Annotated in this window: 36 protein-coding genes and 1 pseudogene (1 of these 37 running past the window's edge); 11 read left to right on the top strand and 26 right to left on the bottom strand. The window is 52.4% G+C overall.

Annotated elements, in window-relative coordinates:
* Positions 1 to 16: 16 nt before the first annotated feature.
* A protein-coding gene (locus tag OGY37_RS07835) for an IS3 family transposase (protein ID WP_103848104.1) occupies positions 17 to 1,128 on the bottom strand; the annotation gives its coding sequence in 2 pieces (ribosomal slippage) (positions 17 to 867 and positions 867 to 1,128; 1,113 coding nt in all).
* A gap of 221 nt (positions 1,129 to 1,349) precedes the next feature.
* Here OGY37_RS07835 and OGY37_RS07830 point away from each other — a divergent pair.
* Positions 1,350 to 1,967: a glutathione S-transferase family protein gene (locus OGY37_RS07830; RefSeq protein WP_198579199.1), complete on the top strand. Its 618-nt coding sequence runs from the start codon at positions 1,350 to 1,352 to the stop codon at positions 1,965 to 1,967.
* A 69-nt stretch (positions 1,968 to 2,036) separates the two neighbouring features.
* On the opposite strand, the gene OGY37_RS07825 is transcribed toward OGY37_RS07830, so the two are convergent.
* Both OGY37_RS07825 and OGY37_RS07820 read right to left on the bottom strand, forming a co-directional pair.
* On the bottom strand, positions 2,037 to 3,347 hold the full coding sequence (locus OGY37_RS07825; RefSeq protein WP_286620511.1) for an MFS transporter: 1,311 nt from the start codon (positions 3,345 to 3,347) through the stop codon (positions 2,037 to 2,039).
* Positions 3,348 to 3,421: 74 nt separating this feature from the next.
* The gene (locus tag OGY37_RS07820) at positions 3,422 to 4,618 is read right to left on the bottom strand and encodes an L-talarate/galactarate dehydratase (protein ID WP_032943493.1); all 1,197 of its coding nucleotides are present in this window, start codon (positions 4,616 to 4,618) and stop codon (positions 3,422 to 3,424) included.
* Between the two features lie 319 nt (positions 4,619 to 4,937).
* Here OGY37_RS07820 and OGY37_RS07815 point away from each other — a divergent pair, with 319 nt between their 5' ends.
* Both OGY37_RS07815 and pptA read left to right on the top strand, forming a co-directional pair.
* Positions 4,938 to 5,942, top strand: coding sequence for a LacI family DNA-binding transcriptional regulator (locus OGY37_RS07815; protein WP_164562774.1), 1,005 nt, complete (start codon positions 4,938 to 4,940; stop codon positions 5,940 to 5,942).
* A gap of 34 nt (positions 5,943 to 5,976) precedes the next feature.
* Positions 5,977 to 6,204 carry a tautomerase PptA gene (gene pptA / locus OGY37_RS07810; protein ID WP_286547389.1) on the top strand — a complete coding sequence of 76 codons (228 nt, stop codon included), beginning with the start codon at positions 5,977 to 5,979 and terminating at the stop codon, positions 6,202 to 6,204.
* Positions 6,205 to 6,241: 37 nt separating this feature from the next.
* On the opposite strand, the gene OGY37_RS07805 is transcribed toward pptA, so the two are convergent.
* Both OGY37_RS07805 and OGY37_RS07800 read right to left on the bottom strand, forming a co-directional pair.
* Positions 6,242 to 8,218, bottom strand: a complete 1,977-nt coding sequence (locus tag OGY37_RS07805) for an alkyl/aryl-sulfatase (RefSeq protein WP_128316904.1) — start codon at positions 8,216 to 8,218, stop codon at positions 6,242 to 6,244.
* A 213-nt stretch (positions 8,219 to 8,431) separates the two neighbouring features.
* The gene (locus tag OGY37_RS07800; protein ID WP_286620509.1) at positions 8,432 to 9,004 is read right to left on the bottom strand and encodes a flavin reductase family protein; all 573 of its coding nucleotides are present in this window, start codon (positions 9,002 to 9,004) and stop codon (positions 8,432 to 8,434) included.
* A gap of 157 nt (positions 9,005 to 9,161) precedes the next feature.
* Here OGY37_RS07800 and nhoA point away from each other — a divergent pair, with 157 nt between their 5' ends.
* Complete coding sequence (nhoA, locus tag OGY37_RS07795; protein WP_286620507.1) at positions 9,162 to 10,007, top strand: N-hydroxyarylamine O-acetyltransferase; 846 nt, start codon at positions 9,162 to 9,164, stop codon at positions 10,005 to 10,007.
* Positions 10,008 to 10,065: 58 nt separating this feature from the next.
* Here the strand turns inward: nhoA and OGY37_RS07790 are convergent, their stop codons facing one another.
* From OGY37_RS07790 to OGY37_RS07760, 7 genes are all read right to left on the bottom strand, one after another.
* Positions 10,066 to 10,959, bottom strand: coding sequence for a PhzF family isomerase (locus tag OGY37_RS07790; protein ID WP_286620505.1), 894 nt, complete (start codon positions 10,957 to 10,959; stop codon positions 10,066 to 10,068).
* Between the two features lie 99 nt (positions 10,960 to 11,058).
* Positions 11,059 to 11,739, bottom strand: coding sequence for a respiratory nitrate reductase subunit gamma (gene narI / locus OGY37_RS07785; protein WP_003833047.1), 681 nt, complete (start codon positions 11,737 to 11,739; stop codon positions 11,059 to 11,061).
* On the bottom strand, positions 11,736 to 12,431 hold the full coding sequence (gene narW, locus OGY37_RS07780) for a nitrate reductase molybdenum cofactor assembly chaperone (protein WP_003833045.1): 696 nt from the start codon (positions 12,429 to 12,431) through the stop codon (positions 11,736 to 11,738). Before narW ends, narI begins: the two co-directional genes overlap by 4 nt.
* On the bottom strand, positions 12,431 to 13,975 hold the full coding sequence (gene narH / locus OGY37_RS07775) for a nitrate reductase subunit beta (RefSeq protein ID WP_003833042.1): 1,545 nt from the start codon (positions 13,973 to 13,975) through the stop codon (positions 12,431 to 12,433). The genes narW and narH overlap by 1 nt, the downstream gene beginning before the upstream one ends.
* On the bottom strand, positions 13,972 to 17,712 hold the full coding sequence (locus OGY37_RS07770) for a nitrate reductase subunit alpha (RefSeq protein ID WP_286620503.1): 3,741 nt from the start codon (positions 17,710 to 17,712) through the stop codon (positions 13,972 to 13,974). Before OGY37_RS07770 ends, narH begins: the two co-directional genes overlap by 4 nt.
* A gap of 96 nt (positions 17,713 to 17,808) precedes the next feature.
* Entirely contained in the window at positions 17,809 to 19,194 is a 1,386-nt protein-coding gene (locus OGY37_RS07765) for a NarK family nitrate/nitrite MFS transporter (RefSeq protein ID WP_148361966.1), read from the bottom strand.
* Between the two features lie 212 nt (positions 19,195 to 19,406).
* Positions 19,407 to 19,985, bottom strand: coding sequence for a TetR family transcriptional regulator (locus OGY37_RS07760; protein WP_003833036.1), 579 nt, complete (start codon positions 19,983 to 19,985; stop codon positions 19,407 to 19,409).
* Between the two features lie 117 nt (positions 19,986 to 20,102).
* Between OGY37_RS07760 and OGY37_RS07755 the strand changes: the two genes are divergently transcribed.
* Complete coding sequence (locus OGY37_RS07755) at positions 20,103 to 21,587, top strand: MFS transporter (protein WP_003833034.1); 1,485 nt, start codon at positions 20,103 to 20,105, stop codon at positions 21,585 to 21,587.
* Between the two features lie 3 nt (positions 21,588 to 21,590).
* Here OGY37_RS07755 and OGY37_RS07750 read toward each other — a convergent pair whose 3' ends face one another.
* The 3 genes from OGY37_RS07750 to yddG all read right to left on the bottom strand — a co-directional run bounded on the left by OGY37_RS07750 (position 21,591) and on the right by yddG (position 24,544).
* Positions 21,591 to 22,031: a GFA family protein gene (locus tag OGY37_RS07750; RefSeq protein WP_003833032.1), complete on the bottom strand. Its 441-nt coding sequence runs from the start codon at positions 22,029 to 22,031 to the stop codon at positions 21,591 to 21,593.
* Between the two features lie 83 nt (positions 22,032 to 22,114).
* Complete coding sequence (gene ompD, locus OGY37_RS07745; RefSeq protein ID WP_149335318.1) at positions 22,115 to 23,203, bottom strand: porin OmpD; 1,089 nt, start codon at positions 23,201 to 23,203, stop codon at positions 22,115 to 22,117.
* A 459-nt stretch (positions 23,204 to 23,662) separates the two neighbouring features.
* The gene (gene yddG / locus OGY37_RS07740) at positions 23,663 to 24,544 is read right to left on the bottom strand and encodes an aromatic amino acid efflux DMT transporter YddG (RefSeq protein WP_063941986.1); all 882 of its coding nucleotides are present in this window, start codon (positions 24,542 to 24,544) and stop codon (positions 23,663 to 23,665) included.
* A 288-nt stretch (positions 24,545 to 24,832) separates the two neighbouring features.
* On the opposite strand from yddG, the gene fdnG reads away from it, so the two are divergent.
* The 4 genes and pseudogenes from fdnG to OGY37_RS07720 all read left to right on the top strand — a co-directional run.
* Positions 24,833 to 27,880, top strand: coding sequence for a formate dehydrogenase-N subunit alpha (fdnG, locus tag OGY37_RS07735; protein WP_193134012.1), 3,048 nt, complete (start codon positions 24,833 to 24,835; stop codon positions 27,878 to 27,880).
* Positions 27,881 to 27,893: 13 nt separating this feature from the next.
* Complete coding sequence (gene fdnH / locus OGY37_RS07730) at positions 27,894 to 28,778, top strand: formate dehydrogenase N subunit beta (RefSeq protein WP_003833024.1); 885 nt, start codon at positions 27,894 to 27,896, stop codon at positions 28,776 to 28,778.
* Positions 28,771 to 29,427: a formate dehydrogenase-N subunit gamma gene (gene fdnI, locus OGY37_RS07725; protein ID WP_003020054.1), complete on the top strand. Its 657-nt coding sequence runs from the start codon at positions 28,771 to 28,773 to the stop codon at positions 29,425 to 29,427. The genes fdnH and fdnI overlap by 8 nt, the downstream gene beginning before the upstream one ends.
* A gap of 129 nt (positions 29,428 to 29,556) precedes the next feature.
* Positions 29,557 to 30,157 (top strand): annotated as a pseudogene (locus tag OGY37_RS07720) (inorganic diphosphatase); the annotation flags it as partial.
* A gap of 41 nt (positions 30,158 to 30,198) precedes the next feature.
* Here OGY37_RS07720 and OGY37_RS07715 read toward each other — a convergent pair.
* The 5 genes from OGY37_RS07715 to sra all read right to left on the bottom strand — a co-directional run bounded on the left by OGY37_RS07715 (position 30,199) and on the right by sra (position 35,024).
* A complete protein-coding gene (locus OGY37_RS07715) occupies positions 30,199 to 30,483 on the bottom strand; it encodes a HigA family addiction module antitoxin (RefSeq protein ID WP_003833018.1) in 285 nt (94 codons plus the stop codon).
* Positions 30,483 to 30,761 carry a type II toxin-antitoxin system RelE/ParE family toxin gene (locus OGY37_RS07710; protein WP_003833016.1) on the bottom strand — a complete coding sequence of 93 codons (279 nt, stop codon included), beginning with the start codon at positions 30,759 to 30,761 and terminating at the stop codon, positions 30,483 to 30,485. Before OGY37_RS07710 ends, OGY37_RS07715 begins: the two co-directional genes overlap by 1 nt.
* Before the next feature lie 220 nt (positions 30,762 to 30,981).
* Complete coding sequence (locus tag OGY37_RS07705; RefSeq protein ID WP_286620499.1) at positions 30,982 to 32,697, bottom strand: ABC-F family ATP-binding cassette domain-containing protein; 1,716 nt, start codon at positions 32,695 to 32,697, stop codon at positions 30,982 to 30,984.
* Between the two features lie 309 nt (positions 32,698 to 33,006).
* On the bottom strand, positions 33,007 to 34,704 hold the full coding sequence (maeA, locus tag OGY37_RS07700) for a malate dehydrogenase (RefSeq protein ID WP_003833011.1): 1,698 nt from the start codon (positions 34,702 to 34,704) through the stop codon (positions 33,007 to 33,009).
* A 179-nt stretch (positions 34,705 to 34,883) separates the two neighbouring features.
* The gene (gene sra, locus OGY37_RS07695) at positions 34,884 to 35,024 is read right to left on the bottom strand and encodes a stationary-phase-induced ribosome-associated protein (RefSeq protein WP_003833009.1); all 141 of its coding nucleotides are present in this window, start codon (positions 35,022 to 35,024) and stop codon (positions 34,884 to 34,886) included.
* Between the two features lie 227 nt (positions 35,025 to 35,251).
* Here sra and osmC point away from each other — a divergent pair, with 227 nt between their 5' ends.
* Positions 35,252 to 35,683: a peroxiredoxin OsmC gene (gene osmC, locus OGY37_RS07690; protein WP_149384250.1), complete on the top strand. Its 432-nt coding sequence runs from the start codon at positions 35,252 to 35,254 to the stop codon at positions 35,681 to 35,683.
* A gap of 84 nt (positions 35,684 to 35,767) precedes the next feature.
* On the opposite strand, the gene OGY37_RS07685 is transcribed toward osmC, so the two are convergent.
* From OGY37_RS07685 to OGY37_RS07660, 6 genes are read right to left on the bottom strand one after another with little or no spacing between them, the layout of a single operon-like run.
* Positions 35,768 to 36,538, bottom strand: coding sequence for a 3-hydroxybutyrate dehydrogenase (locus OGY37_RS07685; protein ID WP_286620497.1), 771 nt, complete (start codon positions 36,536 to 36,538; stop codon positions 35,768 to 35,770).
* Between the two features lie 11 nt (positions 36,539 to 36,549).
* Positions 36,550 to 37,944 carry a GntP family permease gene (locus OGY37_RS07680; RefSeq protein ID WP_196776256.1) on the bottom strand — a complete coding sequence of 465 codons (1,395 nt, stop codon included), beginning with the start codon at positions 37,942 to 37,944 and terminating at the stop codon, positions 36,550 to 36,552.
* A 37-nt stretch (positions 37,945 to 37,981) separates the two neighbouring features.
* Positions 37,982 to 38,905 carry a 3-hydroxyacyl-CoA dehydrogenase family protein gene (locus OGY37_RS07675; protein WP_286620495.1) on the bottom strand — a complete coding sequence of 308 codons (924 nt, stop codon included), beginning with the start codon at positions 38,903 to 38,905 and terminating at the stop codon, positions 37,982 to 37,984.
* Positions 38,895 to 40,100 (bottom strand): acetyl-CoA C-acetyltransferase, encoded by a 1,206-nt coding sequence (locus tag OGY37_RS07670; RefSeq protein WP_149280948.1) that lies wholly within the window; start codon positions 40,098 to 40,100, stop codon positions 38,895 to 38,897. Before OGY37_RS07670 ends, OGY37_RS07675 begins: the two co-directional genes overlap by 11 nt.
* Before the next feature lie 10 nt (positions 40,101 to 40,110).
* Complete coding sequence (locus OGY37_RS07665) at positions 40,111 to 40,767, bottom strand: CoA transferase subunit B (RefSeq protein WP_193134010.1); 657 nt, start codon at positions 40,765 to 40,767, stop codon at positions 40,111 to 40,113.
* A 2-nt stretch (positions 40,768 to 40,769) separates the two neighbouring features.
* Positions 40,770 to 41,477 (bottom strand): CoA transferase subunit A, encoded by a 708-nt coding sequence (locus OGY37_RS07660; RefSeq protein ID WP_003020020.1) that lies wholly within the window; start codon positions 41,475 to 41,477, stop codon positions 40,770 to 40,772.
* Between the two features lie 142 nt (positions 41,478 to 41,619).
* On the opposite strand from OGY37_RS07660, the gene OGY37_RS07655 reads away from it, so the two are divergent.
* Positions 41,620 to 42,061: the beginning of a LysR family transcriptional regulator gene (locus OGY37_RS07655; RefSeq protein ID WP_286620492.1), read on the top strand. Its footprint extends 449 nt past the window's final position; the window shows 442 of its 891 coding nt (coding positions 1-442); its start codon is at positions 41,620 to 41,622; its stop codon lies beyond the right edge, outside the window.

Below are 42,061 nucleotides of genomic sequence, written 5' to 3'. Positions count from 1 at the left end.
TGTAAATAGACCCGTTTTAGTTCCAGGCATTTTTTGAGATCCCGGCCAAATGATTGTGTTGCCGATATTCCTCCGGCGTCATATTGTTCAGTGATTCATGCGGGCGTTCACAGTTATATTCTGACACCCATCTTTCCGTGATTTCCCGCACTTCATTCAGCGTTCTGAACAGATAAAAATCGAGTATTTCTGTACGGTATGTTCGGTTAAAGCGCTCAATAAAAGCGTTCTGCGTCGGCTTACCCGGCTGAATAAATTCCAGTTTTACTGCATGTTGCTCTGCCCATTCAGCCAGTGCAAGTGAGATAAATTCCGGACCATTATCCATGCGTAGCATGACCGGATAGCCGCGATTTGCCGCGATCCTGTCGAGTACACGGACCACGCGCAAAGCTGGCAGATTCAGATCGATTTCAATCGACAATGCCTCACGGTTAAAGTCATCAACGACATTGAACGTGCGAAAACGACGGCCACAGACCAGAGCATCATGCATAAAATCGACAGACCAGCTCTGGTTCAGCGCTTCCGGTGTGGCCAGTGGCGAGGGATTACGCACCGGCAACCGTTGTTTGCCTTTACGGCGAAAATTCAGCTTCAGCAGACAATAAATACGATGGATCCTTTTGTGATTCCACGGGTATCCCTGCCGCCGCAGAACCTGGAAAAGTTTTGGAAAACCGTACCGTGGGTATCGCTCTGCCACTGCCTGTAACGCGACAATAACGGGTTCGTCACGCGTGGTATCCGGACGGTAATGGTAAACCGTTCTGCTCAGGTTCAGACTCCGGCAGGCCTGACGGATACTGAGTCCAAATGTCGTTATCAGATGAGTGACCAGCTCACGCTTAAAGGCTGGTTTTAAAGCTTTTTTTCGATAACGTCTTTCAGCGCCCGGTTCTCAAGGCTCAGGTCGGCAAACATCTGTTTGAGACGTCGATTCTCGTCCTCAAGATCCTTGATCTTTTTAATATCAGAAGCCTCCATGCCGCCGTATCTGGACTTCCAGTTGTAGTAGGTGGCTTCAGAGATACCGGCCTCCCGGCAGACATCTTTAACGGTTCGTCCGGCTTCAACCGATTTAATTACAGCAATGATCTGATGCTCAGTAAAACGGGCTTTACGCATAGCGATCTCCTTTGTTGGCAGAGTGATTATGCCGGAGGGTCTCTAAATGTGAATGGCACGATTATGCGGGATACTTACAAGGATACAAAGCGATCTAAATTTTCTTTGATACAAATAAAAAAAGGCCGGAATAGTCCGCCCCCTATTTCTGAAAAGTTAGTCCAGAATTGATCACCTCCCCACATGCTCTACACTTAGGGTTTTAACTTTGGGATTGCAGCATGATTAAGGTCTATGGGGTACCGGGCTGGGGATCGGCCATCAGTGAAGTGATGCTCACACTGGCGGATATCCCTTACAGCTTTATTGATGTGGACGGTTTTGACAGCGATGGTCCTTCGCGGGAGTTGCTTAAAACAATGAATCCACTATGCCAGGTGCCTACGCTGGTACTGGAAAATGGCAGCGTGTTGACGGAAACGGCAGCGATCGCGCTGATGATCCTCGATCGTCGCCCTGAACTTTCGCCACCCGTTGGGCACCCTGAGCGCCAGCAGTTTCAGCGTCTGCTGATATGGTTGGTCGCAAATGTCTATCCCACGTTTACCTATGCCGATTATCCTGATCGATGGGTACCGGACGCCCCGGCTCAGTTGAAAAAGAACTGTATCGAGTACCGTAAATCCCTCTATATGTGGCTGAACAACCAGCTAAGCGCCGAGCCGTACGCATTTGGGGATCAGCTAACACTGCTGGACATTTACATTGCCGTTATGCGCACCTGGGGACCAGGGCATGAGTGGTTTCAGGACAACACGCCGAATATTAGCGCCATCGCCGATGCGGTTTGTCAGCATCCGAGACTGCGTACTGTACTGAAAAGCAATAAGATTATTTGAATAAAAAAACGCTGTTCCGCAGGAGTGCAAATCCCGGAACAGCGGGCGAACTATCGCCATAAGTTTAAATTACGCGACAGAAGGGGTCAGCGTAATACGATCCAATGGACCCACGATAAACAGATAAGAAATCAGGCCAATCAGCCCCATCGAACCGACGTACAGAATGGCGTAATCAAAAGACTGGGTATTCGCCAGAATGACGCCAATTACCAGTGGCGTGATGATACTGGCCATATTGCCGCACATATTGAATACGCCGCCTGCAATACCGAGCACTTCTTTTGGCGAGGTATCGCTAAGTACGCACCATCCCAGATTGCCAAAGCCTTTGGCGAAAAACGCCAGACTCATCGCCGCGATCACCACAAATTCTGACGAAGTGTAGTTGGCGATAACGATGACGCAGGAAAGTAACATCCCGCAGATAACCGGCAGCTTACGGGCAATCGTCAGGCTGTAGCCGCGTTTTAAAAGCCAGTCGGAGAAAACGCCGCCTAATAATCCACCGATAAAACCGGCAATGGCAGGAATACTGGCGACAAACCCCACTTTGAGGATCGACATGCCTTTCGCCTGATACAGATAAGTCGGGAACCAGGTCAGGAAGAACCAGGTAATGGATGTCACGCAGAACTGTCCGATATATACGCCAATCATCATGCGGTTGACGCAGACGCTTTTAATTTGCGCAAAGGTAATCTTCTGTGGTTCTTTTTTATTACCCAGCGACGGTTCACCACCGCCTTCCCGGATATAGTCAATTTCCTGCTGGTTCACCTTTGGATGATGCATGGGATCTCTGACTTTGACCAACCAGAAGATGCCAAGAAGAACGCCTATTGCCCCAATGTAATAAAACACAAAGTGCCAACTGAGATTATGCAAAATAATCGTCATTAACGGCGTAATAATCCCTAACGAGATATATTGCGCGGCCTGATAGACTGAGGTAACAAAGCCCCGTTCGTTATTAGGAAACCACTGCACGCTTAATCGGCTATTGGCCGGAAAGGCCGGAGCTTCAATCGCACCCATCAGTAATCGTAAGATAATCAATACGACAAGCGGGCTGGCGTACAGATAAATGGTGCCCTGAAGCATAGTCACCAGCGACCAGCCAATCAGTGCGCAGCCGTATACCAGACGCGAGCCATAGCGATCCAGCAGCCAGCCGCCGGGTAGTTGCATAATGACATAAGAAATACCGAAGGCAGAAAAGGCCAGCCCCATAGCTTCAGGATCAAAACCTAATTCTTTGCTCATAATCGGCGCCACGACGGATAACGTCGCGCGATCGGCATAATTAAATACGGTCGCAAGAAACAGAAATATCAGAATGCCGTAACGCACTTTTGTGCGCTTTATTATTGTGTTCATCACCCACTCCTTTCATAAGGTTGAGAGCGTTTTTGTAGGGGAGGAGGGCGGGTATTGCTTACCCGCCAAATACATTAAGGTCGTTTGCCAAACTCGCAGGTTAATTGCGTCCAGCGGCGCGCCTGCTCGCTGATGCTGAAGCCCAGACCGTGACGATCGGAAACCCACATCCGGCCATCACGCAGCTCAAGTTGTTCATTAAATAACGGGTTCAGCCATTCGAAATGCTCCAGCCATGGTTCGAGTGGATAAGCGGCGGACAGATGCAGGTGAACTTCCATAGCGAAGTGCGGAGCCAGTTTGCGACCATGTTTAGCCGCCAGGTCCATAATTTTCAGGAACGGTGAAATCCCTCCCACACGCGGTGCATCGGGCTGCACAAAATCGCTGGCATTGCCGAGGATCAGCTGTTCATGTTCGCGGAAGCTGGTCAGCATTTCACCGGTGGCAATCGGGGTATCAAGCGCGGCGGCCAGTTGGGCGTGGCCTTCAACATCGTAGGCGTCCAGCGGCTCTTCAATCCAGATTAGATTGAACTGCTCCATTTTGCGTCCCATACGGATGGCGGTTTCCCGATCCCACTGCTGATTGGCATCGACCATTAGCGGGAAGTCATCCCCCAGCGCTTCACGAACCGCGGTCAAGCGGCGAATATCCTCAGCGCAGTTTGGCTGACCAACCTTGAGTTTGATACCACCAATGCCATTTTCACGGGAAATAACCACGTTTTTTAGCACCTGATCCAGCGGCGTATGCAGGAATCCCCCGGAGGTGTTGTAGCACTGCACAGAGTCCCGATGCGCGCCAAGCAGTTTTGCCAGCGGCAATCCTGCACGCTTGGCTTTCATATCCCATAATGCGATATCAATAGGGGAGATGGCTTGTACCGCCATGCCGCTGCGCCCCACGGAAGCGCCAGCCCAGAGCAACTTGGTGTAGATCTTGTCAATATCGTTTGGATCTTCGCCTAACAGGTTATCGGCAATTTCTTTGGCATGCGCATAGATCCCCTGGCCGCCAGCCCGCTTGGAGTAACTAAATCCCACACCTTCAAACCCGTCGCGGCTGCGGATCTCGGCAATGATTATGGCGACTTCGGTTAGCGGTTTCTGGCGACCGGTGAGCACTTTGGCATCGCTCACGGGTGTTGCCAGCGGAAGGAAAGCCAGAGACAGTTTTACCCATTCAATACGGTCACCGGTTTCTGCTGCGGTTTTGGCGTTGGCCGATTTGGCATAGGTCACGGCATCGGAATTGGCACTTAAAGACATATTGTTCTCTCCTGGTGATAACAAATGATTGCGCTATCATTTTTAATGTTAGCGCAATCACTGTGCCAGCGAATTGACTGCGATTTGAACAATTGCTCACAAATACAGAGAGAAAAGGGTGGTAAATTATAAACGACGTCACATTCCAGTACTTTATGGAGAAATGCACAAACTGTTGTGATTGCGCTATCATTTTAATTAACGATAATTAACTAAGCTGCTGTTTTCTCAGCGTTATCGCCGAGAGTCGCTGGCAATAGCCCAAATCATGATGAATAATGCCAGCATAAATCAGCGATTTTTGACAAGGGCATCGACAGTGAAAAATCCCAAACCTCCGCGCGCCCCCACGCTGGAAGATGTTGCCCGTACCGCGGGATTGTCACCCATGACGGTGAGCAGGGCGTTGAATACCCCGCAGATGGTGCGCCCGAAAACGGTTGAAAAAGTGATGCAGGCGGTGCGCGCCACCGGCTATATTCCCAACGCACTGGCTGGGGGACTGGCGTCACGTCGCAGCAAGCTTATCGCCGTGGTTATTCCGCAAATTAACAACAATATGTTTGTCGATACCATCCAGTCATTAAGTGATGAACTGGCAGAACGCGGATACCACATTTTACTCTGCGTGTCGGGTTATACGCCGCAAACAGAGGCGGAGCTGGTGGCGACGCTGCTTTCTCGTCGCCCGGATGGCGTAGTACTTACCGGTATTCATCATACCGCCGAGCTGAAAAAGGTGATTCTTAATGCGGCCATCCCGGTCGTGGAAATCTGGGATTTAACCCCAACACCCATCGATATGCTGGTCGGCTTTTCGCATGAAAAGGTCGGGCAGGCGGTGGCAGACTATCTGTTGGAAAAAGGTTATCGACGTCCGGGGTTGTTATGGACAGCCGATCGTCGGGCAGGCCAGCGTAAACAAGGACTGTGCGATGCGTTGAGTCGTCATGGTATTGCGGCTGACGCACAGGTGGATGTCCCGCTTCCGGCCTCTCTGGCATTGGGACGCGCAGGATTGACGCAGCTATTGGCGGATCGCGAGTTTGATGTCATTGTCTGTAGCTCAGATACGTTAGCTCAGGGGGCGATCATGGAAGCCGAGAGCCGCGGTATACGCGTGCCGCAAGAGTTAGCGGTAATCGGTTTTGGCGATCTGGATTTTGCTGCCAGCAACCGGCCCGCCATCACCACCGTCAGCGTCGACAGACGGGCCATCGGGCAACGTGCTGCCTCACTGCTTGCCGATCGTATCGAACAAATTCCGCGTGAAGACGATATTATTGATGTCGGTTTTCATCTGGTAGAACGAGAGTCCGCATAAGTTACCTGCAACCCAAAACAATAAGGAATCTGCTATGCCGCACGTTGATATTAAATGTTTTCCTCGCTCTCTTACCGACGAACAAAAAACCGCCCTGGCGGCGGATATTTCCGAGGTTATTATTCGCCATTTGCAAAGCAAAGACAGTTCAGTCAGCGTGGCGCTCAATGAAGTTGAGCCAGAGGCGTGGCAGGGCGTGTGGGATGCGGAAATTGCGCCGCAGATGGCAAGGTTGATTAAAAAACCTGGCTACAGCATGTAAGAAAAAACGGGCGGATTTCCGCCCGTTTTCGTTGTGCTTATGGTGTAACGATGTTGAACCAGAATTCGAATTTATCCATATAGCCGAGCATGGCATCAAGCTTGGCGCCGTCACCGGTAATCTTCACATCACCACTGTCTTGTGCCTGTTTCAGCGTCACTTCTTTGAGGATGATTTTGTTCAGCGTATCGCGATTAAGCGTGACAGTGGCGTCGGCATCTTTCGCTTCGGCATTGGCGGTATGGTTCAGGACGCCATTCTCCAGTTCAAGCTTATATTTACCGCCATCACTGCCAAGATCGATGTTAAATACAGACTTCGCATCACCTGCTTTTTGTCCGTTAATATGCACCGCCAGATAATCGAAGAACATTTCCGGCGTCATAGCACGAACGGTATCCGGGCTGGCGGTATTCGGGGTTGGGCCTTTGACTACGCCGTTTCGCAGCTCTTGCGCCCCGGTCAGATAGAAGTTACGCCACGGGCCGGATTCAGCCTGATAACCCAGTTGCTCCAGCGCATCCGCTTCCAGATTACGCGCGGCCTGGTTATTTGGATCGGCAAATACCACTTTGCTCACCACCTGAGCCACCCAGCGATAGTTACCCTGGTCATAGTCGGTTTTGGCTTTCTGCAAAATGGCGTCAGCGCCGCCCATGTAGTCGACAAATTTCTTCGCAGACTCTTCCGGCGGCAGCTCATCCAGCGTTGCCGGGTTGCCGTCAAACCAGCCGAGGTAGAGCACATAGGTCGCTTTTACGTCATGGCTCACGGAACCATAGTAACCGCGGTTAGCCCAGGTATGGGCCAGTGAGTCCGGCAGCTTAAAGTTGGCGGCGATTTCATCGCGGGTCAGACCTTCGTTAGCCATGCGTAACGTCTGGTCGTTGATGTAACGATACAGATCGCGCTGGCTTTTCAGCAGGCTGACCACCTTGTCATTACCCCAGGTTGGCCAGTGGTGCTGCGCCATCAGCACTTCGGCTTTATCACCCCAGCGGACAATCGCTTCGTTGATGTATTTGGACCACGGCAGCGGCTCACGAATTTTGGCCCCGCGCAGGGAGTAGGTGTTGTGCAGGGTGTGGGTGACATCTTCAGCGGATTCAATCAGTTTCTTCTCTTCGATGTACCACAGCATTTCCGACGGTGCTTCGGAACCCGGGGCCAGCATGAAGTCATAAGTCAGGCCGTCGATGACCTCTTTTTGTCCATCTTTCTCAATGATATTTGTTGGCGCAATCAGGGTAACGGTTCCCGCGGAGGTCGTGGTTCCCAGTCCCGCGCCGACCTGGCCTTTGGCATCAGGTTTTAGCAGGTTGCCGTACATGTAGCTCGCGCGGCGGCTCATGACGTTACCCGCCATGATATTCTCAGCGACCGCGGCTTCCATAAAGCCGGCTGGTGCATAAACTTTCACTTTGCCCGCTTTAACGTCGGCTTCATCAACAACGCCGCGAACGCCGCCGTAATGGTCAACGTGGCTGTGGGTATAAATTACCGCGACAACCGGTTTTTGACCGCGGTTTTTAAAGTAAAGATCCATCCCGACTTTGGCCGTTTCTGCCGAGACCAGCGGGTCAACGACGGTGATGCCTTCTTTACCTTCAATAATGGTCATGTTCGACAGATCGAGGTTACGGATCTGGTAAACGCCATCCGTTACTTCAAACAGCCCGCTGATGTTGATCAACTGGGACTGACGCCACAGGCTCGGGTTTACCGTATCCGGGGCTTTATCGCCTTCTTTGATAAACGCATATTGCTGCGGATTCCAGATAACATTTCCCTGCTCGCCTTTGATCACGTCCTGCGGGAGTGGAGCGATAAAGCCTTTGTGGGCGTCGGTAAAGTCGGTGTTATCGGAGAAGGGCAGTTGGTTGTAAAGCGCGTTGTTGGCTTGTTGCGTGGCGGCGGTTGCGTCTTTGGGGGCTTCAGCGGCCATAACAGGAACAGAAAACGATGTGAGTAACCCAGCAAGTATAAAACTTTGTGCGATTCTGTTAAGTTGCATCGTAAAACCTCTCTGACACTTCAAAAGTACAGTTGGGGATGCTGCTTTGACGGATAGCGTTTTGATTAGGTATTTGAGTTAGTGCAAGATTAACTATAATTCACATGAATGATTAGGCAAGGAAGGCAGAGTAATTTATCTAACTGGTTTTTCAGAGGTTTTAAGAAAACAGTTGCGGATGACAGAGCAGAACTGCCATCCGTTAGCATACTATCATTCACCTGCGATAATACGTTTCCCGCTGGAGATAAACGTTCCGGCCCCAAGGTGATGCAGAGTATTGAGCTTGCCATCATCAAACTGCCAGCGTCCTTCCACGAAGGCTCGCTCATCAGCGGCAGCGGAGACCACTTCCCCAAACAGAGTGTCATATTTTTCCTGTGCCGCCGTGGCTGGCAACAGGCGACACTCCATCCAGGCCAGACATTTCGCTTCTATCAGCGGTAAACCTAGCACTGGTCCTTGCACCACGGGAATGCCGTAACAGTTGAATTTATCTTCCACGCGACCGGAAACGCTGCCTACGGCCCAGGTCCAGTTGACGGCGGCAACGCCCGGAATAACGATGCCGAATTTACCGCTACGTTCAATGAGTTCGCGCGACCAGGCGGTCTTATCAACAACAATGGCTATCCGCGGCGGCTCAAACTCCACGGGCATTGACCATGCTGCCGCCATCACATTTCGCCGCTCGGTATGCTCATCCCGGCTGGTTATCAAAATCGTTGGGCCGTGATTGAGTAGCCGACTGGCATGTTTTAATTCGATCGGACGAAAATGGCTCATGGATGCTCCTTGGCTGAGAGATAACACACCACAATAAACATAGATATTAACGGTATTAGCGATTTTGTCGCCTTACAGGAATTAACAACGCACAAAATCGACAGCGTAAAACGAAAAATACGTTATAAGTACTGCATTAATCGAACAGGAACTCCCTATGACGCCTTTTTTAACCGCTTACTTTGCCCGTATTGGCTGGTCAGATTCGGCCAACGTCAACATTGAAACCTTGCAAGCGCTGCATTTACTGCATAACGCCGCGATTCCATTTGAAAACCTGGACGTATTACTGCCAAGAGAGATGCAGCTTGACGATTTGTCGCTGGAAGAGAAGCTGGTAACGGCGCGTCGTGGCGGTTATTGCTTTGAACAGAACGGCGTGTTTGAACGCGCGCTACGCGAAATCGGTTTTAACGTACGTAGCCTTCTCGGTCGCGTGGTACTGGCAAATCCGTCAAGCCTGCCGCCGCGCACGCATCGTCTGTTGCTGGTTGAATTGCAGGGAGAGCAGTGGATCGCCGACGTTGGTTTCGGCGGACAAACGCTGACGGCGCCGATTCGTCTGCAGGCTAACACTGAGCAGAAGACGCCACACGGCGAATATCGGCTGATTCAGGAAGGTGAAGATTGGATCCTCCAGTTCCGTCATCACGAACACTGGCAGTCAATGTATCGTTTCGATCTGGTCGTGCAGCATCAGAGCGATTATCTGATGGGCAACTTCTGGTCCGCACACTGGCCGCAATCACATTTTCGCCATCATCTGCTGATGTGCCGTCATCTGTCCGACGGCGGGAAATTAACGTTAACCAATTTTCACTTTACCCATTATCAGGATGGACATGCGGTAGAGCAGATTAATTTGCCTGACGTCGCCAGTTTGTATGCGTTGTTGCAAGAACGATTTGGACTGGGTGTGGATGACGTGAAGCATGGATTTACCGAAGATGAGCTGGCGACGGTCATGGCGGCGTTTGATACGCATCCGGAGGCGGGGAAATAGGGGCATCGGAATTAATGCCGGATGCGGCGTCATCGCCTTATCCGGCCTACGGGAACAATTAAAAATCTATCGCCCATTCTGCGTGAAACAGGATCACCGCCGAACCGGTAATGGTGACTTTTTTCGGCTGGTTTTCACAGATAGTCACCGTCACATCAACAATCCCGTCGCGCCCGAGCGCACGGCCCTGATGCCCCTGAACACGTAACGTTTTCCCATCATGCGCCATCAGCCCATGGTGGACCAACCATGCGCCCATTGGACCGTTGGCATTGCCGGTAACCGGGTCTTCCACAATACCAATAGCAGGTGAAAACATGCGGCCATCAGTGGCGTTTTCGCCCTCGCGGATTTGAAAAGGGAAGAAACCGTTACAGCCAATTTGTTGGCTGATGGCGGTCAAAGCCGGTAAATCAGGGGAAAGGGCGTCGAGATCCACCTCGGGTTTCAGTGGAATTATCACTTTCGAATGCCCGGTCGTGGCAACCTGAATGGGTAAGCCTGCCAGCATATCGTCTTCGCTCAGGTGCAGCGCATCGAGAATCGCAGTACGAACAGCGCCCTCCAGCGGAGGTTCAAAACCCGGTTCACCTTGCTCAAGGCTAATGCGATAGTCGTTCCCGGTAGCGTCAATATCCACGCGATGACGTCCGGCCAGCGAGGTTTGCCAGACCGTGCAGTTACCCAGACTCAGCACCCTGGCCCGCACGTAATGCGCGGCGACGGTAGCATGCCCACAGATAGGAACTTCGACCGTCGGGGTGAAATAGCGGATGCGAACATCGCTGTCGTCACTGGTCAGCAGAAATGCGGTTTCTGAATGACGCAGCTCGCGAGCGATGAGCTGCATCTGCGCGTCGCTCAGTCCATCAGCATGTAAAACCACACCTGCTGAGTTGCCGCGAAAAGGGACCGGGGTAAAGGCATCGACGTGGTAAATCTGTGGTTTCATTAGTGTTCTCCCTGAAATGGAGAAGCATCATAACGTACAAAAAGCGGGATAGCGATGCAGGCCCGGTAAGCGCAAGCGCTACCGGGCATCAGAGTTCAATTATCGGCGGGAACGCACTATCTGATAGCGGCGAGTGAAGTACTCAAACGGCGCACTCCATACGTGGACCAGACGGGTGAACGGGAATAGCAGGAAGATAGTCATCCCCAGAACCAGGTGCACACGGAAAATCAACGCCACGCCATCCAGATGTGCAGATGCGCCGCCCTGGAAAGTCACCACTGACTGCGCCCAACCGACCAGTTTCAGCATTTCACTGCCGTCAGGATGCTGTGCGGAGAACGGGATGGTGGTTAAGCCGAGGATACACTGAATCAACAGAACGCAGAGGATCAGAATATCGGCGGTGGAAGATGTCGCACGAATACGCGGGTTGGTCAGACGGCGCACCAGCAAACCTGCGCCACCAACCAGCGTCAGTACGCCACAAAGCCCACCGGCAATCATTGCCATCTGTTGCTTTACCGCAATCGGCAGGAACCAGGCATACATCCAGTGCGGCGTTAGCATGCCGAACAGGTGACCGAAAAAGATCCCCAGAATGCCGATGTGGAACAGGTTTGACCACAGCACCATGCCGCGTTTGTCCAGCATCTGGCTGGAAGAGGCGCGCCAGGTGTATTGCCCGTAGTCATAGCGTAGCCAGCTGCCGAGGATAAACACCGTACCGCACAGGTACGGGTAGATGTCGTAAAAAAAGACGTTCAGGTACTGTATCATTTCGGGCCTCCCGCGCTGACGTCGACATACTGCGGCGCAACGTCCTGGCTAAAGCGTCGTTGATAGTTTTGTAACGGTGAACTGTCGCAGGCGGTGGCGTTATCCTCGATAAACTTCACCTGTTCCTCTTCCCACACCGCATCCAGCGCCTGACGAGTATCATCGCGGGTTTCAGCACCAACCTGCTTAGTGACACTGTCACTTGAAAGAGGGCTTCCGGCAAGCAGCAGCAGTGCGTCAAACAGTTGATACCACGGCGTATCGCGCTGTTTTAAGCGCCCGCCCAACAGAGCCAGAATCGGTGCAACGTTCTGCAGTCCTTCTTTGGCCTGGTCCTCCGGCAACACGCTCAAATACTCCAGATACAGCGGCAGATGATCCGGCAGTTCGCGGCAGTCGAGCTGTAGCCCGACCTTTTCATACTGAGCCAGCAGATCAACCATCGCCTGACCCCGGTCACGGGACTCGGCGTGCACGTGCTCAAACAGCAGCAGAGAGGTGGCCCGGCCCCGGTCAAAGATTTCGCACCATTCCGCTTGTTTATCCAGCAGTGGCGCATTGAGCAATCCCTGGCTAAATTCGGTAAGCATGGGGGCATCGCTGGCCACAAGCGCCAGCGCGTCGTCTTTACACTCCCACAGCAGCTCGTCGGGATATTCCATCAGCAGGCCGATAACCTTCAGGATTTGCATTATTCACCCTCCGCTTTATCGCGCACTTCGGTGATGTCGATCGCATCAATACGGCTACTGTTAAACAGGTTGAATTTGGTATCTGAGCCATGGCAGCCGTCACCGAAGGTAAATCCGCAGCCGTTTTTCTCCGGGAAGGCATCGCGCGCCATTTCACGGTGGCTGGTCGGGATCACAAAGCGGTCCTCATAGTTGGCGATGGCCAGATAGCGATACATCTCCTCAACCTGCTCAACGGTCAAACCCACTTCCTCAATCGCGCGGGTGTCCGTCACACCTTCCACTGTTTGCGCACGCATATAGTGACGCATGGCCATCATACGTTTCAGCGCGCGCAGCACCGGACCGGTATCACCCGCACTGAGCATGTTAGCGAGGTACTGAACCGGAATTCGCAGCGACTCAACCGCCGGCAAAACGTTACCATTGTGCGGCAGTCCGCCCGCGTCGGCGACCGACTGAATCGGTGACAATGGCGGTACATACCAGACCATCGGCAGGGTGCGATATTCCGGGTGCAGCGGCAGCGCCAGTTTCCAGTCCATCGCCATTTTGTAGACTGGCGAACGTTGGGCCGCTTCGATGACGTTATGCGGAATACCTTGTTTTAACGCCTCTTCAATGACCGCCGGATCGTGCGGGTTGAGGAATACATCGCACTGACGCTCATAGAGATCGGTCTCATGCTCGGTGCTGGCCGCTTCTTCGATGCGGTCGGCGTCGTAGAGCAATACGCCGAGATAACGGATACGCCCAACGCAGGTTTCCGAACATACCGTCGGCTGGCCGGACTCAATACGCGGGTAGCAGAAAATGCACTTCTCAGACTTACCGCTCTTCCAGTTAAAGTAGATTTTTTTGTACGGACAGCCGCTGATGCACAAGCGCCAGCCGCGACATTTGTCCTGGTCGATCAGCACAATGCCGTCTTCTTCACGCTTATAGATAGCACCGCTTGGGCAGGTGGCGACACAGCTTGGGTTCAGGCAGTGCTCGCACAGGCGCGGTAAATACATCATGAAGGTGTTTTCGAACTGGCCGTACATCTCCTTTTGCATCTTCTCGAAGTTACGGTCGCGGGCACGTTTTGAAAATTCGCCGCCAAGCAGTTCTTCCCAGTTTGGACCCCAGATAATCTTGTCCATCCGCTTTCCATCAATCAGCGAACGCGGACGCGCGGTGGGCTGATTCTTGCTTTCCGGCGCGCTATGCAGATGCTGATAATCGTAGGTAAACGGCTCATAGTAATCATCGATTTGCGGGATCACCGGGTTGGCGAAAATTTTGGTGATGACGCCCATCTTACCGCCCAGACGCGGTCTTATCTTGCCGTTAACATCGCGAACCCAGCCGCCTTGCCACTCTTCCTGATCTTCCCAGTTTTTTGGATACCCAATCCCCGGTTTAGTCTCGACGTTGTTAAACCACGCATATTCCATCCCTTCACGTCCGGTCCAGACGTTTTTACAGGTGACGGAGCAGGTGTGGCAGCCGATGCACTTATCCAGATTAAGAACCATGCCTACCTGTGAGCGTATTTTCATTTTTTCGCCTCCTGTACCTGATCGCGACCTTCATCATCCAGCCAGTTAATATTTTTCATTTTTCTAATCATGATGAACTCATCGCGGTTAGAGCCGACCGTACCGTAATAGTTGAAGCTGTATGCCAGCTGCGCATAGCCACCTATCATGTGCGTGGGTTTCGGGCAGACGCGGGTCACCGAGTTATGGATCCCGCCGCGCATCCCGGTCACTTCTGAGCCAGGGATATTCATGATTCGCTCCTGAGCGTGATACATCATGGTCATTCCCGGTGGCACGCGTTGACTCACCACTGCACGCGCGGTGAGCGCACCGTTGGCGTTGAATGCTTCAATCCAGTCGTTATCCTCAATACCCAGCTCTTTGGCATCGGTTTCACTGATCCAGACAATCGGCCCGCCGCGCGACAGCGTCAGCATCAGCAGGTTTTCGCTATAGGTGGAGTGGATCCCCCATTTCTGGTGCGGCGTCAGGAAGTTGAGCGCTTTTTCCGGGAAGCCGTTAGGCGGAACTTCGCGCATTTCACTGACGCTGCGGGTATCGATAGGTGGACGATACGCCACCAGACTTTCACCAAACGCACGCATCCACGCATGATCCTGATACAGCTGCTGGCGACCGGACAGGGTACGCCATGGGATCAGCTCGTGGACGTTGGTATAGCCTGCGTTATAGGAAACATGTTCACTTTCCAACCCAGACCAGGTGGGGCTGGAGATGATTTTGCGCGGCTGCGCCTGGATATCGCGAAAACGGATCTTCTCGTCTTCTTTGTTCAACGCCAGATGCGTATGGTCGCGTCCGGTCATCGCCCCCAGCGCTTCCCAGGCTTTCACCGCCACCTGACCGTTTGTTTCCGGTGCCAGGGCAAGGATCACCTCAGAGGCATCCAGCGCGGTGTCAATCAGCGGGCGTCCTTTTGCCGGGCCTTCGCGCTTGGTATAGTTCAGCTTGCCGAGGAAATCGACTTCCGCCTGGGTATTCCACGCAATGCCTTTCCCGCCATTACCGAGTTTGTCCATGAGCGGGCCAAGTGAAGTAAAGCGTTCGTAGGTGGCGGGGTAGTCACGCTCCACAACGGCGATATTCGGTGCCGTTTTGCCCGGGAGGAGATCGCATTCGCCTTTGCGCCAGTCCTGAATGTCAAACGGCTGCGCCAGCTCTGCCGGAGAGTCGTGTTGCAGCGGTTGCAACACGACATCCGTTTCTTGTCCAAGGTGTCCGACGCAAACCTCAGAAAATACTTTGGCAATGCCTTTATAAATTTCCCAGTCGCTCTTCGATTCCCATGCCGGGTCGACCGCCGCAGACAACGGGTGAATAAACGGATGCATATCCGAGGTATTCATATCGTCTTTTTCATACCAGGTCGCGGTTGGCAGAACGATATCGGAGAACAAACAGGTGCTGGACATACGGAAATCGAGCGTGACCAGCAGATCGAGCTTGCCCTCTATCGCCGCCGACTGCCATTCAACCTCTTCAGGTTTAATACCCTCGCTTGAACCGAGCGCTTCCCCCTGGATCCCGCTTTCGGTACCCAGCAAATATTTGAGCATGTATTCATGCCCTTTACCGGAGGAGCCGAGCAGGTTAGAGCGCCAGACGAAGAGGTTGCGAGGATGGTTTTTGCCGTTATCAGGCTGTTCGCAGGCAAAACGAATATCACCCGACTTCAGCGCCTGTGCGGTGTATTGCGCAGGAGATAGTCCTGCATGTTCGGCTTTTGCTTTAACGGTCAGAGGGTTGAGGTTAAGCTGCGGCGCAGACGGCAGCCAGCCCATTCGTTCAGCCCGCACGTTAAAGTCAATCAAATGTCCGCTAAACTTCGACGCATCGGCCAGCGGAGAGAGGAGTTCCTGCGCGGTGAGTTTTTCATAACGCCACTGGCTGGAGTGGTTGTAGAAAAACGAGGTGCTGTTCATCTGACGCGGCGGACGATTCCAGTCCAGCGCAAAGGCCAGCGGCAACCAACCGGTTTGCGGACGCAGTTTCTCCTGACCCACATAGTGCGCCCAGCCGCCGCCGCTTTGTCCCACGCAACCACAGAACACCAGGATGTTAATCATGCCACGGTAGTTCATATCCATGTGATACCAGTGGTTGACGCCAGCCCCGAGAATGATCATCGAACGGCCATGCGTTTTGTGCGCAGTATCGGCAAACTCACGGGCGATCTGTTCGATATGACGGCGTGGCACACCGGTAATTTGTTCGCCCCAGGCCGGGGTGTAGGCTTTCACTTCGCTGTAATCTTGTGCGCTATGAACGTCATCCAGACCACGGTCGAGGCCATAATTCGCCAGCACCAGATCATAGACGCTCACTACCGGGCAACGGCTACCGTCAGCGAGGGTAAGATGTTTTACCGGCAGTTGACGGATCAGCACCGGTTCTTGTTTTACACTGCGAAAATGTGGGTTTTCGTTGCCGCCAAAATAGGGGAATGCGACGCCGGTCACTTCATCATGCAGACCGAGCAGCGAAAGAGAAAGTTCAGTTTCAGCGCCAGCCGCCAGTGGTTCCAGGTTCCATTTGCCTTTCTCCCCCCAGCGAAAACCGATAGATCCGTTCGGGACAACCAGTTCACCTGCGCTGTTAAAGGCTATCGTTTTCCACTCCGGATTGTTGCTTTCGCCCAGACCATCGACAAGGTCTGAAGCACGCATCATGCGTCCAGGCACGTAGCTGCCATCTTCCCGGGCATCCAGTAAAACCAGCATCGGCATGTCGGTATAGCGACGGCAGTAATTGAGGAAATAATCGCTGGGATTGTCGAGGTGGAACTCTTTCAGGATGACGTGGCCCATGGCCATTGCCAGCGCGCTGTCGGTCCCTTGTTTAGGTGCCAGCCACTGGTCGCACAGTTTGGCGACTTCCGAGTAGTCCGGCGTAATGGCAATCGTCTTGGTGCCTTTGTAGCGTACTTCTGTGAAAAAGTGCGCATCCGGGGTACGGGTCTGCGGCACATTAGAGCCCCAGGCGATGATATAGCTGGAGTTATACCAGTCGGCGGATTCAGGAACGTCGGTCTGCTCGCCCCAGGTCATCGGTGACGCGGGCGGTAAGTCGCAGTACCAGTCATAGAAGCTCAGACAGGTTCCGCCGATTAGCGAGAGATAGCGTGTGCCGGCGGCATAGGAAACCATCGACATCGCAGGGATCGGGGAGAAGCCGACCACGCGATCCGGGCCGTAGGTTTTCACCGTCCAGACGTTGGCGGCAGCAATCAGTTGATTAAGTTCTTTCCAGTTGGAACGGATAAACCCACCGCGCCCGCGTACCTGCTTGTAGCTCTGGCATTTTTGTGAGTCGTTCATTATGGATTCCCAGGCCAGCACCGGATCGGGCTGGCGGGACAGGGCGTCGCGCCATAATTCGATTAAGCGTTTACGCACCAGCGGATATTTCAGGCGGTTAGCGCTATAGAGATACCACGAGTAACTGGCGCCGCGTGGGCAGCCACGGGGCTCATGATTTGGCAGGTCAGGGCGGGTACGCGGGTAGTCGGTTTGCTGCGTTTCCCAGGTCACCAGTCCGTTTTTGACGTAGATTTTCCAGCTGCATGAGCCGGTACAGTTAACGCCGTGGGTAGAACGCACAATTTTATCGAACTGCCAGCGTTGACGATAGCTGTCTTCCCAGTCCCGGTTGGTGTGCATTACTTGCCCGTGCCCCTCGGCAAACGTATCGCCCTTTTGTTTAAAGTAGCGAAAGCGGTCTAACAGTTTACTCATGACATAACTCCTGCTTCGATAATATTGCCGACGGTGAATCGAACGCCAGGCCTGATCCGGCCTACCTGAATGTCCGATCCTGCGGTATCCATTTTGTTATTTTTTTTGTGATTTACGGCCATAGACCAACCAGGTCACCAGCACGCAGACGATGTAAAACACGAGGAATATTTTCATGGCACCCACCGGAGAGCCGGTCAACGCCAGCGATGAGCCAAACGCTTTAGGAATGAAGAAGCCCCCCACAGCGCCAATGGCGGAGATAAATCCCAGGGCGGCTGCAGTATCGGTTACCGCTTCCCGCTGAGCTTGCTCTTCGGTACCACCGCGCAGCTTCACCCGATAAATTGTGATTTTGCGAAAGATCACCGCAATCATCTGGAAGGTTGAACCGCTGCCCAGACCCGCGGTCAGGAACAAGCCCATAAACACCAGATAAAACGCGATAAAGCTTCCTTCGCCCGAGCCGGGCAAAGTGAGAAACAGCAGGGCGCTGAACAGTGCCATAAAGATGAAGTTAATTAAGGTGACACGCACACCACCAAACTTGTCAGAGATAACACCGCCCGCCGATCGCGCAAGCGCACCGATGAAGGGACCGAAGAACGCCAGTTGCAGGATATTCACGTCGGGGAACTGGGTTTTCGCCAGCATGGCAAAGCCTGCTGAAAAACCGATAAATGAACCGAAGGTGGCGAGATACAGCAGACTTAATAACCACAGATGAAAACGCTTGAGGACCGGTAACTGGGAGGCAATTGAGGCCTTCGAGCTGGCAATGTCGTTCATTCCCATGCCCGCTGCCACGGTGGCTATCAGCAGTAACGGCACCCAAATCCATGCGGCATTGGCCAGCGACAATAACGAGCCATCAGCTTGTGGTACGCCCTGTACGCCCAAAAAGGTAAATATGGGCAGAAAGATCACCAGTGGCGCGATCAACTGCATCACGCTGACGCCGAGGTTGCCGAGACCACCGTTAACGCCTAACGCGCTGCCTTGCTTCGCTTTGGGGAAGAAAAAGCTGATATTGCCCATACTGGAGGCAAAGTTGGCACCTGCAAATCCGCACATCAGCGCAATGATTATAAATACTCCGAACGGAGTAGCGGTATTTTGCACGGCAAATCCGAGCCAGACGCAGGGAATAACCAGAATAATCGTGCTAAAAATGGTCCAACGACGACCACCAAATATAGGTACCATAAAGGAGTAGGGCACGCGCAATATTGCACCAGAAAGGGAAGGTAAAGCCGTTAATAAAAACAGTTGGTCGGTGGTGAAATTAAAGCCAATTTTATTCAGATTGACGGCAACGGCGCTGAACAACATCCAGACGCAGAACGCAAGAAGCAGGCAACTGACTGATATCCATAGATTTCTGCGTGCAATGTGCTTGCCTTTGTTTTCCCAAAAGCCGGGGTTCTCTGGTTTCCAGTCCGTTAAAAGATAACGATTATTTTTCTCATTTGATGATGACATATTATTCTCCATGCACATGCCGTTCATGAAAAAGAAATAAACGCATGCAGCGCCGCGCGGCTTCTTTTTAGAAACTATTGAAAAGTTTTAGGAATATTGACTGAAAGAATAGATAAAAAAGTGCAATAACGCGGCGTGATAGGAGAATTACACGTTGCTTAAGTGTTACTAATTGTAAACATAAAAGATGTATTGTTAATTCATCTATTACATCAAATAAATAACTCCTGCGTAATCATACGATCAAGATGACGATCGAATGCAGGATCGGCCATTTCCTCAATACCTAATATGTACATACCATCCAGGCCGCAGACTAATGCGATTAAACGCCATGCGACGTCGGCGGCATCAGGCGTGGATGAGAACTCACCGGCTTTCTGTCCTTGGGTAATAATGTTGGCGGTTTCTTCGTGCCACATTCGCATGGTCAACAGGTAGGCGCTTTTAATTTCCGGATCTTTACCCGCAACAACCTGTGCTTCACGCCATAGCTTAATATAGGGTTCCAGACCACCATCTTCACTGCCTAGCATCGCATGCAGTCGCTCACGGAAACTGGCGTCTTCGCTGACCAGTTCGGCATCAAGTAGGGTGCGGATAAGGCGCACAAATGCCTGGGATTTGAGCTCACCGGCAGAGGCGAAATGGTGATGTAGCTGGCCCGTCGCGACGTGAGCTTCGGCAGCAATGCGTCGAACCGTCATGGCGGAAAATCCTTCTTCAAGTGCGACACGCATTGCCGCTTGCAGAATCACTTCCCGACGTTCATCCCGATTTAGATAGCTCATCATTCCTCCTGTATCCGTATAGATCGCAGTCTAACAAAAAGTTGGACATATGTTCAATTTTCCGTAGGATCGCTAAAGCTGGACATGTGTCCAGTTTTGGTTTCGTTAGGGAGTTTTATGTTTCGTCAGTGGTTAACGTTAGTCATTATTGTGCTGGTCTACATCCCTGTTGCGATTGATGCAACGGTGCTGCACGTTGCCGCGCCCACGCTGAGTATGACGCTGGGTGCCAGTGGTAACGAGCTGCTGTGGATCATTGATATTTATTCCCTGGTAATGGCCGGTATGGTATTGCCAATGGGCGCGCTGGGGGATCGCATCGGCTTTAAACGTCTGCTGCTGTTAGGCGGTGGATTATTTGGTCTCGCATCGCTGGCGGCCGCTTTTGCTCATAGCGCAAGCTGGCTGATTGCCACCCGGGCGGTATTGGCGATTGGCGCGGCGATGATTGTTCCGGCAACGCTGGCGGGTATTCGCGCCACGTTCTCTGAGCAACGGCATCGAAATATGGCGCTCGGCGTCTGGGCAGCGGTCGGTTCCGGCGGTGCGGCGTTTGGCCCACTGGTTGGCGGGATGCTGCTGGAGCACTTCTACTGGGGGTCCGTATTCTTAATTAATGTGCCAATTGTCCTGGTGGTAATGGCCTTAACCGCACGCTTAGTGCCACGCCAGGCCGGACGTCGCGATCAATCGTTAAATTTTGGTCATGCGATCATGCTGATTGTTGCCATTCTGCTGTTGGTTTACAGCGCCAAAACCGCGCTAAAAGGGCATACGGCGACCGTTGCCATCGCCCTGACGCTGTTAACCGGCGCTTTACTGTTGTGGCAGTTTGTCCGTATCCAGCTTGCGGCAGCCCGCCCGATGATTGATATGCGTCTGTTCACGCATCGCATTATCTTAAGTGGCGTAGTGATGGCGATGACCGCGATGATAACGCTGGTGGGTTTCGAGTTGCTGATGGCACAGGAACTACAGTTTGTTCACGGTTTAACACCGTATCAGGCAGGGTTGTTCATGCTGCCGGTGATGCTGGCCAGTGGTTTCAGCGGACCGATTGCCGGTATGCTGGTTTCACGCCTGGGATTACGTTGTGTGGCAACGGCGGGCATGGCGCTGAGCGCCGTTAGTTTTTACGGCCTGGCGATGACGGATTTCAGTAGCCAACAGGTACAAGCCTGGATTTTGATGGCTTTGCTCGGTTTCAGCGCCGCCAGTGCGCTCCTGGCTTCAACAGCGGCTATCATGGCAGCAGCGCCGGCGGAAAAAGCCGCGGCCGCGGGCGCCATTGAGACAATGGCTTATGAACTGGGGGCAGGACTTGGGATCGCTATCTTTGGTTTGCTGTTGAGCCGTAGCTTTTCTGCATCGATTCTGCCGCCAGCCGGACTTAATGCGCAGGAAATGGAACGTGCCTCATCGTCAATGGGGGAGGCGGTACAACTGGCGCACTCGCTCCCGCCGTCACTGAGTGAAGCATTGCTGACGGCTGCCAGAGAAGCGTTCACCTGGTCACATAGCGTGGCATTAAGCAGCGCCGGCAGCATGCTTATCGTATTAGCGATAGGAATGTGGTTCAGTCTGGCAAAGGTACAACGTTAATAACTAGTGAGCTAAATGACAGGGGTAATCCATCTCTTCGACTTCTTTCCCACTCAGTCGAGCGTATTGCCCCGTCAATCTCCAGAACGCAGGCTGTGTTTCCGTATAGATTTCTGCCGCTAATATCAGGCGGCGGCGATCTACCTCATTAAGTTCCAGAAGTGTCCACGGAATAAAGTAGCGATCGCTGTCCGTCAACGTAAACCACAGTGGGCATCCGCAGCCGGAACAGAAGAACCGTTCACCACGATTTGAAGAAGGGAAGTGCGAAGGTTCTGCCGATTCTGGCGACATCAGCGGGTGAGCGCTGGCTTCCAGATACATGGCGATGCCGCCTGACCATTTCTGACACAGCGTACAGTGGCAGGCATAGACATCCAGCATTTCGACGTCAACGGTAAAATGACTCTGTCCGCAAAGACAACGACCAGTGAATGTCTGCACGGCATACTCCTTATGACCGAGTCTACATTAAGAGAAAAAGCCAGCCCTGGAAGGACTGGCTTTGTATTCAGACTACAACAAAATTAGAACTGGTAGTTCAGACCAACAGCTACGATGTTGTCAGTGCTTACACCGGCAGCTTTAGTGAAGGCATTGTCATCCAGCAGGTTGATTTTGTAATCAACGAAGGTAGACATGTTTTTGTTGAAGTAGTAGGTAGCACCTAAATCGATGTACTCAACCAGATCCTGGTCGCCATAAGTGGTGTTAAGGTCTTTACCTTTGGATTTCAGGTAAGCGATGGATGGACGAAGACCGAAGTCGAACTGGTACTGAGCAACAGCTTCAAAGTTCTGAGTTTTGTTAGCGATATAATCAGCATCACCAAACACAGTCATGTTGCGGGTTTCAGAGTAGGTGGTTGCCAGGTAGATGTTGTTCGCATCATATTTCAAACCAGCAGCCCATACTTCAGCGTTTTTACCTTTAGCGTTCAGATTTTCAGCATCTACGCGATTTACCTGAGAATGAGTACGGTCAGATTTCGCATAGGTTGCACCTACGCCAAAGCCTTCATACTCATAGGTGGTAGACAGACCGAAACCGTCGCCATTGGCTTCGTTAGGGTCACGTTTGTCTTCGTTTTTGCCCTGGTACTGAGCGGCAAAGTTCAGACCTTCAACCAGACCGAAGAAGTCGGTGTTACGATAGGTTGCAACGCCGGTAGCACGCTGGGTCATGAATACGTCGGTCTGGGTCCAGGTATCACCACCGAACTCAGGCAGGACGTCGGTCCATGCGCCGATGTCGTAAGCTACGCCGTAGTTACGACCGTAGTCGAAAGAACCGTATTCAGCGAATTTCAGGCCAGCGAATGCCAGACGGGTTTTGTCTGCTTCGGAACCCTGGCTTTCGGAACGGTTGCCTTTGAATTCATATTCCCACTGACCAAAACCAACCAGTTGGTCGTTGATCTGAGTTTCGCCTTTGAAGCCCAGACGTGCGTAGGTTTTGTCGCCATCGCTGCTGGTGTCGTCAGAGAAGTAATGCTGAGCGTGAACTTTACCGTAGATATCCAGTTTGTTTGCGTCTTTGTTATATACCTCAGCTGCGTTTACCGCACCTGCCGCCAACAGGCTAGTCACTGCCACTGCAACTAATTTAAGTTTCATTCTAAATAATCCTTATAATTTTTTCTTGGTGTGTTTCCTAAACCATTGCTAAACGAAGGGGTTCGTCAATGGCAAACTATTTTTAAATGACGCAGTGGTATAAGTTCAATAATAAGTTTCATAATATTGCGAAATATTTGAGTTTGTGTGATCCAGATCTACATAATATAGCTGATTGTATTAATCTTTATATGTGACAAATCTGAATGGGTATATTTACGTAGGGGACTATTGTGCCGCCTATGGTTTAAATGACGTTAGTCACGCAGGTGTAATATATACATATCGAGGATTATAGATAAGCATGAAATATTTTCTGGAGTTAATTAATCACCAATTATTAACATTTAATTAAACAAAAATAAACATAAGCCACAAGTGGAATGAACATTTATTATTCATTAATTTGATTACAGTGTAGCCGGGTTTTAGATTTGCGCGATAAAACCCGGATTTTTTTCAGGCGCGGCGTGTTGCCAACCAGCAAAGTAGCGAACCCGCACAAACCATCAATGCCCCCTGCCAGAAAGATAGCGACAACGGGGCGCTGAGTAACACAGCTGCCAGGGCGGAGGAGAGCACTGGAGTAAAATAGGAACCTACGGCCATGATGGTCACGTTGCCATGCAAAATGCCAATATTCCACGCCGCATAGGCAAATCCTAACGTTAATGCCGCTGAGAACATTTTAATAGTCACCGAAGTGCTGAAAATCATTTCTGGTTGCGGAGTCATAAAATAGTAAACCCACAAACTTGCGGCCGTCAGTAAAACGAATACCGTAATGCCGTTAAAGCCTTTTGCATATTTATTGGTCACCGTGCAATACGTTGCCCAGATAAATGCGCCCAAAAAGGCGAGGAAATAGCTCAGCGGACTGCTGGCAACGTTGTTTATAATTTCACCAGGATTAAGACCGTTTTCACCACCCAATACCCAACAAACCCCGGTCAATGCGATAATTAATCCAGGGATCACCAGCCAGGTTGTTTTTTGACCATTAAATAAAATAGCAAACAATATCGTTAAACTCGGCCAGAGATAATTGACCATACCGACTTCAATAGCCTGGTGACGAGTAGCCGCATAACCGAGAGCCAGCGCTAAACATATTTCATAGGTAACAAAAAGCACGCTACCCGCGATTAAATAACGCACAGGAATCTTTCTTATATTCGGAAAGCCGACGGTAAAAATCAGCAACAGGCCACTTAACGAAAAAATCATTGCTGCGCCGCCCGCAGGACCCAGTCCTTCACTTACCCCACGCATGAGTCCGACCATCGTACTCCAGAGCACAATGGCAATGAGCCCAATTAACGTTGCTTTTTGTTTTGTCATTCTGATTGTCTGTCCATGGTACTGGCAAAAATTTAAGCTGAAATTTATAGCACCTTTACACCGTAGCGCGCTAATTAATTGCTTTTCACATACTCCCTTATGGGTACAAAGGTTAAACAAAGTGCACTATTTAGTAGCGGAACCGTTTCGTTATTGATTTGACGCAAAAAAAATATGGATATAGCTGATAGTTTCGTCGCGAAGTTGTACATGTCATCTTTCAATTATGCCGCGCTGGCGCGATTTGAGAGATGTCCTGTACGAATCCCTGCAAAAAAGAGGAAAGCAATGGACGTCAGCCGCAGACAATTTTTTAAAATCTGCGCGGGCGGTATGGCGGGAACAACAGTAGCCGCTTTGGGTTTTGCACCCAAAATGGCACTGGCTCAGGCGCGAAACTATAAGCTGTTACGCGCCAAAGAGATCCGAAACACCTGCACATACTGTTCCGTAGGTTGCGGGCTATTAATGTATAGCCTGGGAGATGGAGCAAAAAACGCCAAAGAGTCGATTTACCATATTGAAGGGGATCCGGATCATCCGGTGAGCCGCGGGGCATTATGTCCTAAGGGCGCAGGATTACTGGATTACGTGCACAGTGAAAACCGTCTGCGTTACCCGGAATATCGCGCTCCTGGTTCCGACAAATGGCAGCGTATCAGCTGGGATGAAGCATTCACCCGTATCGCGAAGCTGATGAAAACTGACCGTGACGCCAACTTTATTGAGAAGAATGAGCAGGGCGTAACGGTAAACCGCTGGCTTTCAACCGGGATGTTGTGTGCATCTGCGGCAAGTAATGAAACCGGCATGCTGACGCAAAAATTTGTGCGCTCACTCGGCATGCTGGCAGTAGACAACCAGGCGCGCGTCTGACACGGACCAACGGTAGCAAGTCTTGCTCCAACATTTGGTCGCGGTGCGATGACCAACCACTGGGTTGATATCAAAAATGCTAACGTCGTGATGGTGATGGGCGGTAATGCCGCTGAAGCACATCCGGTGGGATTCCGCTGGGCGATGGAAGCCAAAAACAACAATGATGCCACGCTGATTGTTGTTGACCCTCGTTTTACACGTACAGCTTCGGTGGCGGATATCTATGCGCCAATTCGTTCCGGCACGGACATTACGTTCCTGTCCGGCGTCTTGCTGTACCTGATTGAAAATAACAAAATTAACGCTGAATACGTTAAGCATTACACCAACGCCAGCCTGCTGGTGCGGGATGACTATGCTTTTGAAGACGGTCTGTTCAGCGGGTATGACGCGAAAAAACGCCAATACGATAAATCGTCCTGGAACTACCAGTTCGATGAAAACGGCTACGCGAAACGCGATGAAACGTTAAGCCATCCTCGCTGTGTCTGGAACCTGTTAAAACAGCACGTTTCCCGCTACACGCCGGATGTGGTGGAAAACATTTGTGGTACGCCGAAAGAAGACTTCCTGAAAGTCTGCGAAGTGCTGGCTTCCACCAGCGCAGCCGATCGCACCACTACGTTCCTGTATGCGCTGGGCTGGACACAGCATACCGTAGGGGCGCAGAACATCCGTACCATGGCGATGATCCAGTTGCTGCTCGGCAACATGGGGATGGCAGGTGGCGGGGTTAACGCCTTACGTGGTCACTCCAACATTCAGGGATTAACCGACTTAGGTCTGCTCTCTACCAGTCTGCCAGGTTACCTGACGCTGCCGTCAGAGAAACAGGCGGATCTGCAAACCTATCTGGCTGCTAATACGCCAAAAGCGACGTTGGCCGACCAGGTTAACTACTGGGGTAACTATCCGAAGTTCTTCGTCAGTCTAATGAAATCTTTCTACGGCAATGCGGCGCAGAAAGAGAACGACTGGGGCTTTGAGTGGCTGCCGAAGTGGGATCAGTCCTACGACGTCATCAAATACTTCAACATGATGGATAGCGGGAAAGTCACCGGCTACATCTGTCAGGGCTTTAACCCGGTTGCGTCCTTCCCGGACAAAAACAAAGTGGTGCAGAGTCTCAGCAAACTGAAGTATCTGGTGATTATCGATCCGCTGGTGACCGAAACCTCAACGTTCTGGCAAAACCACGGCGAGTCAAACGACGTTGATCCGGCATCGATTCAGACTGAAGTTTTCCGTTTGCCTTCTACCTGCTTTGCGGAAGAGGACGGCTCCATTGCCAACTCCGGCCGCTGGCTACAGTGGCACTGGAAAGGTCAGGACGCACCGGGTGAAGCCCGCAACGACGGCGAAATTCTGGCCGGTATTTACCATCGTCTGCGCGACATGTATCGCACTGAAGGCGGTAAAGCTGTAGAGCCCGTTCTGAAAATGAGCTGGAACTATAAGCAGCCGGACGAACCGCATTCCGAGGAAGTGGCAAAAGAGAACAACGGCTATGCGCTGGAAGATCTCTATGATGCCAACGGCGTGCTGGTTGCGAAAAAAGGTCAGTTGCTCAACAGCTTTGCGTTGCTGCGTGATGATGGTTCTACCTCATCGTCCTGCTGGATTTATACCGGTAGCTGGACCGAACAGGGCAACCAGATGGCCAATCGCGATAACGCCGACCCGTCAGGTCTCGGTAATACGCTGGGCTGGGCCTGGGCATGGCCGCTGAACCGTCGCGTGCTGTATAACCGTGCTTCGGCGGATCCACAGGGTAAACCGTGGGATCCAAAACGCATGCTTATCCAGTGGAACGGTACGAAGTGGACGGGGAACGATATCCCGGACTTCAACACCGCGGCACCGGGCAGTGGCACCAATCCGTTTATCATGCAGCCGGAAGGGCTGGGGCGTCTGTTTGCTATCGATAAGATGGCGGAAGGTCCGTTCCCGGAACACTACGAGCCGATGGAAACGCCGCTGGGTACTAACCCGCTGCACCCGAATGTGATCTCCAACCCGGCAGCTCGTCTGTACGAAGCGGATAAACTCCGTATGGGCACGAAACAGGACTTCCCGTACGTCGGGACGACCTATCGTCTGACCGAACATTTCCATACCTGGACCAAGCACGCATTACTGAATGCGATTGCCCAGCCAGAGCAGTTTGTGGAAATCAGCGAAACGCTGGCGGCAGCGAAAGGGATCAACAACGGCGATCACGTGAAAGTTAGCAGCAAGCGTGGATTTATTCGCGCAGTTGCCGTGGTCACTCGTCGTCTGCGTACCCTGAACGTCAACGGTCAGCAGGTTGAAACGGTTGGGATCCCAATCCACTGGGGCTTTGAAGGAGTCGCGCGTAAAGGCTTTATCGCCAACACCCTGACGCCGAATGTCGGTGATGCAAACTCGCAAACGCCGGAATACAAAGCGTTTTTAGTTAACATCGAGAAGGCGTAAGGGAGGCGAACATATGTCTATGGAAACGCAGGACATCATCAAACGGTCCGCAACAAACTCCATCACGCCGCCGCCTCAGGCCCGTGATTACAAAGCAGAAGTCGCGAAGCTGATCGACGTTTCCACCTGTATAGGTTGTAAGGCCTGTCAGGTGGCATGCTCAGAGTGGAACGATATCCGCGATGAAGTTGGCCACTGCGTCGGGGTGTATGACAACCCCGCCGATCTCAGCGCCAAGTCCTGGACGGTGATGCGGTTTACCGAAACCGAACAGAACGGCAAGCTGGAGTGGTTGATTCGTAAAGACGGCTGTATGCACTGTGAAGATCCGGGCTGCCTGAAGGCGTGCCCGTCTGCCGGGGCCATCATCCAGTACGCCAACGGGATTGTCGATTTCCAGTCAGAGCACTGCATCGGCTGCGGCTACTGTATTGCCGGGTGTCCATTTAATATTCCGCGCCTCAATAAAGAGGATAACCGCGTGTATAAATGTACGCTGTGTGTGGACCGAGTCAGCGTCGGGCAGGAACCTGCCTGCGTGAAAACGTGTCCGACCGGGGCAATACATTTCGGCACCAAGCAGGAAATGCTGGAAATGGGCGAACAGCGTGTGGCAAAACTGAAAGCACGCGGTTTTGAACATGCCGGTCTTTACAACCCGGAAGGTGTGGGCGGCACGCACGTCATGTACGTTCTGCATCATGCCAACCAGCCTGAACTGTATCACGGTCTGCCAAAAGACCCGCAGATAGATACCTCTATCAATCTGTGGAAAGGGGCGCTGAAGCCGCTGGCCGCTGCCGGATTTATCGCCACCTTCGCCGGACTGATTTACCACTACATTGGTATTGGTCCGAATAAGGAAGTGGACGACGACGAGGAGGATCATCATGAGTAAGTCGAAAATGATTGTGCGCACGAAATTTATCGACCGCGCCTGTCACTGGACGGTGGTGATCTGCTTTTTCCTGGTAGCGCTGTCGGGGATTTCATTTTTCTTCCCGACTCTGCAATGGCTGACGCAAACCTTCGGTACGCCGCAGATGGGACGCATTTTGCATCCGTTCTTCGGCATACTGATCTTCGTGGCGCTGATGTTCATGTTTGTACGCTTTGTGCACCACAACATCCCGGATAAGAAAGATATTCCGTGGCTGAAAAACATTGTGGAAGTACTGAAAGGCAATGAACACAAAGTGGCGGATGTGGGCAAATACAACGCCGGGCAGAAAATGATGTTCTGGTCGATTATGAGCATGATTTTCGTGCTGCTGATTACCGGTATCATTATCTGGCGTCCGTACTTTGCGCAGTTCTTCCCGATGCAGGTCGTGCGCTATAGCCTGCTGATCCATGCGGCTGCGGGGATTATCCTGATGCACGCCATCCTCATCCATATGTATATGGCATTCTGGGTGAAAGGATCGATTAAAGGCATGGTTGAAGGGAAAGTGAGCCGTCGCTGGGCGAAGAAACATCACCCGCGTTGGTATCGCGAAGTTGAAAGACAAGAAGCGAAAAAAGAGAGCGAGGAGGGGGTTAACTAATCCCTGATGTTCCCTCTACGCAATGGCGCTACATTGGTAGCGCCATTTTTTTGCCAAAAAAACGTCATGTTTCTGTCATCTGCTGAACGTAAGGTGTTGTCTTTCCGATAATAGAAGAGTTACAAGACAATGCATCTGGTGAAAAAATTACTCGCAGTCAGCGTGTTTCTTTGTGCTTCAGCTCAGGCGCAGAACATCCTCGAATTTCCTCAGCCGGAGAACAACCCGGAAGAGTTTTATGCCGTAACCGAAATCCCGGCAGGCGGAATGATTAAATATGAAACCGACGCCAAAACCGGTTTTATCGTTGCCGATCGCTTCCAGTCAATGCCGGTTGCCTATCCCGCCAACTACGGTTCACTCACCCAGTCTTTAGCCGGTGACGGCGACCCGCTGGATGTCATTTTTTATACCCGTGCGCCGCTTGCTCCGGGAACGTTGATTAAGCTGCGCGCTATTGGCGTACTGAAGATGATCGACGGCGGTGAAAAGGACGACAAAATTGTCGCTGTTCCGGCCAGTAAAATTGACCCCACTTATGACGACATCAAAGAGTTAAGCGATCTGCCCAAGATTGAAGTTCAACGTCTGGAATCTTTCTTCCGCGTGTACAAAGATCTGCCGGAAGGGCGCAAGAAGGTCGAATTAAACGGTTTCAATGACGCCGCTACGGCAAAACAAGAGATCAAACAGGCCTGGGATGCCTGGAAAGAGAAAAAACCGCAGCAATAAATGGTATGCCGGATGACAAAAGTTTATCCGGCATTTATATCACTGTACCGCCAGCTTACGCAGACGTGAAATATCCACGCTTTTTTGGGCCTCTGCCAGACTCCAGGTATTTTGCAGGTTTAACCACATTTCGGGTGAACTGCCAATCACTACGGAGAGTTTAATCGCCATCTCAGGCGTCAGAGCCGCTTTCCCGGTTAATAGTCGACTTGCCGTTGACGGTGCAATCTCCATAGCTCTGGCAAACTCGCGCAGGCTGACATTGAGTTCTTCCAGTGCTTCCTGAATGATATCCCCAGGACGGGGATGATTTGCCATCTTCATCAATGATAGTCCTCGTAATCCAGTATGTACGCGTCGCCATTGACGAATTCAAACGTAATACGCCAGTTACCTGAAACAGAAATTGCCCATATGCCGTCGCGTTCACCCACCAGAGGATGTAGCTTATAACCAGGCATATTGATATCTGTAACCTTGCTTGCCGCATCAATAACGGCAAGTCTGTGTCGTAATCGTCGGACATGTTTCGCCATAACGCCCGATGTTCGTCCATGAAGAAACAAATCGCGCAATCCCTTGTGCCTGAAGTTCATGATCATCCGTATCATCCTTGTTCCTTCAAGAGGAACACTACCATCAATGTTCCGTTAAACGCAACACCAAGATTGCGATATTTATAATTGTGCGGCGAATGTGCAAAAAGAAAAAGGGAGAAGGGGAATAACTGGAAAGCGTCACGCAAGAATTGCCGGATGGCTGGCCTACACGCGCATTTTGCTGATGTAGGCCTGATAAGCTTGCGCCATCCGGCAATAAAGATTACTCCAGTTGTGCGTTCAGACGTTCAATCTCCTTGCGCCATTGCGCCTGTAACAACGGTTTTTGATGTTTCGGCTTGCGGGCGAGATCGTCGGCCAGACGCTGCTCAAGATCGAGAAGTTGTTCCAGTAATCTATCGCTGTCACCGCTTATTTCAGTTTTCTCTACGACCGCCGTTTTGGGAACGGTTATCTCCGCAGACGTTTCCCGAATACGCGCATTGACCGCCTCCAGATCGTGCCATTCACTGAGTTCGCCATTGTCGATTAACCAGAACCGATTACAGCTTTGGCTGATAAGCTGCCGGTCGTGACTGACCAGCAACACGCCGCCGTTATAGCTTTGTAGCGTTTCTGCCAGCGCCTCTTTGCCTTCCATATCCAGATGGTTGGTCGGTTCATCGAGCATCAGCAGACTGTAGCGTGCAAGCGTCAGCCCCACAAACAGTAGCCGGGAGCGCTCACCGCCGCTTAATGTACTGACCCGCTGCGCATGACGAACCCACGGAAATCCCGCGCTAATCAGCGCCATCTTGCGAATCTCTGGCTGTGGGGCAAATGCTTCCAGCGCGTCAAACAATGAATCGTTATCGGCAAGCTGATGCAGCGTCTGGTCGTAATAACCCAGCGTAACGCGCGGGTGTAACACCAGTGAAGTTGATGCTATCTGTGCCTGGAACTGTTGCCAGATAAGCCTTAACAGCGATGATTTCCCGCAACCGTTACGCCCGACAATCGCCACGCGATCGCCGCTTTTTAACCGGATACCGGCAATGGAAAACAGTGTATCTGCACCAGGAGCAGGGGCTACAGACAGATTGGTCATCTCCAGCAAACGATCTGCACGCAGGGCATCACCCTGCAATGTTAGTGTCCACTGACTTCCTGACGTCACTTTTGTTTGTACCTCTTTCAGGCGCTGTGCCTGTTTTTCCATCTGCTTGGCCTTGCGGGAGAGATCTTCGTTGTCGTAGACCCGCCCCCAGGTTGCCAGCCGTTTGGCGCTGGCAGTCACCCGGTCTATTTCTTTTTGCTCAGCCTTGTGGCGCAGAGCATCGCTGACATCTCTTTCTGCCAGAGCCTTACGCGCTGCACTACAGGGTAGATCAAACGCATGGAGGGTGCGATCGCGCAAGATCCAGGTTCCGTGAGTCACCGCATCCAGCAGTTGCGGGTCGTGGGAGACCACCACAAAACTGCCAGACCAGTTCTGTAAGAACTGCTCAAGCCACAGTAATGTAGGCAAATCCAGGTGGTTACCCGGCTCATCCAGCAGCAGCAGGTCAGGATTACGCATCAGTGCCCGCGCTAATAGCAAGCGCGTGTGCTGGCCACCGCTCAACGTTTGCGCTGTAAGAGATAAATTCTCTGGCGTAAAACCCATTTCGGCAAGCAGTGCTTCAACTCGCCACTGCTGAGCTGCGCGTTCATGCTCGGGAAATTGAGCGAGAACGGCTTCCTGCAGCGTAAGAGGCAGTATATCGTCAGGTAGATGTTGTTCTACACGCGCGAGATGGCAGTGATTCGCCTGCGCGATTGCCCCACTGGTGGGCGAGATCGTGCCATCGAGCAGTTTTAACAGCGTGCTTTTGCCGCAGCCGTTGTAACCGATAAGCCCGATGCGGTCGCCTTTTTTCAGGGTAAAGGAAAGATCGTCGAATAGCGTGCCGAATGCCGTATCAACGTGTAAGGATTGTGCGGTTAGTAATGTGCTCATTGTTGCTTACTCAAGAGTTACAGGCGTAAAAACGCCTCGTCAAACATCGCTGACGATAACCCGGTAAGCCCGAGAGAAGGGGATTTAGAAGTTAGCTTCGCTCAAGCAGAAGTTATCGCAGCACGATACCGATAACGCTTGAGCACTGGCGATCGCCAAAAGCATGTGAAACGATAAAACGTTCACAGTACAGCATAAGTATCCTCCTTTTGTTTTTCAGAATGTTAATCGGTGGTGAAAGTGTAATCGTAAGTTGCGCAAAAGCGCAAGTGTTGAACGCCCGGCAGCAGTTTGCCGCCGGGCAAAGCGTCAGATAGAGGTACGACGGTAGTCGCGATATTCTGCTTGCCAGAAATTATCGTCAATCGCCTGTTGCAGCGCTTCGGCGGAAGTTTTCACCGCCACACCTTGCTGCTGCGCCATTTTACCGACGGCAAAGGCAATGGCGCGAGAAACGGTCTGAATATCTTTCAGTTCCGGTAGCACCAGGCCTTCGCCGTTGAGCACCAACGGTGAATACTGTGCCAGCGTTTCACTCGCCGACATCAGCATTTCATCAGTGATGCGCGACGCGCCAGACGCAATCACACCCAGACCAATACCCGGGAAGATATAGGCGTTGTTACACTGGGCGATTGGGTAAATTTTATCTTTCCACAGTACCGGTGCGAACGGACTACCGGTCGCAACCAGCGCGTTACCTTCGGTCCAGGCGATAATATCCTGTGGCGTAGCTTCAACACGGGAAGTGGGGTTAGACAACGGCATGACGATCGGACGCGGACAATGCTTGTGCATTTCGCGGATGATCTCTTCGGTAAACAGGCCGGTTTGTCCGGAAACGCCGATCAGGATGTCAGGTTTAACGTTGCGGACCACGTCGAGCAACGACAGCACATCTTCTTGTGTATCCCAGTGCTGGAGATTTTCGCGTTTTTGCACCAGTTTGGTCTGGAAGGAGAGCAGGTTCGGCATTTTGTCTGTTAACAGGCCGAAGCGATCGACCATGAATACGCGTTGACGCGCCGCTTCTTCGCTTAAACCTTCACGCTGGATCTGCGCAATGATCTGCTCGGCAATCCCGCAACCGGCGGAACCCGCACCGAGGAAGACGATGTTCTGTTCGCTCAACTGGCTACCGGCCGCGCGGCTAGCCGCAATCAGCGTACCGACGGTAACCGCCGCGGTACCCTGAATATCGTCGTTAAACGAGCAGATTTCATCGCGATAACGGGTCAGGAGAGGCATGGCGTTTTTCTGGGCGAAATCTTCAAACTGCAACAGCACGTCCGGCCAGCGATGCTTCACGGCCTGGATGAATTCATCAACGAATTCGTAGTATTCATCATCAGTGATACGCGGATTGCGCCAGCCCATATACAGCGGATCGTTCAGCAGTTGCTGGTTGTTGGTCCCCACGTCCAGTACCACCGGAAGAGTATAGGCCGGGCTAATTCCGCCACATGCGGTATACAGCGACAGTTTACCGATTGGAATGCCCATCCCGCCGATCCCCTGATCGCCAAGACCTAAAATACGTTCGCCATCGGTGACAACGATGACCTTGATGTTGTGGTTAGGGACGTTTTGCAGGATATCGTCCATATTGTGGCGGTTCTGATAAGAGATAAACACGCCGCGCGCACGACGATAAATCTCAGAGAAACGCTCACAGGCCGCGCCGACCGTTGGGGTATAGATAACTGGCATCATCTCATCCAGGTGATTATGCACCAGTCGGTAAAACAGGGTTTCGTTGGTGTCCTGGATGTTGCGCAGGTAAATATGTTTGTCGATTTCGGTTTTGAATCCCTGATATTGGATCCAGGCGCGTTCAGCCTGTTCCTCAATCGTCTCGACCACTTCCGGCAGTAACCCCAGCAGGTTGAAGTTACGGCGTTCTTCCACACTGAAGGCGCTCCCTTTATTCAGTAAAGGGAATTCCAGCAGTACCGGGCCAGCGTAGGGGATGTAAAGGGAACGCAGTTTTTTGGTTTCGTTTTCCATGTCACTCACTCTTTTTTGAATAACCGTCCCTGGCGCTCTTTATGATCGTATGTGGCCTGTCCGCCAGGGAAACGGGCGAAGTATAAAGCATTGTGAATGGGTTAAGGGGTTTTATAAGCAAAAACACCACTGCGGTTGCAATGGTGTTTATCTCGTTACTCAGTCAGACGTTCGAAAGGCTACTTGCCGTCAGTGCGGCGCTTTCTTCCAGTAGGATTATTGACCACGTTGGTTTTGTCACCTTCGGTCACGATTTTACGTTGATTTGAGATTTTGTGGTCCAGTCCGAGAATATGACGGGCCTGACGGTTCGATTTCATTCTAACTCCTTAATCCTGTTACTGGTTTCAAGGGCGAGCCCGTATGAGAACGGACGAAATACAACCTGATATAAAGCCGATGTTCAACATAACGGCTTTCTGGATGGTCGGTCATTTTATCTGAAAGGTCAATGCTTAAGCGGCAAATGAGAACTATCCCGTATGTAACATGCTTTTTCCCGGGCGTCCTATACTAGTAACTCCGACGACAACACAGGAGAGCGGTAATGACTATCCATAAGAAAGGTCAGGCACACTGGGAAGGCGACATTAAGCGCGGCAAAGGCACTGTGTCGACCGAAAGTGGCGTGTTGAATCAGCAACCGTATGGGTTTAATACACGGTTTGAAGGTGAGAAAGGCACCAATCCTGAAGAATTGATTGGCGCGGCCCATGCAGCCTGTTTCTCGATGGCGCTTTCGCTGATGCTGGGCGAAGCGGGGTTTACCCCAGATGCCATTGATACCACTGCCGATGTTTCTCTGGATAAAGTAGATGCCGGGTTTGCGATCACTAAAGTCGCGTTGCATAGCCAGGTGAGCGTGCCGGGGATTGATGCCGCCACGTTTGATGGCATCATCCAGAAAGCAAAAGCCGGATGCCCGGTATCTCAGGTTCTGAAAGCGGAAATAACGCTGGATTATCAGCTGAAGTCTTAATCGTGGCGTGCCGGATGCGACTGTGTCTTATCCGGCCTACGACTGTGCCGGATGTAAGTCAGTCTTATCCGGCACCTGATGATGTTATTGCGCTACCCAACCGCCATCCATATTCCACGCCACGCCGCGCACCTGCGCCGCACCGTCTGAACACAGAAATAGTGCCAGCTCACCTAACTGTTCCGGCGTGACGAATTCGCGCGACGGCTGCTTTTCCGCCAGCAGGGCGTCACGTGCGACCTCAGGCTCTGCGCCTTCGGCAATACGCTTATCAATCTGCTGCTGGACCAGCGGCGTGAGCACCCAGCCGGGACACAGCGCATTGCAGGTGACACCCGTCTGCGCGGTTTCCAGCGCGATGGTCTTGGTGAATCCCACCACACCGTGCTTCGCCGCTACGTAGGCAGATTTCTCTTTTGAAGCCACGAGGCCGTGAACAGAAGCGATATTAATGATGCGACCCCAGTTACGCGCGCGCATGCCGGGAAGCGCCAGACGCGTGGTGTGAAAAACGGAAGAGAGGTTAATAGCGATAATCGCGTTCCATTTATCAACCGGGAAGGTTTCCACCGGGGATACATGCTGGATCCCCGCGTTGTTGACCAGAATATCCACACCGCCAAATTCGCTCTCGGCATAGCGCATCATATCGGCAATTTGCGCTTCATCGCTCAGATCCGCGCCATGATAGCCTGGCGTTTTGCCATACTGCGCAACAGCGTCTTTGGCTGCATCCACATCACCAAACCCGTTAAGGATCAGGGTAGCGCCCGCTTGCGCCAGCACCTGTGCGATACCTAATCCGATACCGCCGGTCGAGCCGGTAACCAGGGCGATTTTTCCCGTTAAGTTCATGATGATTCTCCTTAAACAATTCCGGTGGTGTAGAAGACGCCGATGACAAACAGTACGGCCAGACTTTTAATGACGGTAATAGCGAAAATTCCGCCATACGCCTGACGATGGCTGAGACCGGTGATAGCCAATAAGGTAATGACCGCGCCGTTATGCGGCAGGGTGTCCATACCGCCGCTGGCCATAGACGCCACGCGGTGGAAGACTTCAAGTGGGATATTGGCAGCGTGAGCGGCTGCAATGAAGGTATCAGACATGGCGGCAAGGGCAATACTCATCCCGCCAGACGCCGAGCCGGTGATCCCGGCAAGCGTGGTGATGCTGATAGCCTCATTGAGCAGCGGGTCAGGAATAGCCGCCAGCGCTTTTGACAGCACGAGGAAACCAGGCAGGGCGGCAATCACTGCGCCAAAACCGTACTCTGACGCGGTATTCATCGCCGCAAGGATCGCACCGCCAACCGCCGTTCTGCTGCCTTCCGCCAGGCGACCTTTAATGTTGCGGTAGCCGAAGAGCACCACCAGCAGGATCCCAGAAATCAGCGCCGCTTCCACTGCCCAGATAGCGGTGATTTTACCGACTTCGGTGGTAATCGGCTTGGCAAGGCCCGGAAGTTCAAGTTGATGCGTGGCGCCATACCATTGTGGGATCCAGCGGGTAAACAGCAGGTTAAATACCCCAACCAGGATCAGTGGAGAGATCGCGATGATCGGGTTCGGCAGATTAATGTTATCCGGCGTTTCCGGCTCGTTTAACAGTTCAGTGCCATAACCCTCATTCTTAGCCTGTGCTTTACGACGCTGACGTTCGAGATAAACCAGACCAACAACGATGATAAATACGGAACCTATCAAACCCAGCCACGGCGCGGCCCAGGCGTTGGTACCGAAGAAACTGGTCGGAATAATGTTCTGGATCTGTGGTGTGCCTGGCAGGGCATCCATGGTGAAGGAGAAGGCACCCAGCGCAACGGTTGCCGGGATCAGGCGCTTCGGGATATTGCTCTGACGGAACAGTTCAGCCGCGAACGGATACACCGCAAAGGCCACCACAAACAGCGATACGCCGCCGTAGGTCAACAGCGCACATACCAGCACAATCACCGGGATGGCATGACGACGACCGAGGATGTTGATAGCGGCGGCAACAATGGAACGTGAAAATCCAGATAACTCGATTAACTTGCCAAACACTGCCCCCAGCAGGAACACCGGGAAGTACAGCTTCACAAAACCGACCATTTTTTCCATAAACAGGCCGGTGAAGGCAGGGCCGACGGCGCTGGGTTCGGTAAGCAATACAGCACCTAATGCCGCGATGGGGGCAAACAGAATGACGCTGTATCCGCGATAGGCTGCCAGCATCAGCAGGCCCAGCGCTGCCAGGGCGATTAATACACTCATCATGACTCCTTATTATTATATTGGGGTACAGAAAGAGACGTTATGGTTTCAGGGCAAAACGCAGCTGATGCTCTCTGCGTTGCTGGATGTACTCCTTGCGCGAATCATCCCAGCGATAAAATCCCTGACCGCTGCGTAAACCGGTATCACCGTTGGCAACCTTGTCAGCGACCAGCGACATCATGTCGCTGCCGGTTGCCAGTTCCGGAAGCAGATGCCGACAAATGTCCTGCACCGTAGAGAGTCCGGTCATATCTGCCGCCTCCAGCGGACCGACCATTGCATAGCGACGTCCGAGCGAAGCGCGCATCACCTGATCAACCACTTCTGCGCTGGCGATGCCGCTTTTAACGATATGTAGCGCTTCACGCAGCAGGGCAAACTGCAGTCGATTGCCGACAAACCCTGGGGCGGCGCGGTCGAGCACCACGGCCTCAAGTTGCATCGCGATCAGTTGTTGCTGTAATTCATAGAGATATTCCGGCTTCGTTGCGGTACCAGGCACAATTTCGACCAGCGGAATAAAATGTGGCGGATGCCAGAAATGGGCGATCAGTAACCGCTCGGGATGGGCGAGTTTTTCTGCCAGTGCATCCGGCGGCAGGCCGCTGGTGTTACTGGCAATAACGGCTTCAGGTGCGATCAGCTCTTCCAGTTGCGCATACAGTGCGTGCTTGAGTTCAAGACGCTCGGGGATCGCTTCAATCAGTAACCGGCATGCGGCAATATCCTGTAGCGAGGTGGTGCCGTGCAGGCGAGACATGACCGTCGTTTTTTCACCAATGGCAAATTGGTCGGTGGCTATCAGCTCATCCAGGATACCGCCGGCAACTCCGCTTATTTCTGCAATTCGGCTGCTATCGGTATCGTATAACCAGACATCGTGACCATAACGGGCGAAGTGGGTAGCAATGCCGACGCCCATTAAACCCGCCCCCAGGACGCAGATAGGTTTACTTTGCATGAGATACCTCCTGTGAACGCTCTACTGCCAGCGCCACACCTTGACCTCCGCCCACGCACAGCGTAGCCAGCCCTTTTGTGGCGTTGCTGCGAGCCATTTCGTGCAGCAGCGTTACCAGAATCCGGCAACCTGATGCGCCAATCGGGTGCCCTAGCGCAATTGCGCCGCCGTTCACGTTCACCCGGTTGCTGTCCCAGTTCAGGGATTCGCCAACCGCCAGCGCTTGTGCGGCAAATGCTTCGTTGGCTTCGATAAGATCCACGTCATTCAGCGTCCAGCCAGCACGTTTCAGGCACTGGAGTGATGCTTCTACCGGCCCAATCCCCATAATGGCGGGATCGACGCCAGAAACCGCGTAGCCTGCCACCCGGGCAAGCACCGGCAAATTGAGTTCTGCGGCTTTGGCGGCGCTCATCAACATCACCGCGGCGGCACCATCATTGATGGATGAGGCATTTCCGGCGGTCACCGTACCGTTACCTGGACGAAATGCTGGTTTAAGTTGCGCCAGCTTGTCGGCCTGAGTATCCGGGCGAGGCTGTTCGTCACGATCCACCACACGTGGCGGTTTTTTGCCCTGCGGGACGCTAACCGGCGTGATTTCCGCGCTAAAACGACCCGCTTCAATGGCGGCGGCGGCTTTTTGCTGGGAGCGCAGGGCAAAAGCATCCTGCTGCTCACGGCTGATAACAAACTTATCCGCCAGATTTTCGGCAGTAATTCCCATGTGATAGTCGTTGAACGCATCCCACAGACCGTCATGCACCACGCTGTCTTTCATGCTGGCATGACCCAACCGCAGACCGGCCCGCGCCCCGTCGAGAAAATAGGGCGCATTACTCATGCTCTCCTGGCCTCCGGCAATCACGATTTGCGCATCGCCACAGCGAATCGCCTGTACCGCCTGATGCACCGCCTTCAGACCCGAACCACACACCAGATTAATGGTTAGCGCGGGCGTGGTGACTGGCAGACCTGCGCGTAACGCCGTTTGTCTGGCCGGATTCTGACCGCAGCCCGCAGTCAGAACCTGACCTAAAATCACCTCATCAATTTGCTCGGGTTCCACAGCCGTTTTTTCCAGCAGCGAACGGATCACCACTGAACCAAGCTCAACCGCGGAAAGTGGTGCCAGCGCGCCATGAAAACTGCCAATCGGGGTGCGCGTTGCCGCGACAATGACAACATCCTGCATGGTCAGCTCCTCAGCTAAATTGCATTTCTGGGACATTTTCGGGAACGATGAGCTTACCGGCGGTTCTGGCGACAATCTCATCCACGCTGATGCCCGGTGCACGTTCACGCAGAATGAATGCACCGTTGGCAATTTCCAGCAGAGCCAGGTCGGTAAGCACGCGTTTGATGCAGGCCACGCCGGTCAGCGGCAGGGTGCAGGCGGGAAGCAGTTTCGACTCACCGCTTTTGGAAGCATGGGTCATTACCACGATGATGTTGTCGGCTCCGGCAACCAGATCCATCGCGCCGCCCATGCCTTTCACCATTTTTCCGGGGATCATCCATGAGGCGATATTGCCGTTAACATCGACTTCAAACGCACCGAGCACCGTCAGATCAACGTGGCCGCCGCGGATCATGGCGAAGGATTGCGCAGAGTCGAAAATCGCCGCGCCTTTGCGCGCTGTCACGGTCTGTTTCCCGGCGTTGATCATGTCGGCATCAATTTCGTCTTCTGTGGGAAACGGGCCCATCCCCAGCAAACCGTTCTCTGATTGCAGCATCACGTCCATGCCATCAGGGATGTAGTTCGCCACCAGCGTGGGAATGCCGATCCCAAGGTTGACGTAATATCCGTCGCGCAGCTCGCGGGCGACGCGCATCGCCATTTGTTCACGCGTTAACATGGTCAGGCTCCTTTCTGGCGCAGGGTGCGTTGTTCAATACGTTTTTCAAACTGCCCCTGAATAATGCGGTTAACGAAAATTCCAGGAGTGTGAATCGCAGCAGGATCCAGTTCTCCGGGAGGGACAATCTCTTCGACTTCCACGACGGTAATGCGCCCGGCGGCGGCCATCAGCGGATTAAAGTTCTGTGCGGTGTGGCGATAGATGACGTTGCCGTACCAGTCGGCTTTCCAGCCTTTAACTAATGCAAAATCACCGGTTATCGCCTGCTCAAGGATGTAAGGGCGTCCGGCAAACTCGCGAACCTCTTTCCCTTCCGCCACGGGGGTTCCATATCCGGTCGCGGTAAAGAATGCCGGGATCCCCGCGCCGCCCGCGCGCAACTGCTCTGCCAGCGTACCCTGTGGCGTCAGGATGGCTTCCAGTTCGCCGCTTAGCACCTGTTTCTCAAACAGGGCGTTTTCCCCTACATAGGACGCGACCACTTTGCGCACCTGACGCGTTTCCAGCAGTACGCCAAGGCCGAAGCCATCCACGCCACAGTTGTTTGATACAACGGTAAGTCCCTGTACCTCTCGACGGCGTACTTCGGTAATCAGGTTTTCAGGGATCCCACATAAACCAAAACCGCCTGCCAGCAGCGTCATGTTGTCGGTCAGTCCTTCCAGCGCCTCTTGATAAGTGGCAACACGTTTATCCAGTCCAGCCATATACTTGCCTCCCCAGTTGTCCTTGCCGACATCATTGGGGGTGAAAAATGATTTGTTAATTTTAAATTTGTGACTCACTCATTGGGTTTTTTTATCAATTTAATGTTAATTAAAGGTATTCAACAGGTTAAAGGAATGCGAAATGGGAATGAGCATCAAACAGTTACGCGCGTTTTTAGCGGTAGCTCACACTCTGAATTTTGCTCATGCCAGCGAAAGACTGAATATGTCGCAACCCGCGTTAAGCCTGGCGATTAAAGGACTGGAAGATTCTCTGGGCGGGGCGTTACTGTTAAGAACTACCCGCAAAGTGACCCTGACACAGGAGGGAGAAACACTGCTGAATATGGGGCGACAGCTGCTGGCGGACTGGGAGAATACGGAAGAAGCCATGCGCCAGCGCTTTACGCTGCAGCGCGGTAAAATCTCGATCGCCGCCATGCCCTCATTTGCCACTAACGTCCTGCCATCGGTACTGAAAACATTTCGTGATTCTTATTCCGGTATCAACGTTACGGTTCATGATGTGATCAATGAACACGTGATTGAAATGGTCAGTGAAGGGCGTGTCGAGCTGGGCATAG

The organism is Citrobacter sp. Cpo030 (assembly GCF_030333005.1).
Classification (GTDB): domain Bacteria; phylum Pseudomonadota; class Gammaproteobacteria; order Enterobacterales; family Enterobacteriaceae; genus Citrobacter; species Citrobacter portucalensis.
This window is presented reverse-complemented; position numbering and strand designations above follow the sequence as displayed.

What these genes read in the sequence shown, in the direction of transcription:
- OGY37_RS07665 (WP_193134010.1), bottom strand. Translation starts at nt 40,767, where the DNA reads ATGTTAACGCGTGAACAAATGGCGATGCGCGTCGCCCGCGAGCTGCGC.
- OGY37_RS07830 (WP_198579199.1), top strand. Translation starts at nt 1,350, where the DNA reads ATGATTAAGGTCTATGGGGTACCGGGCTGGGGATCGGCCATCAGTGAA.
- fdnI (WP_003020054.1), top strand. Translation starts at nt 28,771, where the DNA reads ATGAGTAAGTCGAAAATGATTGTGCGCACGAAATTTATCGACCGCGCC.
- sra (WP_003833009.1), bottom strand. Translation starts at nt 35,024, where the DNA reads ATGAAATCGAACCGTCAGGCCCGTCATATTCTCGGACTGGACCACAAA.
- OGY37_RS07675 (WP_286620495.1), bottom strand. Translation starts at nt 38,905, where the DNA reads ATGCAAAGTAAACCTATCTGCGTCCTGGGGGCGGGTTTAATGGGCGTC.
- nhoA (WP_286620507.1), top strand. Translation starts at nt 9,162, where the DNA reads ATGACGCCTTTTTTAACCGCTTACTTTGCCCGTATTGGCTGGTCAGAT.
- fdnH (WP_003833024.1), top strand. Translation starts at nt 27,894, where the DNA reads ATGTCTATGGAAACGCAGGACATCATCAAACGGTCCGCAACAAACTCC.
- ompD (WP_149335318.1), bottom strand. Translation starts at nt 23,203, where the DNA reads ATGAAACTTAAATTAGTTGCAGTGGCAGTGACTAGCCTGTTGGCGGCA.
- OGY37_RS07800 (WP_286620509.1), bottom strand. Translation starts at nt 9,004, where the DNA reads ATGAGCCATTTTCGTCCGATCGAATTAAAACATGCCAGTCGGCTACTC.
- OGY37_RS07685 (WP_286620497.1), bottom strand. Translation starts at nt 36,538, where the DNA reads ATGAACTTAACGGGAAAAATCGCCCTGGTTACCGGCTCGACCGGCGGT.
- narH (WP_003833042.1), bottom strand. Translation starts at nt 13,975, where the DNA reads ATGAAAATACGCTCACAGGTAGGCATGGTTCTTAATCTGGATAAGTGC.
- OGY37_RS07715 (WP_003833018.1), bottom strand. Translation starts at nt 30,483, where the DNA reads ATGAAGATGGCAAATCATCCCCGTCCTGGGGATATCATTCAGGAAGCA.
- OGY37_RS07670 (WP_149280948.1), bottom strand. Translation starts at nt 40,100, where the DNA reads ATGCAGGATGTTGTCATTGTCGCGGCAACGCGCACCCCGATTGGCAGT.
- OGY37_RS07765 (WP_148361966.1), bottom strand. Translation starts at nt 19,194, where the DNA reads ATGTCATCATCAAATGAGAAAAATAATCGTTATCTTTTAACGGACTGG.
- maeA (WP_003833011.1), bottom strand. Translation starts at nt 34,704, where the DNA reads ATGGAAAACGAAACCAAAAAACTGCGTTCCCTTTACATCCCCTACGCT.
- OGY37_RS07705 (WP_286620499.1), bottom strand. Translation starts at nt 32,697, where the DNA reads ATGAGCACATTACTAACCGCACAATCCTTACACGTTGATACGGCATTC.
- yddG (WP_063941986.1), bottom strand. Translation starts at nt 24,544, where the DNA reads ATGACAAAACAAAAAGCAACGTTAATTGGGCTCATTGCCATTGTGCTC.
- narW (WP_003833045.1), bottom strand. Translation starts at nt 12,431, where the DNA reads ATGCAAATCCTGAAGGTTATCGGCCTGCTGATGGAATATCCCGACGAG.
- OGY37_RS07755 (WP_003833034.1), top strand. Translation starts at nt 20,103, where the DNA reads ATGTTTCGTCAGTGGTTAACGTTAGTCATTATTGTGCTGGTCTACATC.
- osmC (WP_149384250.1), top strand. Translation starts at nt 35,252, where the DNA reads ATGACTATCCATAAGAAAGGTCAGGCACACTGGGAAGGCGACATTAAG.
- OGY37_RS07790 (WP_286620505.1), bottom strand. Translation starts at nt 10,959, where the DNA reads ATGAAACCACAGATTTACCACGTCGATGCCTTTACCCCGGTCCCTTTT.
- OGY37_RS07805 (WP_128316904.1), bottom strand. Translation starts at nt 8,218, where the DNA reads ATGCAACTTAACAGAATCGCACAAAGTTTTATACTTGCTGGGTTACTC.
- narI (WP_003833047.1), bottom strand. Translation starts at nt 11,739, where the DNA reads ATGATACAGTACCTGAACGTCTTTTTTTACGACATCTACCCGTACCTG.
- OGY37_RS07660 (WP_003020020.1), bottom strand. Translation starts at nt 41,477, where the DNA reads ATGGCTGGACTGGATAAACGTGTTGCCACTTATCAAGAGGCGCTGGAA.
- OGY37_RS07770 (WP_286620503.1), bottom strand. Translation starts at nt 17,712, where the DNA reads ATGAGTAAACTGTTAGACCGCTTTCGCTACTTTAAACAAAAGGGCGAT.
- OGY37_RS07820 (WP_032943493.1), bottom strand. Translation starts at nt 4,618, where the DNA reads ATGTCTTTAAGTGCCAATTCCGATGCCGTGACCTATGCCAAATCGGCC.
- pptA (WP_286547389.1), top strand. Translation starts at nt 5,977, where the DNA reads ATGCCGCACGTTGATATTAAATGTTTTCCTCGCTCTCTTACCGACGAA.
- OGY37_RS07710 (WP_003833016.1), bottom strand. Translation starts at nt 30,761, where the DNA reads ATGATCATGAACTTCAGGCACAAGGGATTGCGCGATTTGTTTCTTCAT.
- OGY37_RS07760 (WP_003833036.1), bottom strand. Translation starts at nt 19,985, where the DNA reads ATGAGCTATCTAAATCGGGATGAACGTCGGGAAGTGATTCTGCAAGCG.
- OGY37_RS07680 (WP_196776256.1), bottom strand. Translation starts at nt 37,944, where the DNA reads ATGATGAGTGTATTAATCGCCCTGGCAGCGCTGGGCCTGCTGATGCTG.
- OGY37_RS07825 (WP_286620511.1), bottom strand. Translation starts at nt 3,347, where the DNA reads ATGAACACAATAATAAAGCGCACAAAAGTGCGTTACGGCATTCTGATA.